The following is a 56,641-nucleotide window of genomic DNA, read 5'->3' on the forward strand; positions in this document are numbered from 1 at the left end:
CACGCACCCCCGGTTCTTCCGCGCGGCCGCGAACCACCTCGACGGTTAACCCTAGTTCGTCGACAACCTCGTTGAGAAATTCGCTGCGTCGCAGGAGCGGCTCGAGCAACACGACCTCTAGATCGGGCCGTGCGATCGCCAACGGTATCCCGGGCAAGCCCGCCCCGCTGCCGATGTCGATGACGCGCTCGCCCGCGCCGAGGAGTTCGGCGACCGCGGCGCTGTTCAATATGTGGCGGTCCCAGATCCGGTCGACTTCCCGCGGCCCCAGCAGCCCGCGCTCCACGCCAGCACCCGCAAGGAGGGTGGCGTACCGTTGCGCGATTCCGAGGCGCTCGCCGAAGGCGGCGGCCGCCGAATCCGGAGCGGCGCCGATGCCCGGGCGCGAGCCCGCGCACTCCCCCGCGGCTCCGGCCGGGCCGCCATGTTTCACGTGAAACATCCTCGAGTTGGCGCGTGCACTTTCAACCTTCGGCCGCCCTCCGGACCAGACGAACTACACCGCTGTAACTCTGGGAGTCAGTCGTGCAGCACGACCACGCGGCGCGACGGCTCGACGCCCTCGCTCTCGCTGTGGACTCCGGGAACCGCCGCGACGGCGTCGTGCACGATCTTCCGTTCGAAGGGTGTCATCGGTGCCAACTCTTCGCGCTCCCCCGACTCGAGCACCCGCCGCGCCACCTTGTCGCCCAGCGCCGCCAACTCTTCGCGCCGGCGCCGACGCCAACTCGCGATGTCGAGCATCAACCGACTCCGCACGCCGGTCTTCTGGTGCACCGCCAACCGGGTGAGCTCCTGCAGCGCGTCGAGCACCTCGCCGCCGCGGCCGACCAACTTGTTCAAGTCGTCGCCGCCATCGATGCTCACGACGGCCCGGCTCCCCTCGACGTCCAGGTCGATGTCGCCGTCGAAGTCCAAGAGGTCCAACAACTCCTCGAGGTAGTCGCCGGCGATCTCGCCCTCGGCGACCAACCGCTCCTCCAGGTCGTCGCCCTCCTCGGCGTCACCCTGGACGGTGTCCTCGGCCGCCGCTTGGGTCTCGAGTTCCGTGTCCACGTCGCGCTCGGTGGTGTCGGCGTCTGTCATGTCTTTCTCTCCCTCATCCATGGGTCTGAGCCCGGTTGGGGCCGCCCTGCCCAGGGTCGCCCCGGTAGCTTGTCCGCCGTATCAGCGTTTGCGTTTCTTCGGTCGCGCGCCCGGACGCGGGGTGCGATTGCTCGGGGTGTCGGTGGCTTCGGGCGCCTGCCCGTCGGCGCCATCGGACTCCGCCTCCGCCGAACCGGACCCCTCGGTATCCCCACCGGCCTTCGCCGAACCGTTCCCGCCCGGCGCTGCCGCCTTCGGTGTGCGCTTCGGCTTCGCTCCGGGAGCCGGCGCGTTGGCCGCCCGGCGCGCGATCGCTTCCTGCTTCTTGGCTTCGTCTTCTTTCTCGATCATCCCGAAGACGTAGTGCTGCTGCCCGAAGGTCCAGATGTTGTTGGCGAACCAGTACAAGATGATCGCCAGCGGAAGGAACGGCCCACCGACCACCACGCCGAGCGGAAACACATACAGCGCAAGCTTGTTCATCATCGCGGTCTGCGGGTTGGCCGCCGCCTCCGGGCTCTGCCTCGCCACCGATGCCCGACTGTTGAAGTACGTCGCCACCCCGGCCAGGATCATCACCGGCAGCCCCACGGCGATCACGGCCGGCCGGCTGAAAACGGTGAACGCGTCCAGGCCCGTGCGCTGCGTCATGAACGCGCCGATCGGTGCGCCGAACAAGTTGGCGTCCAGGAAATGCGCGACGTCCGTCGGGGTGAAGACGTAGTTTCCGGTGAGCCGGTTCTCGGCCACCGACAGGTGCGGCTGCCCGAACCCACCGGTAGTCCGGTTGAACGAGCGCAACACGTGATACAGACCGATGAACACCGGGATCTGCGCCAGCATCGGCAGGCAGCCGAGAATCGGGTTGAAGCCGTGTTCGCGCTGCAGCTTCTGCATCTCGAGCGCCATGCGCTGCCGGTCCTTGCCGTACTTCTTCTGCAGCGCCTTGATCTGCGGTTGCAACTCCTGCATCTGGCGCGTGGTCCGGATCTGTCGCACGAAGGGCTTATAGAGCAACGCGCGCAGGCTGAAGACCAAGAACATCACCGACAGCGCCCAGGCGAAGAAGTTCGACGGCCCCAGCATGGAGGCGAACAGCTTGTACCAAACCCACATGATCCACGACACCGGGTAGTAGACGAAGTCGAGGCTGAAAAGGTCAAACGACAAAAGACTCACTCTCCCCTCGCGTCGCTCGGACCGCCCGAGCGTCGCTGGCGTCTTGGCAATCCCCTTGGCAGCCGGGGCGATCCGGTATCGGATCCCATCCGCCCTCGTGCCATGGTCCGCACTTGGCGAGCCTGACCGCAGCCAACCAGCTCCCCCGGATCAACCCGTACTCGTTCAGCGCATCGACCGCGTACTGGCTGCAGGTCGGAACGAAGCGACAGGTCGCCGGGCGCAGCGGCGACACCATATGCCGATAGAGCTGGATGAGGAAAATCAATCCCCGCACCACGGACCGTCCAACGGTGTGGGCGAACGCACGCACCGCAGAGCGTCGGGTCACGGTGCGATCCCCGTCGCCGGCATCCGTCGCAAACACCGCCGCAGTTCCTGTTCCAACCGGGCCGACGACGCGGTCCGGCTACTGGGCAGCGCCCGGATCACCAGCCGGTCGGACTCCTGAAGGTCACCGAGAATCGTGCGGGCCACATGTCGCAGCCGGCGGGCGACCCGGTGACGTTCCACCGCCGACCCGACGGGCTTGCCGACAACGAGTCCGACGTGGGGCGCCGTCGCGTCGCCGCAGTCGGTTTCGCGCCGGAAGTGCACGACGATGTCGGGCTGTGCCATGCGGATCCCGTGCTTCACCGTCGCGTCAAACTCAATTGACCGCGTCATGCGGTTGCGTGCGGGAAGCACCGCCGAAAGACCTGACCCGCGATCAGGCAGATAGCGCGCGGCGGCCCTTGCGGCGCCGACCGGACACGATCGCGCGTCCGGCACGAGTGCGCATCCGCAAGCGGAAGCCATGCACGCGGGCTCGGCGCCGGTTATTCGGCTGGAAGGTCCGCTTGCCCTTGGCCACGACGTTCTCCTCGTTGTTTGCCATCCGGCCGCTCAGACGGTTCGCTTCGGGCTCGTCTGCGGTCCGACCGGAGGTGGTCTTGCTGCTGCTGGCCGGCGCGGTCCCCGGGTGGTTCCGGGTCGCAGCCGTATCGCCGACTTTCGGGCGACTGTTTGAGGGTACTGACGAGCCCTCGCCTGGTCAAACCTGGCCTGCCGCAACGCCGCCGCGCGGACCCGGCGCAAGATTTTCCGTTCCGATCACACTCGGCTGCGACGTGACTACGATAACGACCCGAACCAAGGCCCCACCCACCCTAAGCGACCCGATTGGAATGCAGCGGAACGGTTGGCAGCCGCACGGAAAACTGTTAGCTTCTGCCAAAGTCGTTTTAGACTGAAACAGCGCTCGACAACGAAGCGAGGATGGTGGATCGACTAGCTGCCTAGACAACCTTTTTGGGTTTTCTTCCAGCGCGGAGATCGCGAGCCGTCGCCGGTAGGTTGTGGCTTGCAGACGACCACCCTGTCCACACCTGTGTATAACTATGTGGACAGCCGTTTCGTCGCCAAGCGTGAGTTGTACTTCGACCCGGGACGTTCGAGAACCAGGGAGATGCGTCGTTGACCGATGACCCCGGTTCAGGCTTCACGACAGTGTGGAATGCGGTCGTTTCCGAGCTCAACGGTGACCCGACCGCGGACGGCGTAGCCGCCAACCGCACCACCCTGGTGACTCCCCTCACCCCGCAGCAACGGGCGTGGCTGAATTTGGTCCGGCCGCTGACGATCGTCGAGGGATTTGCCCTGCTGTCCGTCCCGAGCAGCTTCGTGCAAAACGAGATCGAACGGCATCTGCGGGCCCCGATCACCGATGCGCTCAGCCGCCGGCTCGGACAGCAGATCCAGCTGGGAGTCCGCATCGCTCCCCCACCCGACGATGTCGAGGACGCCCTGATCCCGCCGGCGGAGCCGTTCCCGGGATCCGACGGTTCGATTCCCGGCGACGACGCCGCGCTCGACACCGACGAGCCGTTGGAAAACGGCGAGGCCGTCGACGGCGCCCAGCCGGGCTGGCCGAATTACTTCACCGAGCGGCCGCACGCCATCGACCCCGCCGTCGCCGCCGGCACGAGCCTCAACCGCCGCTACACGTTCGACACGTTCGTCATCGGCGCCTCCAACCGGTTCGCCCATGCCGCGGCCCTGGCGATCGCCGAGGCCCCGGCCCGCGCATACAACCCCCTCTTCATCTGGGGCGAATCCGGTCTCGGCAAGACCCACTTGCTGCACGCCGCCGGCAATTACGCCCAGCGCCTGTTCCCGGGGATGCGGGTCAAGTACGTCTCCACCGAAGAATTCACCAACGACTTCATCAACTCGCTGCGCGACGATCGCAAGGTGGCCTTCAAGCGCAGCTATCGCGACGTCGACGTGCTGCTCGTCGATGACATTCAGTTCATCGAGGGCAAGGAAGGTATCCAGGAGGAGTTCTTCCACACCTTCAACACGCTGCATAACGCCAACAAGCAGATCGTCATCTCCTCGGACCGGCCGCCCAAGCAGCTCGCCACCCTGGAAGACCGGCTGCGAACACGGTTCGAATGGGGTCTGATCACCGACGTGCAGCCGCCGGAGCTGGAAACCCGGATCGCCATCCTGCGCAAGAAAGCTCAAATGGAGCGGCTCGCGGTCCCCGACGACGTCCTCGAACTCATCGCCAGCAGCATCGAGCGCAACATCCGCGAGCTCGAGGGCGCCCTGATCCGGGTGACCGCCTTCGCCTCGCTGAACAAGACCCCGATCGACAAGGCGCTGGCCGAAATCGTGCTCCGCGATTTGATCGCCGACGCCAGCACCATGCAGATCAGTGCGGCCACCATCATGGCCGCCACCGCCGAATACTTCGACACCACCGTGGAGGAACTCCGCGGCCCCGGCAAGACGCGGGCGCTCGCCCAGTCACGCCAGATCGCGATGTACCTGTGCCGTGAGCTCACCGATCTTTCGCTGCCCAAGATCGGGCAGGCCTTCGGCCGCGACCACACCACGGTCATGTACGCGCAGCGCAAGATCCTGTCCGAAATGGCCGAGCGGCGTGAGGTTTTTGATCACGTCAAGGAGCTCACCACCCGCATCCGGCAGCGCTCCAAGCGCTGAATCCCCGGGTTTCGGCGCCCCTGCGCGCAATTTTTTCGAGAAACTTCTCGCGCGTCCGTCACATCCGCCACACCCAGGGCATGTGCGCAGCCCTGTGCACACAGCCTTCAAACTCCAGTGCAGTACGGGGCGTTCCGTGCACACCCGTCGTTCGTCCCCACTGGACCAACACCTGACTCACAGGCGCCGCCGCGACGATCCACATCCCGATCGTCGCGCTAGCTGGGCCGGGGCGACGCTGTCCCCAGAATGCACAGGCCTTAATACTGTTACTGAGATCTCTACATCGGTTCTTCTTTGAAATACAGGCCTGGGGACGTTCGGTGCACACCCCTCGCCGAGGCCGTCGTCAGATCGTTTTGTCGGCCTTCGCGATTAGCTTTCAAGATGGCCCCGGAGGATCTACGGTTGTTCTTCGACTGCCGTTACGGTCGTCGTCGGCGCGTTGCGTCGCCGGCGCTCGTGGCGGGGCCCCGTGCTAGCGGGGGGAGGCTAGCCACAATGGATTCGAAAACGCTGAAGGTGAAGGGACGCTATGGACGCGGCGACGACAACGGCTGGCCTCAGCGACTTGAAGTTTCGTTTGGTGCGGGAGTCTTTCGCGGACGCGGTGTCGTGGGTGGCGAAGAACCTGCCGTCCAGACCCGCGGTGCCGGTGCTGTCCGGCGTGCTGCTGTCCGGGACCGATGAGGGCCTGACGATCTCCGGATTCGATTACGAGGTATCCGCGGAAGCTCAGGTTGCGGCCGAAATCGCTTCTCCCGGAAGCGTTTTGGTCTCCGGACGGCTCTTGTCAGACATCGTTCGGGCGTTGCCGAACAAGCCGATCGACTTCTACGTCGACGGCAACCGGGTCGCGCTGAACTGCGGAAATGCCAGGTTCTCGTTGCCGACGATGGCGGTCGAGGATTACCCGACACTGCCGGCCCTCCCGGACGAGACCGGGACGCTGCCCGCCGATCTGTTCGCCGAGGCGATCAGCCAGGTGGCCATCGCGGCCGGGCGCGACGACACGTTGCCCATGTTGACCGGGATCCGGGTTGAGATTTCGGGCGACACCGTGGTGCTGGCCGCCACCGACAGGTTCCGGCTGGCGGTTCGCGAGCTGACCTGGTCGGCGGCCTCACCGGACATCGAAGCCGCGGTCCTGGTGCCGGCCAAGACGCTGGCCGAAGCCGCCCGGGCCGGCACCGACGGCGCTGAGGTTCGGTTGTCGTTGGGCGCGGGTGCCGGCGTCGGAAAGGACGGGTTGCTCGGCATCAGCGGGAACGGCAAGCGCAGCACCACGCGCCTGCTCGATGCGGAATTCCCGAAGTTCCGCCAGCTGCTGCCGGCCGAGCACACGGCCGTCGCGACGATCAACGTGGCGGAGTTGACCGAGGCCATCAAGTTGGTCGCGCTGGTCGCCGACCGCGGGGCGCAGGTGCGGATGGAATTCAGCGAGGGATCGCTGCGGCTGTCCGCGGGGGCCGACGACGTCGGCCGGGCCGAAGAAGACCTGGCGATCGATTTCGCCGGCGAACCGCTGACCATCGCCTTCAATCCGACGTACTTGACCGACGGACTGGGTTCGGTGCATTCCGAGCGGGTGTCGTTTGGTTTCACGACTCCGGGCAAGCCCGCGTTGCTGCGCCCGGCGCTGGACGACGACAGCCACCCGACCGGGCCGGGACCGTTCAGCGCCCTGCCGACCGATTACGTCTACCTGTTGATGCCTGTCCGGTTGCCTGGCTAGGTGTACGTCCGGCATTTAGGACTGCGCGACTTCCGGTCCTGGGCACACGCCGACCTCGAATTGCAACCCGGTCGGACGGTCTTCATCGGCTCCAACGGGTTCGGGAAGACGAATCTCCTTGAGGCGCTGTGGTATTCGAGCACTCTGGGTTCACACCGGGTGGGAACTGATGCGCCGTTGATCCGGGCCGGCGCCGCCCGGGCGGTCGTTTCCACGATCGTGGTCAACGACGGCAGGGAATGCGCCGTAGATCTGGAAATCGCTGCGGGGCGGGCGAATAAGGCGCGGCTGAATCGCTCACCGGTGCGCAGCACCCGCGAGGTCATCGGGGTCTTACGCGCGGTGTTGTTCGCCCCCGAGGACTTGGCGCTGGTGCGCGGCGACCCGTCGGAGCGACGCCGCTACCTCGACGACCTGGCGACGCTGCGCCGGCCGGCCGTGGCGGCGGTGCGCGCCGACTACGAGAGAGTGCTGCGGCAGCGGACCGCGCTGTTGAAATCCCTGTCTGGCGCGCGGTACCGGGGCGATCACGGGGCGTTGGACACGCTCGACGTGTGGGACAGTCGCCTCGCCGAACATGGGGCCCAATTGATGTCCGCCCGTATCGATTTGGTGAACCAGCTGACGCCCGAGGTGGAGAAGGCCTATCAACTGCTGGCCCCGGGATCACGTGCCGCGTCGATCAGCTACCGTTCCAGCCTGGGCGCCGACGCCGCGGCGGACATCGCCGGCGGGGACCGCGAATTCCTCGAGGCCGCTCTGTTGGCCGCTTTGGCGGAGCGCCGCGGTGCGGAGCTGGAGCGCGGCATGTGTTTGGTCGGTCCGCACCGGGACGACCTGGAGCTGTGGCTCGGCGATCAGCCGGCGAAAGGCTTTGCCAGCCATGGGGAATCGTGGTCGTTCGCGTTGGCGCTGCGACTCGCCGCCTACGAGCTGCTGCGCGCCGACGAAAGCGACCCCGTATTGTTGCTCGACGACGTCTTCGCCGAACTCGACGCGACCCGGCGCTGCGCCCTCGCAACCGTGGCCGAATCGGCCGAGCAGGTGCTGGTCACCGCCGCGGTCGTCGAGGACATCCCGGCGGGCTGGGACGCCCGACGGGTCTACGTCGACCTGCATGACAGCGACTCCGGCCGGGTATCGGAGATGCGCGCATGACCGGCACGGGAGAGGGTCCGGGCCGCGACCCCGGCGGGCCGTCGGGCGAGATGAGCGGGATCGACTTGGTCAGGCGCACCCTCGAGGAGGCCCGGGCGGCGGCGCGCGCGCAGGGGAAGGACCCCGGCCGCGGCCGCGCCGTATCGCCTTCCCCGCGCCGGGTGGCGGGCCAGCGGCGAAGCTGGTCGGGGCCCGGGCCGGACGGGCGCGACCCGCAACCGCTGGGCAGATTGGCGCGCGACCTGGCGAAAAAGCGGGGCTGGTCCGCGCAAGTCGCCGAGGGCACCGTGCTGGGCAACTGGACATCGGTGGTCGGCCACCAGATCGCCGACCACGCCGTCCCGACCGCCCTCAAGGACGGCGTGCTGAGCGTCTCCGCGGAATCGACGGCGTGGGCCACGCAGTTGCGGATGATTCAGGCGCAGTTGTTGGCGAAGATCGCCGCCGCGGTCGGCAACGGGGTGGTGACGTCGCTGAAGATCACCGGGCCGGCCGCGCCGTCGTGGCGCAAGGGGCCGCGCCACATCGCCGGGAGAGGCCCGCGGGACACTTACGGTTAGCGCCGTTCGGGGCGCCGCCCGATCCCCGGGCAGACGTTTATCCACAGGCCGCTCAAATCGGCCAGAATCCCGTAGACACCCTTGATGCACGTCGGGACGCGGCCAGAATAAAGAAATCGTCCGCACGGCGCGGTTAGCTGGGTAGAAACGCGGCTAGAAAATCGGTGCGGACGGGGGATCACGCTAGACTAGCCGCATGCGACTGTTGCGGTGATGAGGAACCGCCCGCATGAAACCCCAAGGAGAGCATTCCGACCGTGGCTGCCCAGAAGAAGGCGCAAGACGATTACGGCGCTTCAGCGATCACCGTGCTCGAAGGCCTCGAAGCCGTCCGCAAACGCCCCGGCATGTACATCGGGTCCACCGGCGAGCGTGGTCTGCACCACCTCATCTGGGAGGTGGTCGACAACTCCGTCGACGAGGCGATGGCCGGCTATGCCAACAAGGTCGACGTGCGGATACTCGACGACGGCAGCGTCGAGGTCGCCGACAACGGGCGCGGCATCCCGGTCGCGATGCACGCGACCGGCGCCCCCACCGTCGACGTCGTGATGACCCAACTTCACGCCGGCGGCAAGTTCGGCGGTGAGAACAGCGGTTACAACGTCAGCGGTGGCCTGCACGGCGTCGGCGTCTCGGTGGTCAACGCGCTGTCGACCCGGCTCGAGGTGGACATCGCCCGCGATGGCTACGAATGGTCGCAGTTCTACGACCACGCCGTACCCGGAACGCTCAAACAGGGTGAGGCCACCAAGCGGACGGGCACCACGATCAGGTTCTGGGCCGACCCCGACATCTTCGAGACCACCGAGTACGACTTCGAGACGGTGGCGCGCCGGCTGCAGGAAATGGCGTTCCTCAACAAGGGGTTGACCATCAACCTCACCGACGAGCGGGTGAGCAACGAGGAGGTTGTCGACGAGGTCGTCAGCGACACCGCCGACGCACCCAAGTCCGCCCAGGAAAAGGCGGCGGAATCGACTGCGCCACATAAGGTTAAGCACCGCACCTTCCACTACCCCGGCGGTCTGGTCGACTTCGTCAAGCACATCAACCGCACCAAGAGCCCGATCCAGCAGAGCATCATCGACTTCGACGGCAAAGGCCCCGGCCACGAGGTCGAGATCGCGATGCAGTGGAACGGCGGCTACTCGGAATCCGTGCACACCTTCGCCAACACCATCAACACCCACGAGGGCGGCACCCACGAAGAGGGTTTCCGCAGCGCGCTGACGTCGGTGGTGAACAAGTACGCCAAAGACAAGAAGCTGCTGAAAGACAAGGACCCGAACCTCACCGGCGACGACATTCGCGAAGGCCTGGCCGCGGTGATCTCGGTCAAGGTCAGCGAACCGCAGTTCGAGGGCCAGACCAAGACCAAGCTGGGCAACACCGAAGTGAAGTCGTTCGTGCAGAAGGTCTGCAACGAACAGCTCACCCACTGGTTCGAGGCCAACCCCGCGGACGCCAAGGTGGTGGTCAACAAGGCGGTGTCGTCGGCGCAGGCCCGGATCGCCGCGCGCAAGGCGCGAGAGTTGGTGCGTCGCAAGAGCGCCACCGATCTGGGCGGGCTGCCCGGCAAGCTCGCCGACTGCCGCTCGACGGATCCGCGCAAGTCGGAACTGTATGTGGTGGAGGGTGATTCGGCCGGCGGCTCGGCGAAGAGCGGCCGCGACTCGATGTTCCAGGCCATCCTGCCGCTGCGCGGCAAGATCATCAACGTCGAGAAGGCCCGCATCGACCGGGTGTTGAAGAACACCGAGGTGCAGGCCATCATCACCGCCCTGGGCACCGGCATCCACGACGAGTTCGACATCACCAAGCTGCGCTATCACAAGATCGTGCTGATGGCCGACGCCGACGTCGACGGCCAGCACATCTCGACGCTCTTGTTGACTCTGCTCTTCCGTTTCATGCGGCCCCTGATCGAAAACGGGCACGTGTTCTTGGCGCAACCGCCGCTGTACAAGCTGAAGTGGCAGCGCAGCGACCCCGAATTCGCCTACTCCGACCGCGAGCGCGACGGCTTGTTGGAAGCAGGGCAGAAGGCCGGCAAGAAGATCAACAAGGACGACGGCATTCAGCGCTACAAGGGCCTCGGTGAGATGGATGCGAAGGAATTATGGGAAACCACAATGGATCCCACCGTCCGGGTGTTGCGCCAAGTCACGCTGGACGACGCCGCGGCCGCCGACGAGCTGTTCTCGATCCTGATGGGCGAGGACGTCGATGCGCGCCGCAGCTTTATCACCCGTAACGCCAAGGACGTTCGCTTCTTAGATGTCTAAGACGGCTGAGCGATGCAGACCTGCCACCGTTGACCGACCAACGAGGAATACATGACTGACACCACGCTGCCGCCAGGTGACGACTCCGTCGACCGGATCCAGCCGGTTGACATTCAGCAGGAGATGCAGCGCAGCTACATCGATTACGCGATGAGCGTGATCGTCGGCCGCGCGCTGCCCGAGGTGCGCGACGGCCTCAAGCCGGTGCACCGCCGGGTGCTCTATGCGATGTATGACTCCGGGTTCCGCCCGGACCGCAGCCACGCCAAGTCGGCGCGGTCGGTGGCCGAGACGATGGGTAACTACCACCCGCACGGCGACGCCTCGATCTACGACACCCTGGTGCGGATGGCGCAGCCTTGGTCGCTGCGCTATCCCCTGGTCGACGGGCAGGGCAACTTCGGTTCGCCCGGCAACGACCCGCCGGCGGCCATGAGATATACCGAGGCGCGGCTGACCCCGCTCGCCATGGAAATGTTGCGTGAAATCGACGAGGAGACAGTCGATTTCATCCCCAACTACGACGGACGGGTCCAGGAGCCCACCGTCCTGCCCAGCCGGTTCCCGAACCTGCTCGCCAACGGTTCCGGCGGCATCGCGGTCGGGATGGCGACCAACATCCCGCCGCACAACCTGCGCGAGCTGGCCGAGGCCGTCTACTGGTGCCTGGACAATCACGAGGCCGACGAAGAGGCCACCCTCACCGCGGTCTGCGAGCGGGTCAAGGGCCCCGACTTCCCCACCCACGGCCTGATCGTCGGGTCACAGGGCATCCACGACGCGTACACCACCGGACGCGGCTCGATCCGGATGCGCGGAGTCGTTGAGGTGGAAGAGGATTCACGTGGACGCACCTCGCTGGTCATCACCGAGCTGCCGTACCAGGTGAACCACGACAACTTCATCACCTCGATCGCCGAGCAGGTCCGCGACGGCAAGCTGGCCGGCATCTCCAACATCGAGGACCAGTCCAGCGACCGGGTCGGCTTGCGCATCGTCGTGGAGATCAAGCGCGACGCCGTCGCCAAAGTGGTGCTGAACAACCTCTACAAGCACACCCAGCTGCAGACCAGCTTCGGCGCGAACATGCTGTCGATCGTCGACGGGGTGCCGCGCACGCTGCGCCTCGACCAGATGATTCGCCACTACGTGGCGCATCAACTCGACGTCATCGTGCGGCGCACCACCTACCGGTTGCGCAAGGCCAACGAACGTGCGCACATCTTGCGCGGACTGGTCAAAGCGCTCGACGCGCTCGACGAGGTCATCGCCTTGATCCGCGCGTCGGAGACCGTGGACATCGCACGGGCCGGGCTGATCGAGCTGCTGGATATCGACGAAATCCAGGCGCAGGCGATCCTGGACATGCAGCTACGCCGCCTGGCCGCCCTGGAGCGCCAGCGCATCATCGACGACCTGGCCAAGATCGAAGCCGAGATCGCCGACCTCGAGGACATCCTGGCCAAGCCCGAGCGGCAGCGCCGGATCGTGCACGACGAGCTGTCCGAGATCGTCGACAAACACGGCGACGAGCGGCGCACCCGGATCATCGCCGCCGATGGGGACGTGAACGACGAGGACTTGATCGCTCGCGAGGACGTCGTCGTCACCATCACCGAGACCGGCTACGCCAAGCGCACCAAAACCGACCTGTACCGCAGCCAGAAACGCGGCGGCAAGGGCGTCCAGGGCGCCGGGCTCAAGCAGGACGACATCGTGCGGCACTTCTTCGTGTGCTCGACGCACGACTGGATCCTGTTCTTCACCACGCAGGGCCGGGTCTACCGCGCCAAGGCCTACGAACTGCCGGAGGCGTCCCGCACCGCGCGCGGTCAGCACGTCGCCAACCTGCTGGCGTTCCAGCCCGAGGAGCGGATCGCCCAGGTCATCCAGATCCGCGGCTATGAGGATGCGCCGTACCTGGTGCTGGCCACCCGCAACGGCCTGGTGAAGAAGACCAAGCTGACCGACTTCGATTCCAACCGGTCGGGTGGAATCGTGGCGATCAACCTGCGCGACAACGACGAGCTGGTCGGCGCGGTGTTGTGCTCCTCCGACGAGGACCTGCTGCTGGTGTCGGCCAACGGCCAGTCCATCAGGTTCTCGGCGACCGACGAAGCGCTGCGCCCGATGGGGCGCGCCACCTCCGGCGTGCAGGGCATGCGCTTCAACGCCGACGATTATCTGTTGTCGCTCAACGTCGTTCGTGAGGGCACCTACCTGCTGGTGGCGACCTCCGGCGGGTACGCCAAGCGCACCGCGATCGAGGAGTACCCGGTGCAGGGCCGCGGCGGCAAGGGCGTCTTGACGGTGATGTATGACCGGCGGCGTGGCCGGCTGGTCGGCGCGTTGATCGTCGACGAGGACAGCGAGCTGTACGCGATCACCTCGGGAGGCGGCGTCATCCGGACCGCGGCCGGCCAGGTCCGCAAGGCGGGACGGCAGACCAAGGGTGTGCGGCTGATGAACCTGGGCGAAGAAAACACCCTGTTGGCCATCGCCCGCAATGCCGAAGCGAACGCGGACGAAGCCGTCGAGGAGGTCGAGGGCGCCGAGTCGGAGAGCTAGTCGGTGTAAAACCACTAGACTCAGCCCGATGACGATGCGGGCCGCGGCGCGGCCCGAGGAGGACCGGGGCATTTAGACTCAGCCCGATCAGACATGACGCGACTGCACCGCCTGCGCGGCCGGGGTAGCAGACCTAAGGAGTCGGGGTGACTTCACCGAACGAGCCGGGCGCCCCCAAAAAGGGAGACGTTCCCAACGGGGATGGTGCGGCCGAGCGCGCCGGGGTGCGGCGCCCGGCGCCGTCCGCGCAGGGTGGCCGTCCCCAGGAGCCCGGGGACGGACCGCCGTGGCAGCGTGGCGGAACCCGGCCCCAGCAGCCACCGTCTCGCCAGAGCGAGCCTCCGACCGAGAAGCGACCATCGGGTCCGGCCGGCGGGGTCGAGGCGAGGCTGAACCGTTTCATCTCCGGCACCGCGGCACCCGGAGCCGGCGCCGCGGCGCATGCGAAAGACGCCGACGCGGCACCGGCCCGCGAAGGATCGCCCGCTGAGGCCTACGCCAGCGAGTTGCCGGACCTGTCCGGCCCGCTACCGCGCGGCCCGCACCGCAAGCCCGCACCCGAACAGCGGACGTCCGAGAGTCCGTCGGGAGCCGGCCGGCCTTCGACCACGGAAAGCCGGGAAGCCCGGGAGAACCGCGACCGCGTGCAGGTGTCACGGCGGACGCGAGGACCCGTCCGGGCCAGCATGCAGATCCGCCGGATCGACCCGTGGAGCACGTTGAAGGTGTCGCTGCTGTTGTCGGTGGCGCTGTTCTTCGTGTGGATGATCGCCGTCGCGTTCCTCTACCTCGTGCTCGGCGGCATGGGCGTCTGGTCGAAGTTGAACAGCAACGTCGGCGACCTGCTGAACAACACCAGCGGCAGCAGCGGCGAACTGGTATCCAGCGGCACGATTTTCGGCGGCGCCGTCTTGATCGGCCTGGTAAACATCGTGCTGCTGACCGCGATGGCGACCATCGCCGCGTTCGTCTACAACCTGACCACCGATCTGATCGGCGGCATCGAAGTGACGCTGGCGGATCGCGACTAGCTGATGGCTAGCTCTGGTGCTGCGTTTTTGGGAGTCGGGCGGCTAGTGCGGTAATCTCGTCGCTCGGCCGTACGCGAGTACGGGCCTATAGCTCAGGCGGTTAGAGCGCTTCGCTGATAACGAAGAGGTCGGAGGTTCGAGTCCTCCTAGGCCCACAACCATGTGCCCGTCAAGACGTTGCGTACGACTCGCACTGCCACTGGCACTGATCGCCGTATTGGCAGCGGTGGCGTGGTCACGACGTGGAGTCGAGGTCTGGCACGTGGCTGTGGATGACCCCGGTCAACCACCCAGTCACGATGAGGGGCCTTAGCTCAGTTGGTAGAGCACCGCCTTTGCAAGGCGGGTGTCAGGGGTTCGATTCCCCTAGGCTCCACAAGCCGATTCCCTTTGCACGCCTAATTGGCCATCCCTGTCCGCGGCGCGTAGGACGGGCCGAGGAAGCGTTCCACCAAGGCGCGTTCGGCGGCCGGATCCTTGAGCGGCCAGGCCCACAGCCCCAGGAAGACGCGAATCAGCCACTGTGCGGCCAGCGGATGATGGTTGCCGGGGCCGAGCATCTCGGCGGCCAAGCTCGTCACGGTCGGCGAGCTGATCACCCAGTCGCTGACCGGGGCCGCGTGGATCGATCGCATGAGCTGGGCCAGTGGGTCCGACCGCAGGCGTTCTAACGCGATGATCGTGGCGGCGACGACACGATCGGGCCCGCGGAGGTCCTTGATGGCTTCCCGTGTGGTGTCGACGATGCGAGCCGCGTGGATGGCGACGACGGCATCGCGGATGGTGGCCTTGCCGCCGGCGTGCCGGTAGATCGTCGCGGGTGAGCAGTGAACCCGGGCGGCCAGGGCCTCGATCGTGAAACCTTCATACCCCCGGCGAGCGATGAGATCGGCCGCGGCGCTATAGATCCGCTCGGCCGCTTCGCTACGGCGATCACGGCCCACCAACCAGTCGTCGCGTGGCATCCACCCATGCTCCCCTACGCTGCGGGATGCGAAAATAGCTCTCGCAGGATGAGAAGTATTGGTCTATTTTTCTCACACAAACGTCCTGCTGGCGACCGGTGTCCCTGGTCGCGCGCCTTCGGCGACGGTCGCGCGGGTTCCTCAACTTCTGCGCGATCCATTGACCCCGCGGTGGGCCGCGTCGAGCCTGAAACGCGTGGCGGTCTTGGACAGTGCGATTCGGTTCTTCGGTAGCGAGGCGATACAGGATCCCTACCCGCTGTATGACCGCATGCGTGCGGAGGCACCGGTGCACCGCATCGGCGGTTCAGAGTTCTACGCCGTCTGCGGTTGGGACGCGGTGCAAGAGGCCGTCGAGCGGGTCGAGGATTTTTCGTCGAACCTCACGGCGACCATGGTCTTTCACGAGGACGGCACCGTCGCTCCGCTCGACATGGGACCGCCCGGGGATTCGATGCACGCATTGGCCACCGCGGACGACCCCGTGCATGCGATGCACCGAAAGATCTTGTTGCCACACTTGTCGGCCAAGCGCGTCCGGATCATCGAGGAATTCGCGGCTCAGACCGCCGACCGCCTGTGGGAGCAGAACCTGCGCAACGGCGAAATCGAATGGATGAGCGGCATCGCCAATCGGCTGCCGATGATGGTGGTCTGCAAGCTGCTCGGTCTCCCCGATGACGACGTCGACAAACTCATCCGCCTCGGCTACGCCACCACCACGCTGCTTGACGGGATCGTCACGCCCGCCCAGCTCGCAGAGGCCGGAGCCGCGGCGATGGAACTCTTCGGCTATGTCCTCGAGCGTTTCGAAAGGACAAGCGCCAACGGTGAATACGGCCTGATCGCCGACCTCGCGGCTCGTTACGCCTCGGGGGAACTCGAACAAACACCGGCGCTCGGGATCATGCTGACCCTCTTCAGCGCGGCCGGCGAGTCGACGGCGTCTCTGCTGGGAAGCGCGGCGTGGATCCTCACCGATCGCCCCGCGATCCAACAGCAACTCCGCGAAAAGCCGGAATTGCTAAGCGCTTTCATCGAAGAGACCTTGCGCTTCGAGGCGCCGTTCCGGGGCCATTACCGACACGTGTGGCGCGACACCACGCTCGGTGGGGTCGCGGTGCCGGCCGACTCACATCTGCTGTTGATGTGGGGGGCGGCCAATCGCGACCCGGCGCACTTCGAGGCCCCGAACGAATTCCGGCTCGACCGCGCCGCGACCAAGAGCCACATGAGTTTCGGCAAGGGCGTGCATTTCTGCGTGGGCGCCGCGCTGGCCCGCTTGGAGGCCCACATCGTGTTGCGGATGCTGCTCGAGCGCACCACCTGGATCGACGCCGCCGAGGTCGGAGAATGGTTGCCCAGCATCCTGGTTCGGCGCCGCGAACGCTTGCGCCTCAGCGTGCGGTGAACCTACGGACGCGGCTGTACCTCGACACTGGGCGGGCGCGACTGCGGCTCCTGAGGCTTCGCCCGCACCGAGCGCCGGACGATGCTGAATGCCACGGCGCCGCCCGCGAGGACCGCGACGGCCACCCCCGCAATGATCAACGGCCGCTTGCCGCGACGCTGCGCTCGCCGCGCCTCCTGCAGTGCCTGGGGCAGGTTGGTGACCACTTCCTGCGCGGCGGCCAGTTCCTGGGCGAGGGCCTCTTGGGCCGCCGCGATGTCGGCGGCCAAGCGCCCCTCCCGATACCGGCGACGCAGCTGCGCCGCGGTCGACTGCGCCGACTGGACGCTGAGGCCGACGACTCCGCGGGTGACGTCCACCGGCCCCCTCGTCGAGTAGGTCAGGCCGCGGGCCAGTCGCTCCCGGGGGGTCAGCCGGGACTCCGTCTTCGCGCTCATCTGCCGCCCTTCTGTTCCGCTGGTGACGCCTGTCGTGAGGCCGGCGCGCCGGGCCGGCCCGATACTGAACAGACTGCCAGCATAGGGACGTCGGCGGCGCGGGTGCGCGTTCGCGAGGTTTCGTCGGCGGGTCGGATGGGTGGCACCGCGTGCGGGCGCGCTCACGCGTAGTGGCAGACTCTCATGCCGTGACTAACAGCCCCTTTCAGACTGCTACCGCCACGCTCCACACCAACCGCGGCGACATCAAGGTCGCCCTATTCGGAAACCACGCGCCCAAGACAGTCGCCAACTTCGTCGGCCTGGCGCAGGGGACCAAGGAGTACTCGACCCAGAACGCATCGGGAGGCTCGTCCGGCCCGTTCTACGATGGCGCGGTCTTTCACCGGGTGATCCGGGGCTTCATGATCCAGGGCGGCGACCCGACCGGCACGGGCCGCGGTGGCCCGGGGTACAAGTTCGCCGACGAGTTCCACCCCGAACTGCAATTCGACAAGCCCTACCTGCTGGCGATGGCGAACGCGGGCCCGGGCACCAACGGCTCGCAGTTCTTCATCACCGTCGACAAGACGCCGCACCTGAACCGGCGCCACACGATCTTCGGCGAGGTGACCGACCCGGACTCCCAGCAGGTGGTCGACGCGATCGCCACGACGAGCACCGACGGCAATGACCGCCCCTCCGAGCCGGTCGTCATCGAGTCGATCACCATCTCGTAACCGACCCGCCCGCGCGGGGCGTTCAGGGCTGCGAACGGCCCGCGTAGCCGGCTGCGGTGAGCGCGTCCAGCACGTCCAGCGGGTCGGTCCCAAGGTCCCAGCGGGAGAACAGCACCAGGCCGCCGTCGGCGGTCTCGACCTCCAGCAGCCGCACTTTGCGTCCGTAACGGCGGAACTCGATGATGCGGATGATCTTGATGTCGGATTGCTGCAATAGCTGCGTCCGGAACCAGCCGCGCAACGCCAGGCCGTCGGGCGTGATTGCCAGTTTCGGGCGCGCGCGCCACGACATCCCCGCAAACAACAGCAGACCCCCCGCGGCAACGCCCGCCAGAACCCGCCCCGGCGGGTCTGTGATTAGGGTCACACCGGCGATAGCCAACAAGACGCCCGCGGCTCCACAACCTGCGATTCCGGTCGCGTGTGGCTCCCATTGAGTTTGCTGCATGCGGTCCTTAGCCCCTCCCACCACTGCCGATGCAGTTATCCACAATCTCTATCAACAGTGGGGATAAATCACACGCGTGTGATTGGGTGGTCGGAAAGTTGCTGGCGCAACGACAAATCAGCCCGAAAATGAATTCATTCCGTCGGTCGTGCTGCTCAGTGCCAGCGCATCGTGAGCAACAAACCGGTGATCATGAAAGCGAACGCGATGGCGTAGTTCCAGGGGCCCAGTTGGGCCATCCAGTTCAGCGCGGTCGGCGCCTGGGATCCGACGGCGGCTAACTGAAACACCATCAGCCAGACGAGCCCGATCAGCATGAGGCCGATGAACAGCGCGACAAACCACACGCTGGACGGTCCGACCTTGACCTTCACCGGGGTGCGGCTGACCGCGCTGACGGTGAAGTCGTTCTTCTTGCGGACCTTGGACTTGGGCATGATTACCTCGCGGATTACCTCAACGACACGGTGAGCGGGACGGGGTGCAACGATGAACACGGCAGCTGCACCCATAGCTTGGCTACGAGACTAACGCACCTGGGGCGGTGACCAGGAAATGGAGACTCGATGATCCAGACGCGCCAGTCGCCATGGCGCTTCGGCGTCCCGGTGGTGTGCGCGCTGGCGGGATTGCTGCTCGCCGCCACGCACGGGGTATCCGGCGGCGCCGAGATCCGGGGCAGCGACGCCCCGCGGCTGGTGGACCTGGTCCGTGAGACCCAGTCGTCGGTGAACCGCCTCAACGCCGAACGCGAGGAACTCGCGAAGAAGATCGACACGGCGCACGGGCGCTCTTCGGACGCCGCGCTGGCCGCGATGCTGCGGCGCTCAGCGCAGCTCGCCGGTCAGGCGGACATGAATCCGGTGCACGGACCGGGCCTGGTGGTCACCCTCGAGGACGCGCAGCGCGACGCCAACGGCCGGTTCCCGCGCGACGCGTCACCCGACGACCTGGTGGTGCACCAGCAAGACATCCAGGCCGTGCTCAACGCGCTGTGGAGCGCGGGCGCCGAGGCGATCCAGATGCAAGACCAACGGCTCATCGCCACCTCGGTGCCCCGCTGCGTGGGCAATACGCTGCTGCTCAACGGGCGCACCTACAGCCCGCCGTACACGATCACCGCGATCGGCAACTCCGCGGCCATGCAAGCCGCCCTCGCCGCCGCTCCCCTGGTGGTCCTCTACAAGCAGTACGTGGTCCGGTTCGGCCTCGGCTACCGCGAAGAGGTCAAATCGGACGTGCAGGTCGTCGGGCACTTCGAGCCCGACCGGCTGCATTACGCGCTGCCCAACGGCCCGATCGCCTACTGACGCCGCCCGACCGGTGGCGCGCCCTCGGGCGGTAACCTGGCACGATGCGGATCCTGGTTGTCGACAACTACGACAGCTTCGTGTTCAACCTGGTGCAGTACCTCGGGCAGCTGGGTGTGGACGCGGACGTCTGGCGCAATGACGACGACCGGCTCTCCGACGAGACCGCGGCCGCCCGGCAGTTCGACGGCGTGCTGCTCAGTCCGGGGCCGGGCACCCCGGAGCGCGCGGGCGCTTCCATCGGGATGGTTCGCGCCTGTGCCGCCGAGCAGACCCCGCTGCTCGGGGTCTGCCTGGGGCACCAAGCCATCGGCGTGGCCTTCGGCGCCACCGTCGACCGCGCCCCCGAACTGCTGCACGGCAAGACCAGCAGCGTTCACCACACCAATGTCGGTGTGTTGCAAGGCCTTCCGGATCCCTTCACGGCGACCCGCTACCACTCGCTGACCATCCTGCCCGAATCGCTGCCGCCGGTTCTGGAGGTCACCGCCCACACCGACAGCGGCGTGATCATGGGGGTGCGCCACGCCGAACTGCCGATTCACGGCGTGCAGTTCCATCCCGAGTCGATCCTGACCGAGGGCGGCCACCGCATGCTGGCGAACTGGCTGGCCGTGTGCGGGTTGGTGCGCAACGACACGCTGGTGCGCCGGCTCGAGAATGACGTGCACGCCGCGGTGCGGCCGTATTTCCCGGCCGACCCGGCGGCTACTGACCGAACTTCAGCGTGATGATCCCGTCCCGGTTCACCCCGGAGCCCGCCGGCGGGTTCTGATACACCACCCGGTGGGACTGGGAGCCACCGGCGTCGACGTCGGCGCCCTTGTCGAGGATGCCCGTCCAGCCCAGCGCCCGCAGCCGCGGTTCGGCGTCCGTCCAGAACATGCCGGACAGGTCGGGCATGACGAACTGATTGCCCTTGGACACCTGCAGCTCGATGACCGAGTCCACCGGAACCATCTGTCCCTTGGGCGGATTGGTCCCGATCACTTCACCGGCCGGCCGGGGGCTGTCCACCTGCACCTGGGTCACCTTGCTGAACCCGTAGACGGTGAGGTTGCGTTGCGCGATGTCCACGGTCTGGCCCGCGATGTCGGGAACCTGCTTGGTCTCCGGCCCGGAGCCGACGATGACGGTGATGACGTTGGTGATCGCCGACGTCTGGTTGGCCGGCGGGTTGGTCCCGATCACCTTGCCCAGCAGCTCCGGTGTCGACGGCGAATTGGCCTGCTTGAACTTGGTGAATCCCGCGGCTTTGAGCTTGGTGACCGCGTCGGAGTAACTCAACGAGGACACGTCGGGCACCTCGCGTTGCTCCGGGCCGGTGGAGACGTTGACGGTGATCTCGTCGCCGGCGCTCACCGACGCGTTGGCGCCGGGGTCGGTGCCGATGACGTGGTCGGGCGGAACGATCGAATCCGGCTTTTGCAGCGTGCGCGTTTTGAAGCCGCGGTTTTGCAGCGCCGCGATGGCGTCGGCGGACACCTGCCCGCGCACGTCGGGCACCTGAACGTCACGAGCCCCGCCACCGAAGGTGTTGAACGCGATCACCACAACGATCGTCAGGACGGCCAGTGCCGCCACCGCGACGATCCAGCGACCGACCGACCCGACGGTGCGGTCCTCGCCCGCGTCGGCGAGAACCTGGCGAGGCAGCGGATCGGTCCGGGGCGGGCCGGCGCTGCCGGGGCTCGACGACAGCATCGAGCTTCGGTCGGCGTCGGTGAAAACCTTGGGCGCTTCGGGCTTTTCGCCGTTGTGCACCCGGACCAGATCGGCGCGCATCTCCGCCGCGGTCTGATAGCGGTTTTCCGGATTCTTGGCCAGCGCCTTGAGCACGACGGCGTCGAGATCGGGCGAGATGCCCTCGTGGCGCTGCGACGGCGGCACGGGGTCCTCGCGGACATGTTGGTAGGCAACCGCGACCGGCGAGTCTCCGACGAAAGGTGGTTCGCCCGTGAGGATTTCGTAAAGGACGCACCCCAACGAATACACATCGGAGCGGGCGTCGACGGCGTCGCCGCGGGCTTGCTCGGGCGAGAGGTACTGCGCGGTTCCGATCACCGCGGCGGTCTGGGTGACGCTGTTGCCGCTGTCGGCGATCGCGCGGGCGATCCCGAAATCCATCACCTTGACCGCATTGGTGGTGCTGATCATGATGTTGGCCGGCTTGACGTCGCGGTGGATGATGCCGTTCTGATGACTGAAGTTCAGCGCCTGGCACGCGTCGGCGATGATCTCGATCGCCCGCCGCGGCGGCAGCGGCCCGTCCGTGTGCACGATGTCGCGCAGGGTGACGCCGTCGACGTACTCCATGACGATGTAGGGCAGCGGCCCGGTGGGGGTCTCGGCCTCGCCGGTGTCGTAGACGGCGACGATGGACGGGTGATTCAGCGCGGCGGCGTTTTGCGCCTCCCGCCGAAAGCGTAGGTAGAAGCTGGGATCGCGGGCCAGATCCGCGCGCAGCACCTTGACCGCGACGTCGCGATGCAGGCGGAGGTCGCGGGCCAGGTGAACCTCGGACATCCCCCCGAAACCGAGGATCTCCCCGAGCTCATAACGATCGGACAGGTGCTGCGGGGTGGTCATTGCGATGTCCCGTGTCCCGCCGGCCCACCGCGGAATCCCGACATCCCTATCGTGCCGTCATCCGGCCACTCGAGACGCATGCCTGCCGAACCGCTCGGGGTGTTGGTCGGCGGGGGCGCCGATGCCGGCGGGGTGCCGGTGTCGGTGACCGTCGGGGGCTGTTGCTGCTGATCCCCCCGGGAATTGATGACGATGAGCACCGCGATGATGATCGCCAGCGCGCCGAGTACCCCGGCGGCCCAGAGCAGCGCGCGCTGCCCCGACGAGAAGGTGCGCCGGGCCGGGGGCGGGCGGTGCCCGCCGGTGGTCGGGCGGGATCGACGCGGCGCCGCGCTGCGCGGGGACACCGCCGCCGCCCGGGTCGTCGGGCTGGACGGTATCGCCGCCGGCGAGGCCCGGCCCGGAGGCGGTGACTGGCTGGGGCGGGGCGGACGGCGACCGGCGCGCACCGCCGCGACGGCGTCGGCGAACGGTCCCCCGCTGCGGTACCGCATCGCCGGGTTCTTGACCAGCGTGATCTCGATGAGTTCTCGCACGTTGGGCGGCAGCTCCGCAGGCAGCGGCGGCGGGGGTTCCTTGATGTGCTTCATCGCCACGGTCAGGGCGCCGTCACCGGTGAACGGCCGCTTGCCCGAAACAACCTCGTAGCCAACAACTCCCAGCGAGTACACGTCACTGGACGGGGTGGCGTCGTGCCCGAGCGCCTGTTCGGGCGCGATGTATTGGGCGGTGCCCATGACCATGCCGGTCTGGGTCACCGGCGCGGCGTCGACGGCCTTGGCGATGCCGAAGTCGGTGATCTTCACCTGGCCGGTCGGGGTGATCAGGATGTTGCCCGGCTTGACGTCGCGGTGGACCAGCCCGGCGGCGTGCGCGACCTGCAGCGCGCGACCGGTCTGCTCGAGCATGTCCAGGGCGTGCCGCAGCGAGAGCCGGCCGGTGCGTTTGAGCACCGAGTTCAGAGGCTCGCCGTTGACCAGCTCCATCACCAGGTAGGCGGTGCGGCCCTCCCCGTCCAGCTGGCTCTCGCCGTAATCGTGGACCGCCGCGATCCCGGGGTGATTGAGCATCGCCGTGGTCCGCGCCTCAGCGCGGAAGCGCTCGATGAACTCGGGGTCTTGGGAGAACTCCTGCTTGAGCACCTTGACCGCGACGCGTCGGCCCAGGCGGCTGTCCACGGCCTCCCAGACCTGACCCATGCCGCCGGTGGCGATCAGGCGCTGCAGGCGGTATCTGCCAGACAGCGTCACACCAACTCGCGGGCTCATGGTCCTCCCTGTAGCGCGGCCTGGATCACAGCCCGTCCGATCGGCGCGGCGAGTGCACCCCCCGTCGCGGACAGGCGGTCGGCGCCATTCTCCACCAACACCGCCACGGCGACTTTCGGGGTCTGTGCGGGCGCGAAAGCGATGTACCACGCGTGCGGCGGTGTGTGCCGCGGATCGGTGCCATGTTCTGCGGTACCCGTCTTGGATGCGATCTGCACGCCGGGAATGGCCCCTTTCTGCTGTGCGACCTTCTCGGCGCCGACCATCAGCTCTGTTAGCTTAGCGGCGACCTGCGGCGACACGGCGCGCCGCTGCTCATACGGTGCCGTGGTGCTGATCGTGGTCAGGTCCGGCCCCTTGAGGCTGTCGATCAGGTACGGCTGCATCGTCACCCCGCCGTTCGCGATGGTCGCGGCGATCTCGGCGTTCTGCAGGGGCGTCAGCGCGACATCCTTTTGCCCGATGCTCGACATGCCCAGGGCGGCTGCGTCCGGGATGATCCCGATGGTCGACTCCGCGACCTGAAGCGGGATGACGCTCGGGGTGCTGTCCAGGCCGAATGAGCGCGCCATGCCACGCAGCGCGTCGGACCCGGTGAGCATGCCGAGTTGGACGAACGCGGTGTTGCAGGACAGGGCGAAGGCCTGCTGCAAGGACACGGTCGGCTCGTTGCCACACGACTGTCCACCGTAGTTCTCCAGCGTCGCGGTGCTGTTCGGCAGCGGAATCGACGGCGCGGCGGTCAGCTGCTCGGTGTCGGAGGCGCCGGCCTGCAGCGCGGCCGCGGTGGTGATCACCTTGAAGGTGGAGCCGGGCGGGTAGGTCTCCGAGATGGCACGGTTGGTCATCGGGTTGTCGGGATCGTCGCGCAGCAGCTGCCAGGCCTTGGCCTGCACCTCGGGATCGTGCGACGACAGCAGGTTGGGGTCGTAGGACGGCGACGACACCATCGCCAAGATCTTGCCGGTGGACGGTTCGAGGGCGACCACGGCGCCTTTGCACGGCGGACCGCCGCAGCCCTGCTGCATCCCGTCCCAGGCGGCCTGCTGGACGCGCGGCTTGATCGTGGTGTCGACGTTGGCCCCCCGCGGGTCGCGGCCGGTGAAGAAGTCGGCCAGCCGGCGCCCGAACAGCCGCTCGTCGGAGCCGTTCAACAGCGGGTCCTCGGCGCGTTCCAGGCCGGTGCTGGAATAGCGCAGCGAGTAGAACCCGGTGACCGGCGCGTACGTCGCGGGGTTGGGGTAGACCCTTAAGAAGCGGAAGCGGTTATCGGTGGCGACGGAGTAGGCCAACAGCTGTCCGCCCGCCACGATCTGGCCGCGCTGGCGCGAATACTCGTCGAGCAGGACGCGCTGGTTGCGCGGGTCGGCGCGCAGCGAGTCGGCGGCGAAGACCTGCGTCATCGTGGCGTTGATCAACAGCAGCACGATCAACGCCATCACGGTCACCGAGATCCGGCGCAGGGAGGCGTTCATACTTTCTCGATCACCTCGGTGCCGGCCGCCGCGATCGGCGGCTCATGGCGCGCGGGGGCGCGCAGGGGACGACGGGCGCTGTGCGAGATGCGCGCCAGGATGGCCAACAGCACGTAGTTCGCCAGCAACGACGAACCGCCATAGGACATCCACGGGGTGGTCAACCCGGTCAGCGGAATGAGTTGCGTTACCCCGCCGACGACGATGAACAACTGTAGGGCCAGCGTCGACGCCAGGCCCGCCGCCAGCAGCTTGCCGAAGCTGTCCCGGGTGGCGATCGCCGTGCGCATGCCCCGCACGATGACGATGGTGTAGAGCATCAAGATGCTCGCCAGGCCCACCAATCCCAACTCTTCGCCGAACGCCGCGATGATGAAGTCGGTCGACGCGGCGGGCACGGTGTCGGGCTGACCGTTGCCGAGCCCGGTGCCGAAAATCCCGCCGGTGGCAAAGCTGAAGAGCGACTGCACAATCTGATAGCCGCTGCCGTCGGGGTCGGAGAACGGGTCCCACCACATCTGCACCCGGACCCGGACGTGGCTGAAAATGAAATACGCGACAACGCTTCCCGCGACGAACAGGACCAGACCGATCCCCACCCAGCTGAACCGCTGGGTGGCGAGGTAGACCACCACCAAAAACGATGTGTACAGCAATAGCGAAGTGCCAAGGTCTTTTTCGAAGGCCATCACGCCGACCGAGATCACCCAGGCCGCCAGCAGGGGCGCGAGGTCACGGGGGCGGGGCAGGGTCAAGCCCATGAAGTGCTTGCCGACGCTTGTGAACAGGCCGCGTTTGGCGATCAGCACCGCGGAGAAGAAGATCAGGAGCAGGATTTTGGAGAACTCAGCGGGCTGAATTGAGAAGCCGGGCAAGCGAATCCAGATCTTGGCGCCGTTCTGTTCGGACAGCGAGGCCGGCAACAGGGCGGGAATCACCAGCAAGACCAGACCGACGAGTCCGCAGATGTAACCGTAGCGCGCGAGCTGGCGATGGTCTTTCAAGAAGGTGACCACCAGGGCAAAGGTCACCACCCCGACCAGGGTCCACAGCATCTGCTGGGTTGCGCTGGGGTGGTGACGGCCGCTGAGCTGATTGGTGACCAGATCGAGCCGGTGGATCATCACCAGGCCAAGCCCGTTGAGTAGAGCCACGATTGGCAACAGCAGCGGATCGGTATACGGCGCGAAGCGCCGGATCGCCATGTGCGCCGATCCGAAGACGACGAGAAACACCAGCCCGTAGTTGATCGCGTCCCAGTGCAGATCGCGGGTTTGATTCGCCTCGACGATCAGCAGCGCGGCGACGGTGATCAGCGAGGCGAAGCCCAGCAGCAACAGCTCGGCATTGCGCCGGGTAGGCAGAGGAGGTGTGACCGCGACCGGCGGTTGAAGCTGTGTCGTCATGCCACCGTCCGGCAATCGATGCCCGGTTGGGGTGGGGGCCCGGGGAGAGCGGTCACCGTTTGCGAGGTGGTCGTCGGACCTGCCGGTGATGGGGTCGCGGGGCCGTTGGAGGCGCTTGTGCTGGGTGGGGGGCTGGCGCTGGTGGAACTGGTGGTCGGGGGTGATGGCGTTGCGGTGGTGCTGGATTGGGGTGTACCGCCGGTGGACGGGGATCCGGGCGGAGAGGTGGCGCGCGGCGGCGGACAGATCGGCAGCAGGTATTCGGCCAGCAACTGGCGCAGCTGCGATTCCGCTTGGTCCAGGCTGCCGCCCGGCAGTCCGGTTTGGACCTGGACCTGTCCGGGACGGCGCAGATCTTGCAGGGTCATGAGCTGGCAATTGGGATGGCCGGATTGTCCGTAGCTGACCAGGGACAGTTCGTTGCGCGCGTTGAGGCAGCCGACCAGGTAAGGCCGTTGCAACGGGACGCCCAGCAGCGTTCCCTGGATGCCCCGGACGATGGAGACCCTGCCGTTGTATTCGGCGACGTAATAGTTGCGCTGGATGACCCACCACCCCACGGTGAGGCCCGCGATGACCAGCAGCACCGCCAGCGCGGCGACGACGACCATCCGTCGCCGGGACCACCGCGGCCGGTGTGGCGTTTCGGGTTGCGGCGCAACACGTTTGGCCGCCTCGTCGCGCGGCCTGATCGCCGAGGCCCGCCCGGCCGAGGTGTTGGGCAGCGTCATTTGATCCTCGTCACCCGAGACCGCGCCGGCCAGAATCGGTTGGGTCTGCCCGTAGTCGTAGTCGACGACGTCGGCGACCACGACGGTGACGTTGTCCGGCCCGCCGCCACGCAGCGCCAACTCGATGAGGCGATAGGCGGCCTCGGCGACGTCGGGAATCTGCAATGCCTCGAGGATGGTCTCGTCGCTGACCGGGTCCGACAGCCCGTCGGAACACAGCAGATAACGGTCGCCGGCGCGCGCTTCTCGCATGGTCAGCGTCGGCTCGACCTCGTGGCCGGTGAGCGCCCGCATGATCAGCGACCGCTGCGGGTGGCTGTGCGCCTCTTCCCGGGTGATGCGGCCCTCGTCGACCAGGGTCTGAACGAAGGTGTCGTCCTTGGTGATCTGGCTCAGTTCGCCGTCGCGCAGCAGGTAGCCCCGCGAATCGCCGATGTGTACCAATCCAATTCGGTCGCCCGCGAACAGGATCGCGGTAAGAGTGGTGCCCATCCCCTCGAGTTCGGGCTCCGCCTCTACCTGCGCTGCGATGGCCGCGTTGCCGGAGCGCACCGCGTTGTCGAGCTTGGCCAGCAGGTCGCCGCCCGGCTCGTCGTCATCGAGGTGGGCCAGCGCGGCGATCACCAACTGGGACGCCACCTCGCCGGCCGCATGGCCGCCCATGCCGTCGGCCAGGGCCAGCAGCCGGGCGCCGGCATAGACAGAGTCTTCGTTGTTGGCGCGCACCAGGCCACGGTCGCTCCGGGCGGCGTATCGCAGGACCAGGGTCACGGGCGCCACTCCTCGATCCCGGCTGGAAAATCTGCCGAGCCGGCATCATTGTCATTGGCGCGGGTCACGGGCGTAACTCGATCGCCGTTTTACCGATTCGAATCGGCGTTCCTATCGGGACTCGTACCGCTGTCGTCACTTTCGCCCTGTCAAGGTAAGTACCGTTGGTCGATCCTAGATCCTCGACGTACCACTCCGAGCCGCGCTGAGACAGCCGGGCGTGCCGGGTTGAGGCGTAGTCGTCGGTGAGCACCAGGGTGGAGTCGTCGGCCCGTCCGATCAGCACCGGCTGGCCGCTCAGCGTGATGCGCCCCCCCGCCAGCGCGCCTTCGGTCACCACCAGATAGCGGGCCGCGTGCCGGCGCTGCCGCGACGGAAGCAGCGTGCTGCGCAGCGCCAGCCCGCGACGCACCATGACGGCACCGGTCGGGGCGTAGATATCGGTCCGCAGGATTCGCAGCACGGACCAGATGAATACCCAGAGCAACATCAAAAATCCGGCGCGCGTCAGCTGCAGTACCAATCCCTGCATCTGGCGTCCTTTCCGTCCTAGCGTCGTGTCCCCGGCGCCCGTGACTCCGCGCACATCGGCTACGTCACGATACTTGGACGGTGGTCGACACGGGGCGAAGCACGGCAGCGTTGAGCCCAGCGACTTAGTGGATCCGGACGATGATTTCCGAATGGCCCAAACGGATGACGTCGCCGTCGGCCAACTGCCACTCCTGGACCGGCGCGTTGTTCACGGTGGTGCCGTTGGTGGAGTTCAGGTCCGACAGCAGGGCGACCTGCCCGTCCCAGCGGATCTCCAGGTGGCGCCGTGACACGCCCGTATCGGGCAGCCGGAACTGCGCGTCTTGCCCGCGGCCGATGATGTTGGAGCCATCGCGCAACTGATAGGTGCGGCCGCTGCCGTCGTCGAGCTGAAGGGTGATCGTGGTGCCCGTCGCGCCGTAGCCGCCCGGCCCGTATCCGCCGTAGCCGCCCGCCTGTTGGCCGTAGTCGGCGGGCTGGCCGTACTCCGCCTGCTGGCCGTAGTCGGGCTGCTGACCGTAGTCGTACTCGGGGCTGGCGGCCTCGGGGTATCCCCCGCCCTGGCCGCCGTACGTCGTGCCCTGCGCGTGCTCGGCGTACTGGGTGTATTCGGGCGAGCCGTAATCCTGGCGGGCGTATCCCCCGCCCTGTTGGTAACCCTGGTCGTACCCACCACCCTGCTCGGGGTAGGCGGGGCGTTGTTCCGGCGGGGCGTAGCCGCCCTCGTCCTGGCGGGCCGGTCCGCGACCGTAGTCGGCGTAGCCGCCACCGTAGCCCTGCGGGCCACCGCCGGGCTGGCCGGCGGGAGGGCCGTAACCGCCCTGGCGGTATCCCTGCTCGTAGCCTTGCCCACCGCCATACCCGCCCGGCGCGGGCGGGCGCTGCTCATACGACTGCGGGTAGCCGCTCTGCCCCTGGTCGGGGTAGCCGCGCTGGTCCTGGTAGCCCTGCTGCGGCGGGTAGCCGCCGTGCCCCTGGTCGGGGTAGCCAGCCTGTCCCTGGTAACCGCCCTGGTCTTGGTAGCCCTGTTGCGGCGGGTAGCCGCCTTGCTCCGGGTAGCCGCCCTGCTCGGGCTGGCGCGGCGGGTAGCCCTGCTGAGGTGGGTAGCCGCCCTGCTCAGGCGGATATCCCCCGCGGGGGTCGGGTGCACCCTGCGGGTCCGGGCCACCGCGCGCGTCGTCCTGGGGACGCCGGTAGCGGTCGTCGTAATACTCGTCGCCGGGCCGCCCCGGCCCCTGATCCCCGCGGTAGCTCGAATTGTCAGTCATTGGTGCTACTCCTCGTTCATCGCCGAACGCGTTATTTGATTGTGGCCGGACGGCGTCTTTGACCGTCGGGCGGGGCTGGACATCGGGGTTGACAGCACCACGGGCGCGGTACTGGCCGGTACGCAGGTTCGACGACTGCTCGAACCGGACGACCACCTCACCATACGTTTGCCACCCCTGTTCGTGGATGTAGTCAGCCAAGTACCTCGCGAAAGAGCTCGACGTGAGATCGGGATCGGTGCTCACCTTTCCGAAGTCGTGCATACCGAGGGTAATGATGTATTCGTTGGGGGCCAAAAGGCGATTTCCGTGAAGCTTCTGAACTCCGTCGCGGGCCTCGCGGCACAACAGGGCTTCTACCTCTTGCGGGACGATCGATCCGCCGAACACCCGGGCGAAGGCGTTGTCCACCGACGCCTCGAGTTTGCGCTCGATCCGCGCGGCCAGCCCCCGTTGGCTACTCATGTCCTACCGTTCGCCTGCACTTGCAGAAGGTATTGCCGGTGCGCGGCAAACGAATCGCCCGCGTGCTGGTTCACTCCCGCATGGTATCGGCACATCGCAACGGCGCGGCACTGTCGAAACAGTGAGAACTGGGTCCCCGCAGATCAGGGGTGCGCCTGCGGCGAGGGCAGGGCGCCGGACGGGATCCAGGCCCGCTGCGGCGGTTCGGGAATCGGGCCATTACAGTGGTATGGTCCATCGGTTGTTTTTCCGGGCGAGTGGCGGAATGGCAGACGCGCTGGCTTCAGGTGCCAGTGTCCTTCGGGACGTGGGGGTTCAAGTCCCCCTTCGCCCACATTGAGCGGTGCTACGCAAAGTCACGACCTCGCAAGGGGTCGTGGCTTTCGTGTTTGGGGAGATCGGGACTCGGGCTATGAGCAGTCGCTGCGATACGTCCCATGGCCCTCGACGATCGCGTCGCCGTCGAAGATCAGGACCTCGTTGACGAGGTCGCCGTTCTGGTTGCGGTAGGCGATCACGATTGTGTTGACGCCTTGGTAGACGCCTTCGACGGTGAACCGGAGATCCGGAATGCGTTCGAGGGTGGCGATCCAGTACCGACGTAGCGCCGCCTTGCCGCGGACCACCCCCTGCGTTTCCGGCAGGAGGTTGGCGGCCACGGGCGATGTGAACACACGTCGTCATGGAAGTCGTCGAGGACGGCGTCGACGTTGTGGGCGTTCCAGTGTTGCGCCCATCGTTTCGAAAAGGCGTCCGCGTCGACGTTCATGGCCGGCACTGTAACGCAGGTGAATTGGGCCGCCGAGCGGCTTTGATGCGCATCGTGTGTGGCGGTCACAGTTGGCGGCGAATGTCGAGAAGGTGGTGCTGGAGTTCGTGCACGGTGTGTACTGCGACCCAGCGCAGCGACCGCTCGTGGGTCTCCGGATAGTGGTAAATCACCGTTCGGTCCCAGTCATCGTCGGATAGCCGAGCGAGGACATTGCTGAATAGTGCTGCCGCGTCGGCAAGTTGACGAGCGACCTCGGCCGGATCCTGTTCGCTGTACCCGTCGTGTTCGGCGCGCTCGTCGCGCCCCATGGACGCACAATCATGGCCGTTCGCGCGCCGTGCTGCGAGCACGCGCTCGCGTTGCACCAGCAGCACGTCTCGCACATGGCATGCGTACTCCAGCGGTGACCACACGTCGGGACACGAGCGGGACCGCACGCCGATCTCGTTGTTAGACAGAAGTACAACGGCTTCGGACGCCAACGCCCGGATGTCGTGGCCCGCTGATGTGGCTCGGCGCAGGTCATAGGCGAAACCGCACCCCGCGCAAGGTTCTGTCACAGCACCATCATTTCAGCGGGCTCAACACGAAGCTGGTTGGCCATTCGCAACCGATCACGCGGCGTTCAAAGTCCTTGTGCCTGCGGGACAATCGTCGGCGCGGGCAAGCCGCAGCTGGCCGACGTCAACGGGCAGCCCATCGCTGTCGGCCTCGACGGTGAGACAACCCACACAATAACCACTGAGGGTAGCCTTACCTAAATCAGCGCGGTATGGTCGCGGCTCATGACCTCCTCCAATCCCCCTGTGCCCAGCACCGTCGACGATCAGTTGGTCAGCGTCCTTCGGGATGACCTGGACCTCAAATTCGAATCCGTCACTGCCGCAACGCGTCTGATAGACGACCTGGGAATGGACTCCGTCGCCTTTGCCGCCGGCCTGGTTGCCATCGAAGAACGGTTCGGAACGCAATTGAGCGAGGAAGACCTGTTGACCTGCACGACCGTCGGTGACTTGCAGGCCGCGATCGGAGTCGGAGTCGACGCATGAACGTTCTCGCGGCCGCCATACGCGATGCGATGACGCGATCGCCCCATGACTTGGTCGTCCTGGACAAAGAAGCCGACAAATGGATCGCCCGCCCCTGGCCCGAGGTCCACGGGATGGCCGAAAGCATCGCAACGCATCTGCTCCAGCAGGACCGCCTCGGTGCCGTGGGAATTGTCGGTGAACCGACCGTCGAGCTGGTCGCCGCCATACAGGGCGCGTGGCTGGCGGGTGCCGCCGTATCAATTCTGCCCCGTCCCAGGCGCGGTGCCGACCCGGCCGAGTGGGCGCACAGCACCCTGAGTCGGTTCAGCGGAATCGGAGTCAGCACGGTATTCAGTCACGGTGCGACCCTGCGCACGCTCGGCGATGCGGAGACGACGCTGTCTGTCTCCAGCCTTGCCGAGGCCGCTCGCACCCCGGCGTCGAATGACCTTCAAAGTCACTACGATTCGAACGCCGCGATCCTCCAGGGTACTGCCGGCTCGACCGGTGATCCGCGCACTGCCGTCTTGTCGCCGGAGGCCGTGCTGAACAATATGCGCGGCCTCATCGAGCGGCTACAACTCGACGGCTCCGACCGGGCGTGTTCGTGGCTGCCGATCTACCACGACATGGGCTTGGCCTTCCTGTTGACCGCCGTCCTGAGCGGGATGCCGCTTTGGCAGGCGCCGACGGGCGCGTTCTCTGCGGCACCGCTTCGCTGGGCGGATTGGCTTTCGGCCAGCGCGGCAACCTTCACCGCCGGACCCAATTTCGGGTACTCCATGCTCGGTCGCTACTCCGGCCGGGTTTCGGATGTGGACCTGGGGGCGCTGCGGATTGCCATCAATGGCGGCGAACCCGTTGATTGCGAGGGGTTTCAGCGATTCGCCGACGCGATGGCTCCGTTCGGATTGCGGGCGTCGGCGGCGACGCCGGCGTATGGGATGGCCGAGTCAACCTGCGCCGTGACGATGCCCGCCTGCGGGCAGGGGTTGCGCATCGATGAGCGGACGGAATCGGATGTGCGGCAACGCTATGCGCTGTTGGGGCGCCCCATCCCCGGTATGGAGCTACGCATTAGCCCGACGCATCGATCAACGGATGATGGTGTTGGGGAAGTCGAGATCCGCGGCTCATCGATGATGACGAAATATTTCGGCGACCCCGCCACAGGATCCGATCACGGTGCGGAATGGTTCCGCACCGGAGACATCGGTTATCTGGTCGACGGTGAGCTGGTTATCTGCGGTCGGTCCAAAGAGGTCATCACGATCGCCGGCCGCAACATCTTTCCCACCGAAATCGAGCAGGTGGCCGCGCAGGTGGATGGGGTGCGACACGGTGGCGTGGTTGCGGTCGGTTCGAAATCCGGTGCCGCCCAGTCGCGGTTGCTCATCGCCGCCGAATTCGTGGGGCAGAATCACGACGTGACCCGCAGCGCTGTCATCAAGCGGGTCATCTCGGTGTGCGGGGTGACTCCGGCCGATGTCGTCTTGATGCCACCAGGCTCATTACCGCGTACGTCGTCGGGCAAGCTCAGACGGCTGGAGGTCCGCAGCCAACTACAGGGCTGAGCGCGAACGCCGTTACGGCGCTGGCCGATTCAGGGCGTAGAGCGCCATCCTGCGGTTCGGCATGTCGTGTTCGCCGAGGAATTCACAGCGCAGGAACTCGCAGAGCCGCCGCACCATCACATTGCGGTGGTCGGGGTCAAACATGATTCGTTGGCACGCCGGGTCGGCGGCCAGGATGCTGGCGATCACCTTCCGGAGGATCAGCGGGCCCAGCCCCCGGTTCACGAGCTCCTCGTCTGCGATCGCCCCGTGCAGGCCAAGGTCGTGTGGCCGGCTGTCGTAGCAGCGGGCGATGGAATCCTTGGCAGCACGGTAGATCTCCATGTACGCGCGGTCGACACCATTGATGCTGAGGATCAGCGGTCGCGAGTAGGCGCCATCGACCTGCGCGCGCAAGTGGTTACGCCAACGCGCGACCGGCCAGTCGTACTCCCACGTGGTGACCAAGTGGGGCCGGTTCATCCACTCGGCAACCAATTCCGCGTCCGCTCCGTCGGGATCGGCGACGCGAATTCGGCTCGGCGGCAGCAGTTCAGGTACGGGAGGCGCCGGCACCTGCCGGACGCTGTCGGTGATGTCGGTGAGTTCACGAGCGAGCACAGCCCCGGGGGCGCCTGTCACGAGAGCGCCCTCGTCCCCGGGGCCGTTCTCACCGCGGTACGCGTAACGCCGATATGCACTGAGCCGCTCCTTCTAACGGTTGCGAGGTCAGGTTCATCGTTTCATGTGTAACTCAAGGCTTCCAGCGGTAAGTGACTAGCGAGGCGTTTCGATCGGTCGTGAATTGACGAGCGCGTTTGCGCCAGTAGCCTTATGAGCTAGCTCAGGGAGGGTTGGAATGCGCGCAATGCAATCACTAGGACCGGAGTTTATTGCTGCGCGGCGACCAGCGGTGCTGTGGGACTTCCGTATATAGATGAGCAGGCGCTGATCGCCGAGGCCGGTGGTGACCCCTGGGCGATCAACGCCAGCCTGCAGGCGGGTAGCCCACTGGAGATTTCCAATCTGGCCGGAGCCTTTCACCGCGCGGGCCGATGCACGGCGGAGGCCGAGAACGCTTTCCAGCAAGCACGCGCACGCTTCGAGGCCGCCTGGAACCACCACGACGGCGGCGGTCATCCCATCAACGATTCCGACGAAGTTCAGCGCGTCACGAAATCCCTAGGGGCGCAGTCGTTACAGCTGCCCAAAATCGCTGCGGACCTGGAAAACATCGCCGCGTCGCTGGCCGATGCGCAAAAGGCCGGGGCCGCGCGCATCGCCACCTTAGAAGCCCAGTTGAAGAACATCTCGGACATGGTCAGCCAGGCCGTCTCCATCTTGCAAAACGACAAAAGCCTCAGCGCAGGGGAAAAGGACGCGCTGCATGCCCTCATCAACACTTGTGAGGACGACGCGCTGCGTGACACCAAAGCTGCGCTCGCAGCCCTGCAATCGATCCGCAACAGATACGCCGATGGCCTTCAGAAATCGCTGGATAACCTTCACGCCGAAGGGTACGACGGCGCCCCGCTGCATGGTGTCGACGCTGACGGCGTGGCCCCACCGTCTCCCGCCCAGGAGGCCGCATTGGCTGGCATTCGCCAAGCCACCAACCAGGCCGTCGTGGACCAAATGGCCAAGGTGCGCGCCGCGCAGGAGGCGCTCAGTAAAGCCGCGGCCGACCTGTATACCCATGGCCCGGGTTCGCCGGAAGGCGACGCGGCCAGCGCCAAACTGCCCAAGCTCAAGGCGGACCTCGCGCGTGCCCTCGACGACCTGGGCAAGATCCCCGACTACAACAGCATTGACCCCGCGTCCGTAAGCGTTTCCCCCGACGGGCATTTCACGTTCACCTACAAGGTCAACGGGCAGCCGGTGCAGGCTTACGGCCAGCTCAAGAACGGCACGGGCGAGTTCTTCGACCAAGCCACTGGCACGTACTACACCTTCAACGGCGGCAAATTGACCGGCATGCGCACACCGGATCCCGGGAAAGTGGAAGCGACTGCCGAACCCCTCTTTACGGCCGTCACCCTGGCGACCGGGGCGCCAGCGCTCAAGGCGGGTGGCGAGGCGGCCTTTCAGGGCCTGAAGATGCTTTTCAGCCGCGAGATGTTGGAAGGTGTGACGGCTGACAACGTGTTCCCCCGCGCACTCGCCGGGGCCGAGGCACGCGTCCAAGCCGCAGAACAGAACCTGGCTTCCCATGCACCGCTGCCCGGGGAGCCGGTCCCGGGCACTCACCCTCTCGAGCCGCCCCCGGTGGAGCACGCACCGCCGGCCCCGCACGGCGACGTACCCGTCGAACATGCGCCGGCCGGGCCTCACGCAGGAGCCTTACCTGATAGCCCGGCGCCGGTTGTCATAGATCCAGCCCATCCGGAATTCCACTTGGACAACCCGCTCAACTACATGCCTCCCGAGTTGCGAGCGCTGTCCGAAGCGCATCTGACCGGAAGTGGTGAAACCGTTCTCGGACCATTTAGGCCCCCGGGCGGCGGGCCTTCCTACATCCAAGTCGCAGAGGACCGCGGCGCCAGCTACTTCAGTCTGGGCGACGCTTGGGATTCCTTCACGCCGACCGAACAACTAGCCGCCAATCAGCATGTTCTCGACGTCGCTATCTCGAATCAAGATAAGATCACGTTGTCGGTGCCTTTCCATAGGGTCCCACCGAATTCATTTACAGCGGCGGAGCTCCGATACCTCGAAGCGCACGGCTATCGGCGCATAGGTGAAAATACGTTGCTGCCGCCGAGCGAAGGAGCGCGATAAGTAATGAAGACCTTGCTGGAGTTTTTCCTCCACTATTTCGACTTCTTGTATTTAGACCCTCGTTATCACGTCACAAATTCCACGACTTCGGGCAACCCGCTGAGCAATGCGTCATTGACGCTCACCGGCCCTGTCATCAGCTGGGAATTGACCAATGACAGGGGGCAACTCGGTTTCGTCATCGCACCTACTACCTTAGCGGAATCGCCAGATAACTGGTTTCGCGCAACACTGATTCGTCAGTACCTTGACGATTACGACGAGACGAACGTCGTATCTCCACGCGAGACCGTGGCGTGGATTCGGAGCAACCTAAGCCGCATCGAGCAGCTTTTTATCGAGCCAGAAACAGAGCGCTCATGTGAAGAATTGCTTAACCTCGCGAAGGCGCTTGCAATAAAGTACTTTGGCCCGCCGCAGGGATGAGTAGCATCCGTGCGGTTGTGTGCTACCCATCTGCAGTTAGGCCACCTTTTCGGGTGTCTCATGGACTCACCTGTCGATGAGATCCGATGATGGTCTCCGAGGCGCATGTCATCCGGCCGGGGGCCAGGCCCTCGAGACTTCAGCTCTTCCCCTAAGACCGCACCCACTGCGTGATTTCCGGAGTGACCGGGTCGGTGATGTCATCGAACTCGGGATGCTTCTTGAGCACGGTGCCGATCATCGAGCACACCGGAACAATGCGCTTGCCCTCATCGCGCGCCTCGTTAAGCGCCTCCTCGACGAGGATCGTCGCCAGGCCACGTCCGCCGTAAGCCGGATCGATTTCGGTGTGGTAGAAGACGCGTTGCTCGCCGCGGTCGGCGAAATCCGCGAGCCCCACCGTCTTGCCCTCGACGGCGATCGTGTACTTGCCGTCCTCAAGGGTGACCGTGGTTTCCGCGCCGGTCTTATCGGTTGTCATTAGTGCTTTCCTTTCGTCGGGGTATCGGTCGAGGCCGCAGCCGAGCGGTCGGCAGCGGCGGGGCGGGCAGTCGGGCGAGCGCTCCCCGGTATCCGTGGACGGCGCCGAAGCGGTCGTCGCCGTCCACCCACAGTCGGCGGTAATTGACGATGTCCTCGTGGCTTCGTCCGACGAAGTTCCACCACATCACCAACTCTTCGGTGAACGGCGTGCCGCCGAGCAACAGCACCCGCGTGGGCCGCTCCCCCACGTTGCGCACGTGCAGCTGCGTGCGGCCGGGACTCAGATAGGCCAGGTCGGCGGTCGCCAGGGACGTCTCGTCGACCTGGACGGTGCCCGAATCGCAGAGCACTCCGTGCTCGAAGGTGGGATCCACGTCGATATCGAAACCTGCGTCGGCGTCGAGGTCGAGTTGGGCGCCCAGCAACGGACTGAATGTCTTTGTGGGCGAACGACTCCCGGCCAGCTCGCCGAAGAACACGCGCGCCTGGGCGCCCGGTAGCGAGACCAGAGGGGGCGCATAGTGGGCAAAGTCTCGCGCCGTGTCGCGAGCGGCAGCGGGAAGCGCCACCCAGAGCTGGACGCCGTGCAGGACCGGCCCTGCGTCAACCGACACCTCGGAGTGGCAAATGCCGGCACCGGCGGTCATCAGATTCAGCTCGCCGGGCCGAACGACCGCACGAACGCCGGCGCTGTCACGGTGCTCCACTTCCCCACTGAACAACCAACTCACGGTTTGTAGTCCCGTATGCGGGTGCGGCGGCACATCCATCCTCGCCGCGACGGGGCCGTAGTGGTCGATGAAACACCACGCACCGATCAGCGAACGCCCGCGTTGCGGCAACGTGCGTTGCACCCGGATCGCCCTGGGGCCGCCCAAGGGAACCTCCCGCGGATGCAGCACCTCCACCCTGGGCGAGGCGTCCCGGCGTTGCGAAGCGGCGCAGGCGACTTCGGCCGGCGCGGCTTCCAGGTTGCTCATCGCCCATCCTCCGTCGCAGGCTCGCCAACGGCGCCGTCACCCGCGACCGTACCCGGCCATCTCACTTGCCCGGTGGCCGCAGCACCTTCATGGCCAGCCGCATGACGGGCTCGGGCACCCGATCCTGCATGGACAGCGCTGTGTCGGCGACGCGGGACCGCAACGGCGTACCCCGCCCGAAGACCCGGTTCAGCGGTCCCCCGGACGGCTCGAGGACCACATGCAGCGGCGGGGTGCCGACGGCGGCGCCCAGGGCGTTGGAGATGACCATCCGCTGGATCTCGCTGGTTCCTTCAAAAATGGTGTACAGCTTGGCATCCCGATACCACTTCTCAACCGGGTGATCTGTGATATAGCCCCAGCCGCCCATGGTTTGGATCGCGCGCTCGGTGGCCTTGACCGCTACCTCGCTGGCGGCCATCTTCGACATCGAGCCCTCACCCCGTTCGAAGGGGACGTTGTTGGCCGCCATCCAGGAGGCACGCCAGGTGAGCAGCCGAGCCGCGTCGATCTGAGTGGCGAGTTCCGCGAGCGGGAACGCGATGCCCTGGTTGTCGATGATGGGCCCGCCGAACGCCTCCCGCTCGGTGGCATACGCCGTCGCGTACTCCAACGCCGCCCGGGCGATCCCGATGGCCTGGGCGGCGACCATGGGTCGCGTCTGCTCGAAGGTTCCCAACGTCGCTGAGCCGGAGCGCTTTCCACCCGCCACGACTTCGCGCGCCTTGGCGAGTTTGTGTTCGAGTTTTTCCTCCCCGCCGAGCAGGTTGGCGCGCGGCACGCGCACACCTTCGAAGAGCAGCTCGGCGGTGTGGGAGGCGCGGCAGCCCAGCTTGTCGAGCTTTCGCAGCAGTTTCAGCCCGGGCGTGCCGCCCGGCACCACGAAGAGCGCCTGACCCCGATGGCCGAGCTCCTCGTCGACCACCGCGTTGACCACGTGCACATTGGCGATCCCGCCGTTGCCGATCCACATCTTGTGGCCGTCGATGATCCAGTCATCGCCGTCACGACGTGCACGCGTGCGCAGGTTGCGTACATCGCTGCCGCCTTCGGGCTCGGAGATCGCCAGCGCAGCGAGCTTGAGATCGCCTGGGGTGCCGAAACATTCGGGTGCCCACTCCAGCATCTGTTCCGGGGAGGCGGCCTGGCCGATCGCCGAGAGCGCCAGGGCCGGCATGACGATAGCCAGCCCGATCCCGGCGCACCCCCAGAACAGCTCCTCCATGAACATGGGCAGGGAGATACCGGTCGGATCGCCGATCAGGTCGCGATAGAACAGCGGGCTATAGAAACCTTGCTGGGCCGCCTCCTCGAGCACCGGCCAGGGGAACTCCTGGCGCTGGTCATAGTCGAGGGCTACCGGGCGTATTACGGATTCGGCGAACTCATGCGTGCGTCGGGCCAGATCATGTTGTGCGGCCGTCGGGGTCAGGTCGAACGTCATGGGCGCGCCTTTAAGGTCGACAGACTGGTCTTGCCGACCCCGACTACCCCATTGACCGGTTCAACAAACTGCCGAGCTGGGATTTCGACGGAAGGTCAGGCGGCCGTACGAGGCCCGACCTGGGCCAGCGGCAGATGCAACACGACCGCGGCCACCGGGACCGCCTCGTGTTCGTGCCGCGCCAGCAGCGCCGCGTTCTCGGGCAGCTGCCGGGAGTTGATTTCCCCGGACGCGATACGCCGCAGGACGTCGTGGGCGTGCGCGAGCTGGTCACGCTTGCGGTACTGGCCGCCCGGCAGCTTCACGCCTGCCCACACGCCGTACTCCTCGCGGTGCGCGATGGCGTGCTGGGCGCAGCGGCGCTGTTGCGCCAGTGGGCAGCGCCGCAGGCATTGCAGGCGCGCCTCCGTGGCCGACCGTTCGTATGCGCGCGCCTTCGCCGCGCCGTCACCACCGTCGTCGTCGGGGTAGCCAAACCAAAGCTCCGGGTTGGCTGCGCACGGGTGTCCCATGTCGGTCTCCTTGTCGAGCGTGAAACGTAGGCAAAAGCGTATATGGCGAGACGGGTCCAACGCAATAGAAACATCGACAAAAACGTATATACGCATATCCGAGACCCTGGCTGTGTACTATCCGGCCTATGGCCGGAGCGTGTGGTGAGCCGTGAGTCGGCCGGCGCGGCGATCCGCGCGTTGCGAGAATCGCGGGACTGGTCACTAGCCGACCTCGCCGCCGCGACCGGGGTCAGCATCATGGGGCTCAGCTTTTTGGAACGGGGCGCCCGCAAACCGCACAAAAGCACAGTTCAGAAGATCGAAAACGGGCTCGGCCTGCCGCCGGGCACCTACTCCCGGCTATTGGTGGCCGCCGATCCGGATGCCGAATTGGCGCGCCTGATGGCCGCGCCGGCGACCGCGATGGCGGCGCGGCGCACCGGACCCGTGGTCGTCGACCGCCACAGCGACACCGAAGTGCTGGAAGGTTATGCCGAAGCCCAGCTCGACGCCCTCAAATCCGTCATCGATCGGCTGCCTGCGACAACATCAAACGAATATGAGACGTATATTCTGTCTGTGATCGCTCAGTGCGTGAAGGCGGAGATGCTCGCCGCCAGCTCCTGGCGGGTGGCGGTGAGCGCGGGCGCGGATTCGACCGACCGGCTGATGGAGCATCTGCAGGCCCTCGAGGCGACGCGCACGGCCCTGCTGAAGCGGATGCCCGGCAGCCTGAGCGCGCGTTTCGACCGGGCCTGCGCGCAGTCCTCGTTGCCGGAGACGATCATCGCCGCGCTGGTCGGTGTCGACGTCGACGAGATGTGGGACATCCGCAATCGCGGGGTCATTTCGCCGGGCGCCCTCCCCCGCGTGCGCGCCTTCACCGAGGCGGTCGAGACGGCGGGCCAAGAACAACAGGGAAGCCACGACGGCGCCGAGGGGGCACAGTGAGCCGTAGCGAAGTCGAGGCGTTGAGCCGCGCGCATCAACTCTTCGCCGGCAGCACGACGCCTGCGTCCCTGGACGCCGACACCGGGCACTATCGCAGCCTGTTGCGCCGCGCCGCCCGACTGAACGACGGATTGGCCCACGGTGGCTACCAGCTCGCGGTGGACCACGGTCGCCAACGCCTCTCGTCGGCGGCCGGGACCGACGCCGCCGTCACCGACGTGCTCGCCGGAGCCCACCGAGACCGCGCGCAGGCGCGCGACCTGACCCAAAACGTCCTCGACGCGGCGCGCGCCGATGTCAACACGCTCCCGTCGACCCCGTTGGCGCAGCGAGAGGCGATGCGCCGCCGCGTGGCGCGACTGCGCACGCAACGGGCCCACGTCGTATCGGCGAGGTTGCGTGCGCGACGGCACCACGCGGCGCTGCTGGCCCTGCGGTATCGGCTGCGGCATGGGCGCGGCCTCGGGTTGCCGCCGAACGATCGGGCCGCGGTCGCGGTGCGGGCGGCGTTGTCGCGGCTGGGCCGCCCCTACGTCTGGGGCGCCAGCGGCCCGGAGGCGTTCGACTGCTCCGGGCTCGTTCAGTGGAGCTACGCGCGGGCCGGTATTCACTTGGACCGCACCACATATCAGCAGATCAACGACGGCATTCCGGTTCCGCGTGCGCAGGTGCGACCGGGAGATCTGGTCTTTCCGCACGCCGGTCACGTCCAGCTCGCTATCGGCAACAACCTGGTTGTCGAGGCGCCGTACTCGGGGGCGTCGGTGCGAATAAGCCGACTGGGCAACAACGTTGCGATCCGCCGACCGTTATGACACGCCAACTTCGCCCGGCGATACGGGCACGACGAGAAGGGTGAGCCGATGCCGGAACAACCCGGGCACTCGTTAGAGGCCGTCGAAGCACGGCGATCGACGCTGGCGAGCCAGCACGGCGCCGCGTCCGAAGCCGACCTTGTGCTGACCGACGTGCTGAACACCGCTCACAGCGCAGCGCGCGAAAGCGTCCGGCGACTGGACGCCATCGCCGAACAGATCGACCACGCGGTCGTCCAGCAAGCGAACCTCGCCGTGGATACACCCATGGGAGCGCGAGAGTTTCACAAGTTCCTGCTGGACAAGCAGCGCGAGATCGCCGCAGTCGTCGCCGGGGCGCGCGAACTCGCTCAGGCGAAAAGGGCTGCGTTGGAGAACCTTCGGGCGCAGTACACCGCGGGCCGCAGTTAACCGGAACTAGTCCACAACCATGCTGCTCAGTGAATTGTCGGCAGGAACGCCCCCCACTACTGTCGCCGGACATGGAGGGGTCGCGTCACTTTCCGCAGCGAGTGCCGCTGCAGCGCCGGCTGCGCGGCTGATGTCGGCGTACGACGACCTGCTGGCCACGGTCAAGTCCGTCCGAGACCGCACCGGCGATCCCAACGCGTGGCAGACGGGATTGGCGCCGACCGAAGTCTCCGCTGTGATCACGCCGACCACGCGCACCGACCAACTCGAGGCAATCGCAGCCAAGATCCGCCGACAGCACGCGGACGTGTTCGGCGCCGTGCCCGCGAGCGGCCCGCCGACGGGCCGATCCCTGGCGGGAACCGCGACACCGCCGGACCGGGAATCGGGTGCGGCCGCGGACGCCATCGCCAGCGCCGAAGCCGCTCTCGCACAGCAGAATTCCGCGAGTTCGCAACTGGACATGCAAGTGGTGTCGGCCATCCTGAACGCGCACCTGAGTGCGGTCGACGGCAGAGAAGCGCTCACCAAGTTGCAGCACGAAACCGAAGCCGCGGTGCTGATGAGATCGGACCTGGACACTCCGGCGGGAGCGCGCGATTTCCAACGTTTCCTGATCGGCAAGCTCAGGGACATTCGCGCGGTGGTCCTGAACGCCAGCCTGGACGACACGTCGAAGTCGGCGCTGATGGCCGCCTGGACGTCGCTCTACGACGCGTCCAAGAATGAACCGAACCGGCCGGGGGAACACGCGCCGGCGGCGTCCGTTGGTGATGCGCCCGCGCTCGGTTCGGCCGCCGAATCGAGCGATACCGACGCCGAATGGGATCCGCTGCTGGACTCGCTGTTGGCCGATGATGACGGACTGTGGCCCGAAGACGCTCCGGCGCCAGATCCGGCGGCGGGCGCCCCGATCCCAACGGCGACGGAAACGCCGATGGCGCCCCCGATGCCCAACTTCGGTGGTGGGCCACTTCCGGGCCTGGGCACCATGCCCGCCTCCACGGCGGGATGGGAAGCGCCCGGCGGCCTTCCCTTTTCGGGCGGCGACGCGGACGATCCGGCGCTGCAGGACCTGGCCGGCGAAGAACTACCGGATGCCCAAGAGGAAGACCCCAGCGCGCACGACGCCTCGGACAACCCCGACGAGAACAACGACCCGCAGGACGTGTCATCCGATGAGCCAGCGGATGGCCCGACGCCGGTGACCCTGCCCGACGGCGAGACAGTGACCGCCGCCAGCCCACAGTTGGCAGCGGCGATCCAGGCCGCCGTCGGCGGCACGCCGATCGCGGAAGCCTTCCAACAACAGGGAATGACCATTCCCCCACCGGGAACGGCGGTCGCCAACCCAATCGATGCCCTACGGGTGGGCCCGGGCGACATCGGTATGTTCACGGACCGTCACGCGCTTGTCCTGGGCCCTGACAAGGCGCTTCTCGATGGCCAAATTCAGCACATCGCCACCGTGAGCGGACCGAACTTTCTAGGCTGGGAGCATCCGCCGGCGGCGGCCGTGCCCGCGACCGCGCCGACTAAGCCTGAACCACCGACACCTACCCGGCCGGCAACCTCGTCGACCACCTGAGAAAAATGAACTCGCCGGCACGTACGGCGGTCGTCAACAGGAGACAGCGGATGGCAGATTCGATACATGTGGTGCCCGCGCACTTACGTCAGGCCGCCGCGCATCATCAGGACACCTCGGAGTACTTGCGCACCGTCCCGTCGTCGCACGCCGCGATCCAGGAGAGCCTCGATTCGCTCGGGCCGATCTTTAGTGAGCTGCGCGATGCCGGCCGCGAGCTGCTCGAGCTGCGACGGCAGTGCTATGAGCAGCAGGCCGCTGACCACGCGGATTTGGCCGACCAATTGACCGTATCGGCGACGATGTGGGAACAGCACGAGCAGGAGGCTGCACGCAAGTTCGGCGACGTCGTCGACCGCGGTCGATGACCGACGCGAATCCCGCTTTCGACACCGTTCACCCGAGTGGGCACATCCTGGTCCGCTCTTGCCGCGGCGGATATATGCACAGCGTCGCGCTGAGCGAAGAGGCGATGGAAACCGACGCCGAGACTTTGGCGCAGGGCATCGTGCTCACCGCGGATGTGTCGTGCCTCAAGGCGTTGCTGGAGATCCGCGACGAGATTGTCGCGGCAGGGCACACCCCTTCCGCCGAGGTTCCGACCCCCCGGGACCTCGACGCCGCCATCGAGAAGTTGCTGGCGCACAAACTGCGCCGCCGCAACGGCGGACGCTAGCCGTCCTGCACGAATCTCAAATGCAACGCGGTGCTAGCGCAGCCACGGCTTAGCTGCGCTGGGATCGGGAGCGATCCCCGTGGGCGGCTCGACGGGATTGGGGCCGAACAACTCTCGCGCGCGGGCGAGTAGGGCGCGCACCTCGTCGAGTTGCTGCTGCAGTGCAGATTCAGCCATGTCCCCACGCTACCCAGGCCGTTGCGGGCGCACAATTCACTGACCGCACAAGTCGAACGCCCGCTGCCGGTACGCTTAGCTGGTGGCGATCTTCGGTCGGATGACGGCGCGTCAGCGCCTCCGGAGGGCTACCCGGGAATCGCTGGCGATTCCGGCTTTCAGCGCTCCCATCGACTGCACCCCTTGGGTGACAGGCGGGCTGTGGCCTGCCGAATTGTCGACGGTCACCGCCGAAACCGCAACTCTCGCAGAGTATCTCAAGGCCGACCTGCAGCGCATAGCCAACGGCGCCAACGACCAACTCAAGATGCTCAAGCGGGCGGGCATGACCGACCCGGCGCGCCAGGCGGCCGAGGCGCGAGTCATCGAGGAGGCACGCGGCCGCGCCGTGCGCCGAGTCGAATCGACGATCCGCTATCTGCACACGGTGCAGAGCGGTGCGCAGCCCCCCGCCGCCGCCCCGCCCACCCTCGAGGGTCCGGGCGCTGACCTGGACAGGACGCAGGTGCTGCCCGCGGTCCGCGAGGTCGACGACGTCGCCGAGCCACCCCCGCCGCCCCCGAGATGGCGTCCCCGCCCGGCCGAACCGGTCGAATCGGTCGAGCCGGTCGAACCAGCCGAACCGGTCGAACCGGAGGCGGGCGAACCGGAAGCCACCCACGCTGAGGAGCCGGCCGCGGCCCCCGATGTGTCCCATCTCGAGGAGACTCAGGTCATCCCGGTCGTCTCCGAAGCGGAGCCGGTCGTCGAGACGCCGGTGGACCCCGAGCCCGAGCCGGTCGAGGAGCCCGCCGCAACCGGCCGCCACCATGCGGTGGTGGACGAGCCCGCAGCCGGCGACGAGCCGACGGCCGGGCCGGAAGCAACCCCCGCCGAGGACGAGCCGGCCGACGTCGCCGACGCGTCGCACCTCGAGGAGACGCAGGTCATTCCGGTGGTCACCGACGCGGAACCCCCGTTCGCGGCGCCGGCCGATCGCGCGCCGGCGCCCGTCGAGGAACCCGTCGAACCCGTCGAGAACGGGCGCCACCACGCGCCCGCGGAGGAACCGGCGGAGGACACCCGCGACGAGCCGGCCGCGGTGAGCCAGGAAGTTCCCGTCGAGCCGGCCGCGGTGAGCCAGGAAGCCCCGGCCGAGGAGGCCGAACCCGTCGTAGCCGCGCCGACCGCCATCGAAAAACCGGTGACCCCAACGGGTTTCGACAACGCCCGGCTGAACCGGCTGCTTGAGTTCGTGGTCCGGCAAGAGCCACGGCTGAGTTGGGCGATCGGGGATCGCGCCGACGGGACCACGGTCTTGGTCACCGACCTCGCCCACGGCTGGATCCCGTCTGGCATCAGCCTTCCCGCAGGCGTGCGGCTGTTGGAACCCGAGCGACGCGGCGGCAGGGTCGCCGCACTGATCGGCGACACGGCACGCGTCGTCACTTACGCTCCCGGTGATTCGTTGCGCCGCTCGGCCGACTTCGCCGCGACGCGATCGTCGGTGGAGCCACGCCAGCTGCCCGCCATCGATGACCTGGCAAGGGTGCTCAGCCAAGCCACCCGGGCGCACGCCGAACTGCCCAAGATCGTGACGCGGCTGGCCGACGCCACGGCCGCCGGGACGTTCGTCGTCGATCAGGAGGTCGACGTGCTACGCGTGCACCTCGACACGGCGCGCTATCAGCTGCTGGTTCAGTATCCGAACGTCAATCCGGGATTGCTGCTCAAGTGCATGCTGATGGCCGCCACCGAAGGCATTGCCAGCGGCGACACGGTGTCGGCGAACTATCACCTCGCGTGGTATCGCATGCTCGCCGGGTCGACGCCCGGCGGTTGAGTCGAGAACCCATCGCGTATGAATTGACGCTGGTCGGAGGGGTCGACGATACTGTTCCTCGTGTCGGGTTCGGGCAGTCGCGCGAATCTCAGCGATAAGGATCTCGTCGAATCGGTTCTTCGGGAACTGAGCGAAGCGGCCGACAAGTGGGAAGCCCTCGTGGCGCAGGCCGAGGCGGTGACCTACAGCGTCGACCTGGGCGACGTGTACGCCGTGGCGAATTCCGACGGTCGCCTGATCAAACTGACCCTCCATCCCGGTGTGATGACCGGGTACGGCCACGGCGAGTTGGCCGACCGGCTGAACCTCGCGATCACTGCGCTGCGAGAAGAGGCCGAGGCCGAGAACCGGGCGAGTTACGGCGGCCCCCTGCACTGATGGCGCTTACGCGCTCATCGCGCGGGCTCGGTTGACGGGCCCCCCCGCGTTGGTCACACCGGTCGTCTCTCCGGGTGCTTGGTGCCCACCTCGTAGCGACACCGTGCGTTCGACGGGCCGGCGGCACCGCGCTGGATTTTGTCGCTGTGAGGCGGGCAAAGGATGGGTGCCGACTCCGAGCGACGCACGAGACAGAAGTGGCGCTCCGCGTGACCGGCACCCGCGGCTTCAGCCAAATCGCGCGCTCATCGCCCGGCGCCGGGAGGTCCCGCGAAAGCCTGCGCGATCTCCAGCCAGCGCCGCGCGTCGGCGCCCTGGGCCGTGATGTCCAGGGCGCTCAGCGGGCGCCGCTGGGTGACCAGGTAGCAGAAATCCTCCGCGGAGCCGCTGACCCGTTGCTCAGCCTCCGGCGGTCCCCAGGACCAAATGTCACCGCCGGGTCCGCGCAGTTCGACCAGGAACGGTTCGGCCGGGGGCGCGAGATTGTTGACGGCGAAGGCGAAGTCGCGGGTGCGGACCCCCAGATGCGCGATCGACCGTAGGCGGTCGGTCGCGGGCCGCGTGACGCGCAGCGCGTCGGCGACGTCGAGACCGTGCGCCCACGTCTCCATCAACCGCGCGGTGGCCATCGAGGCCGCACTCATCGATGGGCCGAACCACGGGAGTTTGCGGCCGGCGGTGACCCCGAGCAGCTCCTCGTGCAGCCGACGTCGCGTGGCGCGCCAGTCGGCGAGCAGCTCGGCCGGCGCCAGGGCCGCAAGTTCTTCGGCACCCTTGTCGACGAAGCCCGTCGGGTCGGCGGCCGCACCCGCCAGCACGTCGGCGAATCCGGGCTCGTCGGTCACCGCGATCAGGGCGACGCGGTCGGTCCACAACAGGTGTCCGATCTGGTGCGCGATGGTCCAGCCGGGCGCGGGCGTCGGGTCGGCCCAGCGCTCGGGCTGCAACGGCGCGACCAGGGCGTCGAGCGCCTCGCTCTCGGCGCGCAGGTCCTCGACCATCGGTGCGGGGCCGGTCATCGCTGCGCTCCCCTGCCGGCCGGGGACGTCGGACACCTCACGTCGTCACCCTAGCGATCATTCGCCTGCTCGCCGCGGCGACCGATGAAGCTGTGCACCGCGAGGCCGGCCAGGTAGAGCACCGAGCCGAACAGTGCGAACGCGGGCGCGTGTCCGTCACCGGGGATCAACATTCCGGCCACCGTGATCGCGACGATGAACGCCACCCAAAACAGCGCGTCCTGCACGGCGAACACATGCCCGCGAAGGGCGTCGTCGACATCCATCTGGATCGCCGTGTCAGCGCAGAGTTTGACCACCTGACCGGTGACGCCGAGGAGAAAGCCACACGCCACCATGACGGGGACCAGCAGCTGGGCGCCGGCGATCTCGATGATCGCCGAGGCCGCCAACGCGCCGTTTGCCGTGGCATAGCGCCCCCAGCGCCGGATCGCGGGCGGTGTCAGCAGGTTGGCCAAAAAGGCGCCCAAGCCCGCCGCGCCGAAGAACAGCAGCGCGGTCCCGAATCCCCCGCCATCGGCGTCGGGCATGTGATGGACCAGCAACAGGACCAGCAGCGAGTTGATGCCGACCACCATCCGGTGCGAGGCCAGCCCGGACAGCGTGGCGCCGACCGTCGGGCGCTGCGCCACCGTGCGCGCACCGTGCAGCCAGCCGGTGACCACCGCGTAGATGACCGGGCCGTGGATCGCGCGCCGGGTGTCGTCGGGGCCCAGCGCCCGCGCACCGAACCGCCACGACAACAGCAACGCGATCGCCACGGGAATCGCGGTGATGAAGACGATTGCCGAGGCGCCCTTGTCGCCGGCGCCGAAGACGAACCGCGGCACCAGCATGAAGTTTGCGCCGACGAACGCCGCGATGGCACCGACCGCGGTGGCCACCGAGTTCATCGTCACCACCTGCTCGCGCGGCACCACGTGGGGCAGCGACGCGGACAGCCCGGACCCGACGAATCGGGCTAAGCCGTTGGCGAACAACGCGCCCAGCAGCAGGGGCAGGTCGCCCGCCCGGACCGCCAGGATCGTGCCGATGGCGGCGATGAGGATCAAGCGGCCCGCGTTGGCTCCGACGAGCACGAGCCGGCGGTCCCACCTATCCATCAGTGCGCCGGCGAACGGCCCTAGCAGCGAGTAGGGCAGAAACAGGACCGTGAAGGCGCGCGCGATGGAAAGCGGATCGGCCGCGCGATCCGGGTTGAACAGCAGCGCTCCGGCCAGCGCCGCCTGAAACAGTCCGTCACCGAACTGGCTCGCCATGCGCACCTGCAGCAGCCGCCAGAAGTCTGGCAAACCGCGCACGGACCGCCAGATTTCGACGGGTGCGCTGGACTGCATCCGGGTTGGGATCACCGAAACCGACTTCCGCGATTGGGGCTGGCAAACTCGTGCGCTCAGAGCTGTCCCAACAACAGTACAAATCGCCGTGGCCCGCGGTCTCGATTGCCCTGGGCGACGATCGGCCGGATGCGATGATGGTGGGGTGCCGCCGCCGGAGGATCCAGAGGACTATGTCGCACCCGCCGCGCAACGGGTGCGCGCGGGCACTTTGCTGCTCGCCAACACCGACCTTCTCGAACCGACGTTTCGGCGCAGCGTGATCTACATCGTCGAGCACAACGATGGCGGCACGCTGGGTGTGGTGCTCAACCGCGCCAGCGAAACCGCGGTGTACAACGTGCTGCCCCAGTGGACCAACCTGGCGGCGAAGCCGAAGACGATGTTCATCGGGGGCCCGGTGAAGCGTGACGCCGCGCTGTGTCTGGCGACGTTGCGGGTCGGCGCCGATCCGCACGACGTGCCGGGCTTGCGGCATGTGGACGGCCGGGTGGTGATGGTCGATTTGGACGCCGACCCCGACGCGATCGCACCGCTGGTGGAGGGCGTGCGGATCTTCGCCGGGTACTCCGGCTGGACAATCGGTCAACTCGAAGGCGAGATCGAACGCGACGACTGGATTGTCTTGTCCGCCTTGCCATCCGACGTTCTCGTCGGGCCGAGGTCAGATTTGTGGGGTCACGTCCTGCGCCGGCAGCCGTTGCCGCTGTCGCTGCTCGCGACCCACCCGATCGACATCAGCCGAAACTAGGCCTCCCCAGCTAGAAGGTCAGTGGCACGACTGCGTGCAGCCGGCGCAGCTGCCCGCGCACGCGGGCGCCGCCGCTTCCTGGCGCAGCGCGAAACGCGCGCTCTGCCAGGAGCCCGCGGCCAGCGTCCCCAGCGCCCCCGCGACACACACGATCAGCACCACCAGTGCGGTGTGCGGGACCGCGGCCAGCGCCACCACACCACCGGCGCCCAGCATCACCGCGGCCGCCAACTGGGTGGGTGCCATGGCGCGCAACGCGAGCGCCGTGGCGCCGAAATTCCGATTGTGCGCAAGCGACCAGGTGCCGAACCCCGCCGAGGCCACCGCCGCACACATGCACAGCACGCCCGCAATCAGCATGGGCCCACAATACGAGCCGGGTTGGCCGCCCGCTCATCCGGCTCTGCGGGGTGGGTGCCGCCGGGCTCAGTGCTGGAGGAACGAAAAGTTCGGCAGCGGCGGCAAGCCGGGCACCATGGCCAGCAGGCTGGGCGTGTGCTGCTGGTTGGGCAGCGGTGTCTGCGCGGGGAGCCGGGCCGGGGCCGCGGGTGTCGTCTGGGCGAGCGGCACCAACGGGGCCGTGGCGGGGGCCGGGGCGACCGGAGCAACCGGAGCCGCCGGGGCGACGGGGGCCGCTGGGGTGGCCGGGGCAGCTGGAGCCGGAGCGGCCGGGGCGGTGGCGGGTGCCGGAGCGACGGGTGGCTGGGCGGGTCGCCCGACTGGGGAGGCGGCCGGGGCCTGCGCCGGCGCCGGGGCGGCCCCACCGGGGGCGGCGACCCGGAAACCGTTGATGATGGCGTCGGTCGCCGGGGCGTCGGCGACGCTGACCGCGCGGTCGGTGGTCACCGCGAGCGAGACGAGGTATTTGTCGGGTCCCGACGTGGCGATGACGTGGCGCCGGGACGTGTTCAGCGTCAGGTCCCCGTCGCGGTAGGTGCCCTCGACGATGGACGACGGGAAGCCCCCGAAGTCGGCCATCGAGGCATTGGTGGGCTGCCACGCCGGCAGCTTCTGGCTGTCGACGTAGCCGTGGGTGATCGCCTCTTTCGGATCGAAATCCCCGACCAGCTTGTACACCACCACCTGGGCGTTGGAGGAATAGATGCTGCTGCCGCGCCGATCGGCGATGACCGCGAACGCGTCGGGCACGTTAGGGTCGGGCACCTGGGTCCAGCGGGCGGGCACCGGCAGCGTGATGTCGAGCGCCTTGAAGTTCTGCGGCTTCTGCGCCTCGAGCTTGACGCCCTTCGACTGCAGGAATTCACGAATCGTGCCGGAGGTCGCGGGAACGGGAGCCGGGGCCGCGGCCGGGGCCGGAGCGGCAGCCGGGGCGGCCGCGGCGGGTGCCGTCGTTCCTGGAGTCCCGGCGGTGGCCGGCGGCGCCAGGGGAGTGGCCGCCTGCGGCGCGGCGAGGTATCTGCTCGGAGGCACCAGCTCGGGCCCGAGGTTCTGCGGCGCCTGCGCGGGGACCGTGGGAACCGGTGCCGGCGCCGGGGGCAACGGGTCCGCCGATGCGGTGCCGCTCGCAACAACCGCCAAACCCATCAGGCCGGCGACCATGCCGCCGAGAAGTGCCCGGTGGACGGGGACGATGTCAATCATCTGCGTCGGTCCTTCCCATGGCTCAAATACCAGAAGCCGTCGATAGTGGCCGACTGTAACTAGAGGTCAAAGGCGGTGACCAGGCCCGAAATACACCTGGGATGAACCCCTGATCGGCGCGCAACGGAACCGAGACCAACCTGTGGCCGGCGAACGGCCGTGTCGGCCCTTATACCCTGTTCAGGTGACCGAATCCCCGACCACTTCGACAGGCAGCGGCCCTGGCGCCGCCCAGCCGGACACCGACGCGCCGCCGCATCGTTACACCGCGGCGCTGGCGGCCCGGATCGAGGGCGCGTGGCAGGACAAATGGGCGAAGCTGGGGACGTTCAATGTGCCCAACCCCGTCGGATCGCTGGCGCCGGCAGACGGGTCTTCGGTCCCCGACGACAAGTTGTTCGTGCAGGACATGTTCCCCTACCCGTCGGGGGAGGGGCTGCACGTCGGCCACCCGCTGGGCTACATCGCGACGGATGTGTACGCCCGCTATTTCCGCATGACGGGCCGTAACGTGCTGCACGCGTTGGGGTTTGACGCATTCGGGCTGCCCGCCGAGCAGTACGCCGTCCAGACCGGCACCCACCCGCGCACCCGCACCGAGGCCAACGTCGTCAATTTCCGGCGCCAGCTGGGCCGCCTGGGGCTGGGCCACGACAGCCGACGCAGCTTCTCGACCACCGACGTCGAGTTCTACAAGTGGACGCAGTGGATCTTCCTGCAGATCTACAACGCGTGGTTCGACACCGCCGCCAACAAGGCGCGTCCCATCGCCGAGCTGGTCGCCGAATTCGATTCCGGGGCGCGCCGGCTCGAGGACGGGCGGGACTGGGCCGCTCTGTCGGCGGGGGAGCGGGCCGACGTGGTCGATAGTCACCGGCTGGTCTACCGGGCCGACTCGATGGTGAACTGGTGCCCCGGGCTGGGCACCGTGCTGGCCAACGAGGAGGTGACCGCCGACGGCCGCAGCGACCGCGGCAACTTCCCGGTGTTCCGGAAGCGGTTGCGGCAGTGGATGATGCGGATCACCGCCTATTCCGACCGGCTGCTCGACGACCTCGAACTGCTGGACTGGCCGGAGCCGGTCAAGGCCATGCAGCGCAACTGGATCGGCCGGTCCACCGGCGCGAAGGCGCTGTTCGCGGCGACCAGGGCAGATGGCGAGGCGGTCGACATCGAGGTGTTCACCACCCGGCCCGACACGCTGTTCGGCGCCACCTATCTGGTGCTGGCCCCCGAGCACGACCTGGTCGACGAGCTGGTCGCCGCCGCCTGGCCCGACGGGACCGACCCGCGTTGGACGTATCGCGCCGCGACGCCCGGCGAAGCCGTCGCCGCCTACCGCAAGGCCATCGCCTCGAAGTCGGACCTCGAGCGCCAGGAGAGCAAGGCGAAGACCGGCGTCTTTTTGGGCAGCTACGCAACCAACCCCACCAACGGCAAACCCGTGCCGATCTTCATCGCCGACTACGTGCTGGCCGGGTACGGGACCGGGGCCATCATGGCCGTCCCCGGCCACGACCAGCGGGACTGGGACTTCGCCCACGAGTTCGGCCTGCCCATCGTGGAAGTCATTGCCGGCGGGGATATTTCGGAAGCGGCCTACGCCGGTGACGGGGTGCTGGTCAACTCCGGCTACCTCGACGGCCTGGACGTGGCTGCCGCCAAGGAAAAGATCACCGCCCGCCTGGAGTCCGAAGGCCGGGGCCAGGCCCGCATCGAATTCAAGTTGCGCGACTGGCTTTTCGCCCGCCAGCGGTACTGGGGTGAACCGTTCCCGATCGTCTACGACGCCGACGGACGCGCGCACGCACTCGACGAAGCCGCGCTGCCGGTCGAGCTGCCCGACGTGCCGGACTACTCGCCCGTGCTGTTCGACCCCGACGACGCCGACAGCGAGCCCTCGCCGCCGCTGGCCAAGGCCACGGAATGGGTGCACGTCGAGCTGGATCTCGGCGACGGCCTCAAGCCCTACACCCGCGACACCAACGTGATGCCGCAGTGGGCCGGCAGCTCCTGGTACGAACTGCGCTACACCGACCCGCACAACTCGGAACGGTTCTGCGCCAAGGAGAATGAGGCCTACTGGATGGGCCCGCGGCCGGCCGAGCACGGCCCGCAGGATCCCGGCGGCGTCGACCTGTACGTCGGCGGCGCCGAACACGCCGTGCTGCACCTGCTCTATGCGCGGTTCTGGCACAAGGTTCTCTACGACCTGGGACACGTCAGCTCGCGGGAGCCCTACCGCCGGCTGGTCAACCAGGGCTACATCCAGGCCTTCGCCTACACGGACGCCCGAGGGTCGTACGTGCCGGCCGAAGAGGTGGTCGAGCGGGACGGCCGTTTCGTCTACCCGGGACCCGGGGGAGAGGTCGAAGTCTTTCAGGAGTTCGGCAAAATCGGTAAGAGCCTCAAGAATTCGATCTCGCCCGACGAGATCTGCGACGACTACGGCGCCGACACGCTGCGGGTCTACGAGATGTCGATGGGACCGCTGGAGGCCTCCCGGCCCTGGGCGACCAAGGACGTCGTCGGGGCCCACCGATTCCTGCAGCGCGTATGGCGGCTGGTGGTCGACGAACAGACCGGTGAGACGCGGGTGCTCGACGGGCCCGCGCAGGAGCTCGCCACCGGCACCCTGCGGATGCTGCACCGCACAATCGCCGGAGTCGCGGAAGACTATGCCGCACTGCGCAATAACACGGCCGCGGCCAAGCTGATCGAATACACCAACCACCTCACCAAGGAGCACCGTGAGGCGGTGCCCCGCGCGGCGGTCGAGCCGCTGGTGTTGATGCTGGCGCCCCTGGCTCCGCACCTAGCCGAGGAATTGTGGTTGCGGCTGGGTCACACCACCTCGCTGGCGCACGGGCCGTTCCCGGTGGCCGACCCCGCGTACCTCGTCGACGACACGGTGGAATACCCGGTGCAGGTGAACGGCAAGGTCCGTGGACGCGTGACGGTGGCAGCCGACGCCGACCAGGACACGTTGAAGGCCGCCGCGCTGGCCGACGAGAAGGTTCAGGCGTTCCTGGCGGGCACGAACCCGCGCAAGGTGATCGTGGTGCCCGGCCGGCTGGTCAACCTCGTCGTGTAACGCCGCTACCGACCGGCCGGCCGAAGCATCACCTCGTGGACGTGCCCGTCGGGTGGGGTGGCCACCACGTTGGCGACCGCGGCCGCAACGGTTTCCGGCTTCAAGAACTTGGCGGGATCGTAGCTTCCGCCTTCGAATTCGATGAGTTCGCGTTGCATGTCGGTGTCGGTGCGGCCCGGATAGACCGTGGTGACGCGCAAGTCCGGCTCGTCGTTGCGCAGGGAGTCCGCGAAGGCGCGGACGGCGAACTTGCTGGCCGAATAGGAGGCCATGCCGGGCGAGACGTTGCGGCCCGCTCCGGAGTTGATGAAGATGACCTGGCCACGGGCGCGTCGCAGCGCGGGCAACAGCGCCAGCGTGAGTTCCACCGGCCCAAAGACGTTGACGGCGAAGGTGGCACGCCACTCGTCGACGTGGGAATCGGCGACGTTCCCGGGGATCGACAGTCCCGCGTTGTGCACGAGCACGTCGAGTTCGTCCACGATTTCGCAGGCGGCCTCGATGTCGCCCCCGTCGGTCAGGTCCAGTGGAAAGGTGGTGGCATCGAGTCGCTCCGCGACCCCGTCGAGGCGATCGGATGGACGGCCGGCCAGCAGCAGGGTGTGCGTCGGCGCCAGCGCCGTCGCGATCGCCGTACCGATCCCGCGTCCGGCGCCGGTGATGAGTGCAGTGGGCATGTGGGAAAGTCTACCCAGACCGGAACGGCAGGCGAAAAGCGTTGAACGCCAGCAGCTTTCAGGCTTCCTGGCGGGCGGGCGGCACCCCGGCCGGCCCGGATGTGGGATCGCCGGAGGCTAACCGCTCCAGCGGTGCCAGCGCCTTCATCAGGGTGTCGAGGTCATCGGTGGGGAGCTGGCTGAGCATCGCGGCCAGGGCCGCGCGGCGGTTGGCCAGCGACTCACCGTGGACGGCTCGCCCGCGCGGGGTGATGTCGACCAGGACCGCCCGCAGGTCGGACGGGTCGCGGGAACGCTTGACCAACCCCACCTTCTCGAGTCGCCGGATCGCCACGGTCGTGGTGGGGGTCCGCACCCGTTCGTGTGCCGCCAGATCGGTCATCCGGATCGGCCCCTGATCGAGCAGGGTGACCAGGATCGACAGCTGCGCGAGGGTCAGTTCCCCGGCGGCGGCCCCGCTGGGGTCCCCACGCCGGAGCATGGCAAACAATTTGGACAGCGCACGGTGCAAACCTTCGGCGAGCTCGGCAACCTCGGCCGGGTTCGATTCGCTGTCTGCCATAAATCGGGAGTCTAACCCGTTATCAGATGCTTACAAGGTAGCTATTGCCCATTAGGCGGTGGGGATCAAAGCACTTGGGACAAAAACCGCTGCAGCCGTTCGGTCTCGGCGGCTTCGAATATCTGCTCGGGCGGACCCGATTCCACGACCTTGCCGTGATCCATGAAAACCACCGCGTCGGATGCCGACCGGGCGAAACCCATTTCGTGGGTTACGACAACCATTGTCATGCCGTCGGCACCGAGGTCGGCAATGAGTTCCAAAATTCCCTTGACCATTTCGGGATCCAGCGCCGAGGTCGCCTCGTCGAAAAACATCACCTGCGGCGACATCGCCAGGGCGCGGGCGATCGCCACCCGCTGCTGTTGGCCTCCCGATAGCATGCCGGGGCGGGAACCGGCCTTGTGTTTCAGGCCAACTCGGTCCA

At 67.2% G+C, this 56,641-nt stretch carries 56 protein-coding genes, 3 tRNA genes and 1 pseudogene (2 of these 60 only partly in view); 28 read left to right on the forward strand and 32 right to left on the reverse strand.

From position 1 onward, the window contains the following. The 6 genes from rsmG to rpmH all read right to left on the reverse strand — a co-directional run. Positions 1-442, reverse strand: the 5' portion of a protein-coding gene (gene rsmG / locus W7U_RS21395) for a 16S rRNA (guanine(527)-N(7))-methyltransferase RsmG (RefSeq protein ID WP_008262484.1). 299 nt of this gene lie to the left of the window's left edge; the window shows 442 of its 741 coding nt (coding positions 1-442); the start codon lies at positions 440-442; the stop codon falls past the left edge of the window. Positions 443-519: 77 nt separating this feature from the next. After that, positions 520-1,086 (reverse strand): R3H domain-containing nucleic acid-binding protein, encoded by a 567-nt coding sequence (locus W7U_RS21400; RefSeq protein ID WP_008262485.1) that lies wholly within the window; start codon positions 1,084-1,086, stop codon positions 520-522. An 81-nt stretch (positions 1,087-1,167) separates the two neighbouring features. Further along, positions 1,168-2,265: a membrane protein insertase YidC gene (yidC, locus tag W7U_RS21405; protein WP_036429710.1), complete on the reverse strand. Its 1,098-nt coding sequence runs from the start codon at positions 2,263-2,265 to the stop codon at positions 1,168-1,170. Then, positions 2,246-2,596 carry a membrane protein insertion efficiency factor YidD gene (gene yidD / locus W7U_RS25815; RefSeq protein ID WP_085976467.1) on the reverse strand — a complete coding sequence of 117 codons (351 nt, stop codon included), beginning with the start codon at positions 2,594-2,596 and terminating at the stop codon, positions 2,246-2,248. Before yidD ends, yidC begins: the two co-directional genes overlap by 20 nt. After that, on the reverse strand, positions 2,593-2,952 hold the full coding sequence (gene rnpA / locus W7U_RS21415) for a ribonuclease P protein component (RefSeq protein ID WP_081490146.1): 360 nt from the start codon (positions 2,950-2,952) through the stop codon (positions 2,593-2,595). The genes yidD and rnpA overlap by 4 nt, the downstream gene beginning before the upstream one ends. 22 nt (positions 2,953-2,974) lie before the next feature. Further along, positions 2,975-3,118 (reverse strand): 50S ribosomal protein L34, encoded by a 144-nt coding sequence (gene rpmH, locus W7U_RS25820; RefSeq protein ID WP_003874369.1) that lies wholly within the window; start codon positions 3,116-3,118, stop codon positions 2,975-2,977. Positions 3,119-3,720: 602 nt separating this feature from the next. Here rpmH and dnaA point away from each other — a divergent pair. From dnaA to W7U_RS21460, 9 genes are all read left to right on the forward strand, one after another. After that, positions 3,721-5,256, forward strand: a complete 1,536-nt coding sequence (gene dnaA, locus W7U_RS21420; protein WP_008262503.1) for a chromosomal replication initiator protein DnaA — start codon at positions 3,721-3,723, stop codon at positions 5,254-5,256. A gap of 535 nt (positions 5,257-5,791) precedes the next feature. After that, entirely contained in the window at positions 5,792-6,991 is a 1,200-nt protein-coding gene (gene dnaN, locus W7U_RS21425) for a DNA polymerase III subunit beta (protein ID WP_008262505.1), read from the forward strand. Continuing rightward, positions 6,992-8,149, forward strand: a complete 1,158-nt coding sequence (recF, locus tag W7U_RS21430; protein ID WP_008262508.1) for a DNA replication/repair protein RecF — start codon at positions 6,992-6,994, stop codon at positions 8,147-8,149. It begins immediately after the preceding gene. Next, entirely contained in the window at positions 8,146-8,709 is a 564-nt protein-coding gene (locus tag W7U_RS21435; protein WP_008262510.1) for a DUF721 family protein, read from the forward strand. The genes recF and W7U_RS21435 overlap by 4 nt, the downstream gene beginning before the upstream one ends. Positions 8,710-8,966: 257 nt before the next feature. After that, positions 8,967-10,997: a DNA topoisomerase (ATP-hydrolyzing) subunit B gene (gene gyrB / locus W7U_RS21440; RefSeq protein ID WP_008262512.1), complete on the forward strand. Its 2,031-nt coding sequence runs from the start codon at positions 8,967-8,969 to the stop codon at positions 10,995-10,997. A gap of 51 nt (positions 10,998-11,048) precedes the next feature. Further along, a complete protein-coding gene (gene gyrA, locus W7U_RS21445) occupies positions 11,049-13,565 on the forward strand; it encodes a DNA gyrase subunit A (protein WP_008262517.1) in 2,517 nt (838 codons plus the stop codon). Positions 13,566-13,711: 146 nt separating this feature from the next. Beyond that, entirely contained in the window at positions 13,712-14,596 is an 885-nt protein-coding gene (locus tag W7U_RS21450) for a DUF3566 domain-containing protein (RefSeq protein ID WP_008262519.1), read from the forward strand. Between the two features lie 81 nt (positions 14,597-14,677). Next, positions 14,678-14,751 (forward strand) — tRNA-Ile (locus W7U_RS21455). A 148-nt stretch (positions 14,752-14,899) separates the two neighbouring features. Next, positions 14,900-14,972, forward strand: a tRNA-Ala gene (locus tag W7U_RS21460). A 22-nt stretch (positions 14,973-14,994) separates the two neighbouring features. Here W7U_RS21460 and W7U_RS21465 read toward each other — a convergent pair. Then, a complete protein-coding gene (locus W7U_RS21465; RefSeq protein ID WP_008262523.1) occupies positions 14,995-15,561 on the reverse strand; it encodes a TetR/AcrR family transcriptional regulator in 567 nt (188 codons plus the stop codon). A gap of 196 nt (positions 15,562-15,757) precedes the next feature. On the opposite strand from W7U_RS21465, the gene W7U_RS21470 reads away from it, so the two are divergent. Beyond that, positions 15,758-16,972 (forward strand): cytochrome P450, encoded by a 1,215-nt coding sequence (locus W7U_RS21470; RefSeq protein WP_008262524.1) that lies wholly within the window; start codon positions 15,758-15,760, stop codon positions 16,970-16,972. Positions 16,973-16,974: 2 nt separating this feature from the next. Here the strand turns inward: W7U_RS21470 and cwsA are convergent, their stop codons facing one another. Then, complete coding sequence (gene cwsA / locus W7U_RS21475) at positions 16,975-17,409, reverse strand: cell wall synthesis protein CwsA (RefSeq protein ID WP_008262526.1); 435 nt, start codon at positions 17,407-17,409, stop codon at positions 16,975-16,977. 170 nt (positions 17,410-17,579) lie between these two features. On the opposite strand from cwsA, the gene W7U_RS21480 reads away from it, so the two are divergent. Then, positions 17,580-18,128, forward strand: a complete 549-nt coding sequence (locus W7U_RS21480; RefSeq protein WP_008262529.1) for a peptidylprolyl isomerase — start codon at positions 17,580-17,582, stop codon at positions 18,126-18,128. A 22-nt stretch (positions 18,129-18,150) separates the two neighbouring features. On the opposite strand, the gene W7U_RS25825 is transcribed toward W7U_RS21480, so the two are convergent. Continuing rightward, positions 18,151-18,576 carry a PH domain-containing protein gene (locus tag W7U_RS25825; RefSeq protein WP_080587904.1) on the reverse strand — a complete coding sequence of 142 codons (426 nt, stop codon included), beginning with the start codon at positions 18,574-18,576 and terminating at the stop codon, positions 18,151-18,153. Between the two features lie 155 nt (positions 18,577-18,731). Then, complete coding sequence (gene crgA / locus W7U_RS21490; RefSeq protein ID WP_003872098.1) at positions 18,732-19,013, reverse strand: cell division protein CrgA; 282 nt, start codon at positions 19,011-19,013, stop codon at positions 18,732-18,734. Positions 19,014-19,142: 129 nt separating this feature from the next. On the opposite strand from crgA, the gene W7U_RS21495 reads away from it, so the two are divergent. Beyond that, positions 19,143-19,886 carry a DUF881 domain-containing protein gene (locus W7U_RS21495; protein WP_008262548.1) on the forward strand — a complete coding sequence of 248 codons (744 nt, stop codon included), beginning with the start codon at positions 19,143-19,145 and terminating at the stop codon, positions 19,884-19,886. Between the two features lie 44 nt (positions 19,887-19,930). Then, the gene (locus W7U_RS21500) at positions 19,931-20,617 is read left to right on the forward strand and encodes an aminodeoxychorismate/anthranilate synthase component II (protein ID WP_008262550.1); all 687 of its coding nucleotides are present in this window, start codon (positions 19,931-19,933) and stop codon (positions 20,615-20,617) included. On the opposite strand, the gene pknB is transcribed toward W7U_RS21500, so the two are convergent. The 7 genes from pknB to W7U_RS21535 form a co-directional block, all read right to left on the reverse strand. Next, positions 20,595-22,475: a Stk1 family PASTA domain-containing Ser/Thr kinase gene (gene pknB, locus W7U_RS21505; protein WP_008262551.1), complete on the reverse strand. Its 1,881-nt coding sequence runs from the start codon at positions 22,473-22,475 to the stop codon at positions 20,595-20,597. The genes W7U_RS21500 and pknB overlap by 23 nt on opposite strands. Continuing rightward, positions 22,472-23,743, reverse strand: coding sequence for a serine/threonine-protein kinase (locus tag W7U_RS21510; protein ID WP_036429717.1), 1,272 nt, complete (start codon positions 23,741-23,743; stop codon positions 22,472-22,474). Before W7U_RS21510 ends, pknB begins: the two co-directional genes overlap by 4 nt. After that, positions 23,740-25,218 carry a D,D-transpeptidase PbpA gene (gene pbpA, locus W7U_RS21515; RefSeq protein ID WP_008262554.1) on the reverse strand — a complete coding sequence of 493 codons (1,479 nt, stop codon included), beginning with the start codon at positions 25,216-25,218 and terminating at the stop codon, positions 23,740-23,742. Before pbpA ends, W7U_RS21510 begins: the two co-directional genes overlap by 4 nt. Continuing rightward, positions 25,215-26,624, reverse strand: a complete 1,410-nt coding sequence (locus tag W7U_RS21520; protein ID WP_008262556.1) for an FtsW/RodA/SpoVE family cell cycle protein — start codon at positions 26,622-26,624, stop codon at positions 25,215-25,217. The genes pbpA and W7U_RS21520 overlap by 4 nt, the downstream gene beginning before the upstream one ends. Next, positions 26,621-28,126, reverse strand: coding sequence for a protein phosphatase 2C domain-containing protein (locus W7U_RS21525; protein ID WP_020821262.1), 1,506 nt, complete (start codon positions 28,124-28,126; stop codon positions 26,621-26,623). Before W7U_RS21525 ends, W7U_RS21520 begins: the two co-directional genes overlap by 4 nt. Before the next feature lie 64 nt (positions 28,127-28,190). After that, a complete protein-coding gene (locus W7U_RS21530) occupies positions 28,191-28,658 on the reverse strand; it encodes an FHA domain-containing protein (RefSeq protein WP_007771646.1) in 468 nt (155 codons plus the stop codon). Positions 28,659-28,782: 124 nt separating this feature from the next. Further along, entirely contained in the window at positions 28,783-30,393 is a 1,611-nt protein-coding gene (locus tag W7U_RS21535; protein ID WP_008262561.1) for a DUF3662 and FHA domain-containing protein, read from the reverse strand. A gap of 251 nt (positions 30,394-30,644) precedes the next feature. Between W7U_RS21535 and W7U_RS21540 the strand changes: the two genes are divergently transcribed. After that, a tRNA-Leu gene (locus W7U_RS21540) sits at positions 30,645-30,727 on the forward strand. Positions 30,728-30,803: 76 nt separating this feature from the next. On the opposite strand, the pseudogene W7U_RS21545 reads toward W7U_RS21540, so the two are convergent. Next, positions 30,804-31,162, reverse strand: a pseudogene (locus tag W7U_RS21545) (nuclear transport factor 2 family protein). Between the two features lie 65 nt (positions 31,163-31,227). Next, positions 31,228-31,686, reverse strand: coding sequence for a DinB family protein (locus W7U_RS21550; RefSeq protein ID WP_036429866.1), 459 nt, complete (start codon positions 31,684-31,686; stop codon positions 31,228-31,230). Positions 31,687-31,950: 264 nt separating this feature from the next. On the opposite strand from W7U_RS21550, the gene W7U_RS21555 reads away from it, so the two are divergent. Both W7U_RS21555 and mbtM read left to right on the forward strand, forming a co-directional pair. Beyond that, a complete protein-coding gene (locus W7U_RS21555; RefSeq protein ID WP_050989361.1) occupies positions 31,951-32,214 on the forward strand; it encodes an acyl carrier protein in 264 nt (87 codons plus the stop codon). Next, positions 32,211-33,770, forward strand: coding sequence for a long-chain-fatty acid--ACP ligase MbtM (gene mbtM / locus W7U_RS21560; protein ID WP_008262569.1), 1,560 nt, complete (start codon positions 32,211-32,213; stop codon positions 33,768-33,770). Before W7U_RS21555 ends, mbtM begins: the two co-directional genes overlap by 4 nt. Before the next feature lie 12 nt (positions 33,771-33,782). On the opposite strand, the gene W7U_RS21565 is transcribed toward mbtM, so the two are convergent. Next, a complete protein-coding gene (locus W7U_RS21565; RefSeq protein ID WP_008262570.1) occupies positions 33,783-34,370 on the reverse strand; it encodes a GNAT family N-acetyltransferase in 588 nt (195 codons plus the stop codon). A gap of 297 nt (positions 34,371-34,667) precedes the next feature. Here W7U_RS21565 and W7U_RS21570 point away from each other — a divergent pair, with 297 nt between their 5' ends. Beyond that, positions 34,668-36,527, forward strand: coding sequence for a hypothetical protein (locus tag W7U_RS21570; RefSeq protein WP_008262571.1), 1,860 nt, complete (start codon positions 34,668-34,670; stop codon positions 36,525-36,527). Between the two features lie 3 nt (positions 36,528-36,530). Then, on the forward strand, positions 36,531-36,953 hold the full coding sequence (locus W7U_RS21575; protein WP_009952753.1) for a hypothetical protein: 423 nt from the start codon (positions 36,531-36,533) through the stop codon (positions 36,951-36,953). A 151-nt stretch (positions 36,954-37,104) separates the two neighbouring features. Here W7U_RS21575 and W7U_RS21580 read toward each other — a convergent pair whose 3' ends face one another. From W7U_RS21580 to W7U_RS21595, 4 genes are all read right to left on the reverse strand, one after another. Further along, the gene (locus W7U_RS21580; protein WP_008262573.1) at positions 37,105-37,434 is read right to left on the reverse strand and encodes a GNAT family N-acetyltransferase; all 330 of its coding nucleotides are present in this window, start codon (positions 37,432-37,434) and stop codon (positions 37,105-37,107) included. Next, positions 37,421-38,416 carry a pirin family protein gene (locus W7U_RS21585; protein ID WP_008262575.1) on the reverse strand — a complete coding sequence of 332 codons (996 nt, stop codon included), beginning with the start codon at positions 38,414-38,416 and terminating at the stop codon, positions 37,421-37,423. Before W7U_RS21585 ends, W7U_RS21580 begins: the two co-directional genes overlap by 14 nt. Before the next feature lie 61 nt (positions 38,417-38,477). Further along, the gene (locus W7U_RS21590; protein WP_008262577.1) at positions 38,478-39,860 is read right to left on the reverse strand and encodes an acyl-CoA dehydrogenase family protein; all 1,383 of its coding nucleotides are present in this window, start codon (positions 39,858-39,860) and stop codon (positions 38,478-38,480) included. Between the two features lie 95 nt (positions 39,861-39,955). After that, positions 39,956-40,372 (reverse strand): WhiB family transcriptional regulator, encoded by a 417-nt coding sequence (locus tag W7U_RS21595; RefSeq protein WP_008262579.1) that lies wholly within the window; start codon positions 40,370-40,372, stop codon positions 39,956-39,958. Between the two features lie 144 nt (positions 40,373-40,516). Between W7U_RS21595 and W7U_RS21600 the strand changes: the two genes are divergently transcribed. From W7U_RS21600 to W7U_RS21625, 6 genes are all read left to right on the forward strand, one after another. Next, a complete protein-coding gene (locus W7U_RS21600; protein WP_008262595.1) occupies positions 40,517-41,305 on the forward strand; it encodes a helix-turn-helix transcriptional regulator in 789 nt (262 codons plus the stop codon). Then, the gene (locus W7U_RS21605) at positions 41,302-42,120 is read left to right on the forward strand and encodes a C40 family peptidase (RefSeq protein ID WP_008262596.1); all 819 of its coding nucleotides are present in this window, start codon (positions 41,302-41,304) and stop codon (positions 42,118-42,120) included. Before W7U_RS21600 ends, W7U_RS21605 begins: the two co-directional genes overlap by 4 nt. Positions 42,121-42,168: 48 nt before the next feature. Then, positions 42,169-42,531 carry a DUF4226 domain-containing protein gene (locus W7U_RS21610; RefSeq protein ID WP_008262597.1) on the forward strand — a complete coding sequence of 121 codons (363 nt, stop codon included), beginning with the start codon at positions 42,169-42,171 and terminating at the stop codon, positions 42,529-42,531. 130 nt (positions 42,532-42,661) lie between these two features. Then, positions 42,662-44,119, forward strand: a complete 1,458-nt coding sequence (locus W7U_RS21615; RefSeq protein ID WP_008262600.1) for a DUF4226 domain-containing protein — start codon at positions 42,662-42,664, stop codon at positions 44,117-44,119. Between the two features lie 50 nt (positions 44,120-44,169). Next, on the forward strand, positions 44,170-44,487 hold the full coding sequence (locus W7U_RS21620; protein WP_008262603.1) for an ESX-1 secretion-associated protein: 318 nt from the start codon (positions 44,170-44,172) through the stop codon (positions 44,485-44,487). After that, positions 44,484-44,795: a DUF2694 family protein gene (locus W7U_RS21625; protein WP_008262605.1), complete on the forward strand. Its 312-nt coding sequence runs from the start codon at positions 44,484-44,486 to the stop codon at positions 44,793-44,795. Before W7U_RS21620 ends, W7U_RS21625 begins: the two co-directional genes overlap by 4 nt. A gap of 33 nt (positions 44,796-44,828) precedes the next feature. On the opposite strand, the gene W7U_RS26565 is transcribed toward W7U_RS21625, so the two are convergent. Beyond that, the gene (locus W7U_RS26565) at positions 44,829-44,972 is read right to left on the reverse strand and encodes a hypothetical protein (RefSeq protein WP_014378759.1); all 144 of its coding nucleotides are present in this window, start codon (positions 44,970-44,972) and stop codon (positions 44,829-44,831) included. An 82-nt stretch (positions 44,973-45,054) separates the two neighbouring features. Between W7U_RS26565 and W7U_RS21630 the strand changes: the two genes are divergently transcribed. Both W7U_RS21630 and W7U_RS21635 read left to right on the forward strand, forming a co-directional pair. Continuing rightward, entirely contained in the window at positions 45,055-46,794 is a 1,740-nt protein-coding gene (locus W7U_RS21630) for a DUF5631 domain-containing protein (protein ID WP_014383582.1), read from the forward strand. 51 nt (positions 46,795-46,845) lie between these two features. Then, positions 46,846-47,172: a DUF2710 family protein gene (locus tag W7U_RS21635; RefSeq protein ID WP_170320646.1), complete on the forward strand. Its 327-nt coding sequence runs from the start codon at positions 46,846-46,848 to the stop codon at positions 47,170-47,172. A gap of 245 nt (positions 47,173-47,417) precedes the next feature. Here W7U_RS21635 and W7U_RS21640 read toward each other — a convergent pair whose 3' ends face one another. Together W7U_RS21640 and W7U_RS21645 are read right to left on the reverse strand one after the other, a co-directional pair. Then, positions 47,418-48,191 (reverse strand): TIGR03084 family metal-binding protein, encoded by a 774-nt coding sequence (locus tag W7U_RS21640; RefSeq protein ID WP_008262612.1) that lies wholly within the window; start codon positions 48,189-48,191, stop codon positions 47,418-47,420. Positions 48,192-48,241: 50 nt separating this feature from the next. Then, positions 48,242-49,528 (reverse strand): MFS transporter, encoded by a 1,287-nt coding sequence (locus W7U_RS21645; RefSeq protein ID WP_008262617.1) that lies wholly within the window; start codon positions 49,526-49,528, stop codon positions 48,242-48,244. Positions 49,529-49,673: 145 nt separating this feature from the next. On the opposite strand from W7U_RS21645, the gene W7U_RS21650 reads away from it, so the two are divergent. Beyond that, on the forward strand, positions 49,674-50,279 hold the full coding sequence (locus W7U_RS21650; protein ID WP_008262619.1) for a YqgE/AlgH family protein: 606 nt from the start codon (positions 49,674-49,676) through the stop codon (positions 50,277-50,279). Between the two features lie 18 nt (positions 50,280-50,297). On the opposite strand, the gene W7U_RS21655 is transcribed toward W7U_RS21650, so the two are convergent. Together W7U_RS21655 and W7U_RS21660 are read right to left on the reverse strand one after the other, a co-directional pair. Beyond that, positions 50,298-50,639 carry a hypothetical protein gene (locus tag W7U_RS21655; RefSeq protein WP_008262622.1) on the reverse strand — a complete coding sequence of 114 codons (342 nt, stop codon included), beginning with the start codon at positions 50,637-50,639 and terminating at the stop codon, positions 50,298-50,300. A gap of 66 nt (positions 50,640-50,705) precedes the next feature. Next, the gene (locus W7U_RS21660) at positions 50,706-51,881 is read right to left on the reverse strand and encodes an LpqN/LpqT family lipoprotein (protein ID WP_008262626.1); all 1,176 of its coding nucleotides are present in this window, start codon (positions 51,879-51,881) and stop codon (positions 50,706-50,708) included. A 184-nt stretch (positions 51,882-52,065) separates the two neighbouring features. On the opposite strand from W7U_RS21660, the gene leuS reads away from it, so the two are divergent. Next, positions 52,066-54,975, forward strand: a complete 2,910-nt coding sequence (gene leuS, locus W7U_RS21665; protein ID WP_008262628.1) for a leucine--tRNA ligase — start codon at positions 52,066-52,068, stop codon at positions 54,973-54,975. A 5-nt stretch (positions 54,976-54,980) separates the two neighbouring features. On the opposite strand, the gene W7U_RS21670 is transcribed toward leuS, so the two are convergent. The 3 genes from W7U_RS21670 to W7U_RS21680 form a co-directional block, all read right to left on the reverse strand. Continuing rightward, positions 54,981-55,652 (reverse strand): SDR family oxidoreductase, encoded by a 672-nt coding sequence (locus W7U_RS21670; protein ID WP_008262630.1) that lies wholly within the window; start codon positions 55,650-55,652, stop codon positions 54,981-54,983. Positions 55,653-55,710: 58 nt separating this feature from the next. After that, positions 55,711-56,214, reverse strand: coding sequence for a MarR family transcriptional regulator (locus W7U_RS21675; RefSeq protein ID WP_008262632.1), 504 nt, complete (start codon positions 56,212-56,214; stop codon positions 55,711-55,713). Between the two features lie 65 nt (positions 56,215-56,279). Further along, positions 56,280-56,641, reverse strand: partial view of an amino acid ABC transporter ATP-binding protein gene (locus W7U_RS21680; RefSeq protein WP_008262634.1) — the 3' end only. Its footprint extends 388 nt past the window's final position; 362 of the gene's 750 nt are visible here — the last part of the coding sequence; its start codon lies off the right edge, out of view; its stop codon occupies positions 56,280-56,282.

The organism is Mycobacterium sp. H4Y (assembly GCF_000364405.1).
GTDB classification, from domain to species: Bacteria; Actinomycetota; Actinomycetes; order Mycobacteriales; family Mycobacteriaceae; genus Mycobacterium; species Mycobacterium intracellulare.

Bases quoted from the DNA above. Each gene is read 5' to 3' on its own strand.
- W7U_RS25825 (WP_080587904.1), bottom strand. From the start codon at position 18,576: ATGCAGCAAACTCAATGGGAGCCACACGCGACCGGAATCGCAGGTTGT.
- W7U_RS21535 (WP_008262561.1), bottom strand. From the start codon at position 30,393: ATGAGTAGCCAACGGGGGCTGGCCGCGCGGATCGAGCGCAAACTCGAG.
- W7U_RS21660 (WP_008262626.1), bottom strand. From the start codon at position 51,881: ATGATTGACATCGTCCCCGTCCACCGGGCACTTCTCGGCGGCATGGTC.
- W7U_RS21645 (WP_008262617.1), bottom strand. From the start codon at position 49,528: ATGCAGTCCAGCGCACCCGTCGAAATCTGGCGGTCCGTGCGCGGTTTG.
- W7U_RS21465 (WP_008262523.1), bottom strand. From the start codon at position 15,561: ATGCCACGCGACGACTGGTTGGTGGGCCGTGATCGCCGTAGCGAAGCG.
- W7U_RS21670 (WP_008262630.1), bottom strand. From the start codon at position 55,652: ATGCCCACTGCACTCATCACCGGCGCCGGACGCGGGATCGGTACGGCG.
- W7U_RS21590 (WP_008262577.1), bottom strand. From the start codon at position 39,860: ATGACGTTCGACCTGACCCCGACGGCCGCACAACATGATCTGGCCCGA.
- W7U_RS21495 (WP_008262548.1), top strand. From the start codon at position 19,143: ATGATCCAGACGCGCCAGTCGCCATGGCGCTTCGGCGTCCCGGTGGTG.
- W7U_RS21520 (WP_008262556.1), bottom strand. From the start codon at position 26,624: ATGACGACACAGCTTCAACCGCCGGTCGCGGTCACACCTCCTCTGCCT.
- gyrA (WP_008262517.1), top strand. From the start codon at position 11,049: ATGACTGACACCACGCTGCCGCCAGGTGACGACTCCGTCGACCGGATC.
- cwsA (WP_008262526.1), bottom strand. From the start codon at position 17,409: ATGAGCGCGAAGACGGAGTCCCGGCTGACCCCCCGGGAGCGACTGGCC.
- W7U_RS21510 (WP_036429717.1), bottom strand. From the start codon at position 23,743: ATGAGCCCGCGAGTTGGTGTGACGCTGTCTGGCAGATACCGCCTGCAG.
- W7U_RS21610 (WP_008262597.1), top strand. From the start codon at position 42,169: ATGCCGGAACAACCCGGGCACTCGTTAGAGGCCGTCGAAGCACGGCGA.
- W7U_RS21620 (WP_008262603.1), top strand. From the start codon at position 44,170: ATGGCAGATTCGATACATGTGGTGCCCGCGCACTTACGTCAGGCCGCC.
- mbtM (WP_008262569.1), top strand. From the start codon at position 32,211: ATGAACGTTCTCGCGGCCGCCATACGCGATGCGATGACGCGATCGCCC.
- W7U_RS21625 (WP_008262605.1), top strand. From the start codon at position 44,484: ATGACCGACGCGAATCCCGCTTTCGACACCGTTCACCCGAGTGGGCAC.
- W7U_RS21585 (WP_008262575.1), bottom strand. From the start codon at position 38,416: ATGAGCAACCTGGAAGCCGCGCCGGCCGAAGTCGCCTGCGCCGCTTCG.
- W7U_RS21675 (WP_008262632.1), bottom strand. From the start codon at position 56,214: ATGGCAGACAGCGAATCGAACCCGGCCGAGGTTGCCGAGCTCGCCGAA.
- pbpA (WP_008262554.1), bottom strand. From the start codon at position 25,218: ATGAACGCCTCCCTGCGCCGGATCTCGGTGACCGTGATGGCGTTGATC.
- W7U_RS21435 (WP_008262510.1), top strand. From the start codon at position 8,146: ATGACCGGCACGGGAGAGGGTCCGGGCCGCGACCCCGGCGGGCCGTCG.
- W7U_RS21640 (WP_008262612.1), bottom strand. From the start codon at position 48,191: ATGACCGGCCCCGCACCGATGGTCGAGGACCTGCGCGCCGAGAGCGAG.
- W7U_RS21615 (WP_008262600.1), top strand. From the start codon at position 42,662: ATGTCGGCGTACGACGACCTGCTGGCCACGGTCAAGTCCGTCCGAGAC.
- dnaN (WP_008262505.1), top strand. From the start codon at position 5,792: ATGGACGCGGCGACGACAACGGCTGGCCTCAGCGACTTGAAGTTTCGT.
- W7U_RS21580 (WP_008262573.1), bottom strand. From the start codon at position 37,434: ATGACAACCGATAAGACCGGCGCGGAAACCACGGTCACCCTTGAGGAC.
- W7U_RS21555 (WP_050989361.1), top strand. From the start codon at position 31,951: ATGACCTCCTCCAATCCCCCTGTGCCCAGCACCGTCGACGATCAGTTG.
- W7U_RS21400 (WP_008262485.1), bottom strand. From the start codon at position 1,086: ATGACAGACGCCGACACCACCGAGCGCGACGTGGACACGGAACTCGAG.
- W7U_RS21595 (WP_008262579.1), bottom strand. From the start codon at position 40,372: ATGGGACACCCGTGCGCAGCCAACCCGGAGCTTTGGTTTGGCTACCCC.
- crgA (WP_003872098.1), bottom strand. From the start codon at position 19,013: ATGCCCAAGTCCAAGGTCCGCAAGAAGAACGACTTCACCGTCAGCGCG.
- W7U_RS21530 (WP_007771646.1), bottom strand. From the start codon at position 28,658: ATGCAGGGATTGGTACTGCAGCTGACGCGCGCCGGATTTTTGATGTTG.
- W7U_RS21500 (WP_008262550.1), top strand. From the start codon at position 19,931: ATGCGGATCCTGGTTGTCGACAACTACGACAGCTTCGTGTTCAACCTG.
- W7U_RS21655 (WP_008262622.1), bottom strand. From the start codon at position 50,639: ATGCTGATTGCGGGCGTGCTGTGCATGTGTGCGGCGGTGGCCTCGGCG.
- W7U_RS21575 (WP_009952753.1), top strand. From the start codon at position 36,531: ATGAAGACCTTGCTGGAGTTTTTCCTCCACTATTTCGACTTCTTGTAT.
- pknB (WP_008262551.1), bottom strand. From the start codon at position 22,475: ATGACCACCCCGCAGCACCTGTCCGATCGTTATGAGCTCGGGGAGATC.
- W7U_RS26565 (WP_014378759.1), bottom strand. From the start codon at position 44,972: ATGGCTGAATCTGCACTGCAGCAGCAACTCGACGAGGTGCGCGCCCTA.